Raw genomic sequence first — 56409 nt, 5'->3', positions numbered from 1 at the left:
ACGGGTAGGTGTCGGCGTACCAGCCGCCGAGCCAGGTGCCGTAGCTGTAGCCGATGAGGTTCAGCTGGCGTGCGTCGAACAGCGCCCGCAGGAACTCCATGTCGTACACGGTCTGCTGGCTGCTGACGAACTGACCGAACTCCGTCGACGAGCACGCCTCGGCGTACAGCTTCGCCTCGGCCACCTCGGTCTTGTGGGTCTGCCGGGTGCGCTCCTTGTAGTCGGGCGTGGTCGGCAGCGCGTTCAGCTTGTCGGTCGTGGTCAGGCACTGCAGCGGCGTGCTCTGGCCGAAGCCGCGCGGGTCGAAGCCGAGCAGGTCGAAGTCAGTGAACAGCTGGGTCTTGTCGATGGCCAGCGAGGCCGACAGCGTCAGCCCGGCGCCACCCGGTCCCCCGGGGTTGGTGGTCATCAGGCCCTTCGACGTACCGGTGGCCTGGCTGTAGGCGATGGCGACCTGGACGTCGGGGTGCGCGTCCGGGTGGGCCCAGTCCATCGGGACCGTCACCTTGGCGCAGTTGGTGGTGGGTGCCTGCGGGTACAACGCCTTCACCGCGGCATCGAACGAGCACACCGACCACTGGATCTGCTGGTCGAGGTACTTCTGCGGGATGGATGGGACCGGCGGATCCACCGGACCCCTGGCCGGGCGGGCTGCCGAGGCCGAGCTGATGGCCAGCTGGGGCACGACCAGTGCCACAGCGAGGGCCAGAGCGATCTTGTGGAATCTGATCACGCTGCAACTCCTGTTGTCCGGGCGGGTTCAGGAGACAGCAACGTATGCCGGACCAGGCGGTTCTGAATACCCGTCAACGCAAGGTCAAGGGCATTCCCTAGCACTGAACACTAGAGCTCGTACACAGTGAAGATCGTGCAGTACATCGGTGGTGACTCCAGTCCGGGGTAGTACAGACGCCCTGCGTCGTCGGTGATCTTGAAGTACGCCGTTGACGCGCCGACCTGCGACGGGGCCTGCAACCGCATCGTCACCGTCACGGTCTCGCCCGGTACGGCGTCCGGCAGCCGCTCGCGCTGCGGCGATCGCAGCCAGCCCGGCGCCCCGGCGGAACCCTGTCTGGTCAGCCAGCGATCGCGCCACGACCGCTCTCCGCTGTTCCGGATCTCCCAAGCCTTCTCGAACCCCTGGTCCCGGCACACTCGAGTCCCGTCCGGCACCGTCTCACCCACCAGCTCGGCCCGGTCCTCCGGATGGTGGTCGACCGGCACCGATCCGCCCAGCAGCACCGGCTGGACATGCCGCCGGATGTCCCGCTGGGACATATCGCGGCCGGCCCGAACCGCGGCGTCCAGCTCCACCAGCTGGTTCACCAGGGCCTGGCCGGCACCGAACGAGGCGTCGTACCACTCGATCAGCTCGCGGCTGGGTTTGGTGTGGCCGCGCTCGACCCGGGACAGGTGGCCCTTGTCCCAGCCGGACAGTACGGCGGCCCGCGACAGCGGAACGCCTGCGGCCTCCCGGAGCTCGCGCATCCGGCAGCCGATCACAAAGCGAGCCTGGGCTGGCCTCACACCGCACTCCCCGGTCGATCGTTGCCCACTGCGACAACACCGTAACCCTCTGATTCTCTGTAAATCAGTGTCAGTTCGCCACTCTCCGAGCGAAAAGGACCACCGCCCATGCGTACCGCCCTTCTGCGCATCACCGCCCGCCTCGCCGCCACTGCCCTGCTCGGCGGAGCGGCCGTCTTCAGCGTCGGCGTCCTGCCGGCCAGCGCCGCCACCGGCACCGTCGTCACCGACAGCGGCCTCGGCGTGACCATCCGGTCCGGCAACGCCGTCAGCTTCGGCTCGGTCGGCACCCAGCCGAACGGCTCCGTCGAGATCGACTGCCAGCTCTACGGCGAGCCGGTGACCGGCAAGTTCGGCCGCAGCCTGATCTGGGACCACGTGCCCGGCAAGGGCTACATCTCCGACGCGTACGTGAACACCGGCAGCTCCGGGCTCGTCGCCCCGCTGTGCACCAGCAACCCGCGCGCGGACAAGGCGATCGCCTGGTACGTCGCCCACAGCGGCTCGACCGCCTACCAGGGGTACTGCGAGCTGGCGGCCGAGACGTCCTACGGCAAGTCCGGCATCTGGGCCTCAGCCAAGGCAGACTGGAACGACGCCGTCGCCCGCGGCGTCGCGCACCGCGGCGACCTGAACCCGCCGAAGGGCGCGCTGGTCTTCTGGGACATCGGCGCACCGTACGGCCACGTCGGGGTGGCCCGCGGCGACGGCTACTTCTGGGCCAGCAGCGTCAACGGCAAGATCGGCCTGGCGAAGCTGCCGTACTTCTCCAGCTACCTCGGCTGGGCCTGGCCGAACTTCTGACCCTTCTCACCCGAGCACCCGGACGCGCGCCCGCCCCTCACGCGTCCGGGTGCTCCTCCATGCGCCGGACCCAGTCCGAGACCAGCGCGTGGTACAGCCCGTTCCGCCGGACCGGCAGGTCGTGATCCTCCTGGTCGAGTACGGCGTACGTCGCGCGCGGGTAGTCCTCGACGACGGACCACGGATCGGCGTACCCGGTCATCGTGTCCTGGCGGCCGGTGACGATCAGGGTGGGCCGCTCGAACCGGGCCGCCGGGTCCTCGCGCAGCGCGTACCTGCTGACGTCGCTCTGGATGTGACCCAGGAACTCCAGGTCGGCCTGCTGCTCGGCGGGGTCGTAGTACCGGTCCTGCTTGTCCTGCCAAGCGGCGACGAAGTCCTCCGAACGGAGCAGGAACTGATCGGTCGGCAGCGTGCGCTTGGTCCGGTCGACCACGATGCCGGGGACGCGCAGCAGCAATCCGAGGATGCGGGCCGGATCCCGCTTGAGGAGGCCGCGGGCGTGCAGACCGCCGGCCGACGTACCGGCCAGCGCGAACCTCTCACCGCCGACCAGGTCCTTGATCGTGGCCGCGATGGCGTCGAGCATGCCGTCCTGGTCGGTGATCGACGAGACCGACGGCGTCTTGCCGGTGCCGGGCGGGTCGACGTAGATCCGTCGCCATCCCGGGTGCTCCTCGAACACCGGCTCGTGCACGTCACGGCCCTCGCCGTTGGCGCCACCCCAGCCGGGCAGGAACACGATCGGGCGGCCCTCGCCGAAGGACTCGTAGTACATGCAACCGACCCTAGTCGGGCAGCCGAAGGTCAGCGAGGCTTTCTGTTGCCGGCAGAATCCGGTGGGCGTTCGCCGGAGCCGCGCTGGATCAGGGCGCAGGGCAGCACGATCCGCTGGGGTGGCCGTCGGTCGGCGCCCGAGGCGCGGTCGAGCAGCAGGCGGGCCGCGCTCCGGCCGAGCTCGGCGATGTCGGAGGCAACGACTGTCACAGGGGTCGGCAGCATGTCCGCCAGCCGGAAGTCGTCGAAGCCGACCACCGCCGGCTCCCGGCCGAGTTCGCGCAGGGCCCGCAGTACGCCCTCGGTGAGGAAGTTGGTCGAGGCGAAGATCGCGGTCGGTGGATCGGCGCGGAGCATCACCTCGCGGGTCGCCTTCTCGGCGGCCTCGGCGTTGCCCTCGGGTAGCTGGATGACGAGTGACTCGTCGACGTCGGCATCAACCTCGCGGTGCGCCCGCCGGTACCCACGCAGCCGCCGGCCGGTGGTGTAGTACGACGGCGCGAGCAGGATCGCGATCCGCCGATGCCCCTGCGCCAGCAGGTGTGCGGCGGCGAGCCGGCCGCCGCCCTCGTTGTCGACCATCACGATGTCGGCGTCGAGGCCGGTGGCCGGCCGGTCGACGAACACCACCGGTACGCCGGCGCCGGCCAGGAACGAGTGGTCGCCCTGGTCCGGCACGATCATCAGCCCGGCGACCTGACGGCTCACCAGCTCCTGGATCGCCCGCTTCTCCCCCTCCGGATCCTCGTCGACGCTGCCCAGTACGACGGCGAAACCGGACTGCCCGGCGACCTCCAGCGACGCCTTCGCGATACTCGCGAAGAACGGGTTGGTCAGGTCGCCCAGCACCAGCGCGAGACTCGACGACTTCTTCCCCGGCCGGAGCGCCCGGGCGACCTCGTTGCGCTGGAAGCCGAGCTCGTCGATCGCCTTCCGGACCCGGTGCGCGGTCTCGTCCCGCACCCCGTGCCCGCCGTTGACCACCCGGGACACAGTGCCCAGCCCGACCCCCGCCCGGCGGGCGACGTCGATCATCGTCGGCCGGCTGGCCTCGGGCGGTGGAAACGTTTCGGGCACGGTGTTGACTTCCTGTTCACGACACGGCATCGTCACCCAACAGTAAGTCCTTGGAAACGTTACCGTCCAGGAGTCCGAATGAGTCCTTCCGCGAGCTCAGTGAGGCGAGAGTGAGCCGGGCCTCCCGCGGTGGCATGAGTCGCAACGCCGGGTCCGACGTGAAGGCGGCGTACCTGTTCATCGCGCCGGCGATCATCGGGTTCACCGTCTTCGTGGTGTATCCGCTGGTCCGCTCGTTCTACCTCGCCCTGACCAGGTACAACGGCCTGACCGACCCGATCTTCGTTGGCCTGGGCAACTTCCGCCGGTTGTTCACGGTCGACCCGGCGTTCTGGCCGTCGCTGCGTGCGACCGGGTACCTGGTCGTTCTCTATGTGCCGTTGTCGCTGGCCCTCGGGCTGGCGCTGGCGATGTTCTGCAACCAGCGGTTCGCCGGGGTGCGCGTCGTCCGGACGCTCGCCTATCTGCCCGTCGTACTCCCGGCGATCGCGACGATCACGTTGTGGAAGTTCATCCTGGATCCGCAGGTCGGCCTGCTGAACACGGTCCTGGATCGACTGGGCCTGCCGACCAGTCTGTGGTTGCAGAGTCCGAGCATGTCGATGCCCGCGGTCGTGCTGGTGATGCTGTGGGGTGTCGGCGGCACGATGATCATCTTCCTGGCCGCGTTGCAGGCCGTGCCGAACGAGCTGTACGAGGCGGCCCGGGTGGACGGCGCCGGGTCGTGGTCGGTGTTCTTCCGGATCACCATGCCGATGATCAGCCCGATCATGTTGCTGCAGGTGATCCTGCAGACCACGGCCGCACTGCAGACGTTCAACCAGCCGAAGATCCTCACCAACGGCGGACCCGGCTTCAGCACCAACGTCCTGATGCTGTCGATCTACAAGAACGGCTTCCCCAACCTCGGCCAGATCCCGCAGCTCGGCTACGCGTCGGCGCAGGTGTGGGTGCTGTTCGTGCTCATCATCGCCGTGATCGCCCTGACCGCGAAGTTCTCCTCGCTATGGACCTACAGTGACAACACTCCAGACTGAAGCCGCCGAGGGCACGGTCCTGACCACCCAGACCACGCCCTCCCCCAAGAAACCCCGCCTGGTCGGTACGACGTCCTGGTACGTCGTCGCCCTGTTCATCAGCGCGGTCATGGTCGTCCCGCTGCTGTGGATGATCACCATCGGCCTGAAGAGCCGGACCGCGGTGTTCGACATCCCGCCGAAGCTCCTGCCGCACGAGTTCACCTGGAGCAACTTCGTCAACGGACCGGAGGCGATCCACTTCCCGCGACTCCTGGTGAACTCGACCATCATCACCGCACTCAGCGTGCTCGGTGGCGTGATGACCGCGATGATGGCCGGCTATGCGCTGGCCCGGCTGCGCTTCCCCGGCCGCAAGGTGTGGTTCTACCTGTTCGTCGGGAGCATGCTGCTGCCCGGTGTGGTCGGGCTGATCCCGTTGTTCCAGCTGTACAAGAGCATCGGCTGGTACGACACCTGGCTGCCGCTGATCGTGCCGGCCTTCCTCGGCGGGAACCCGTTGTTCATCTTCCTGGCCCGGCAGTACTTCCTGGCCATCCCGTACTCCATCGACGAGGCGGCGAAGATCGACGGCGCCGGGCACTTCCGGATCTTCACGAGTGTGATGCTCCCGCTGACCCGGCCGGCCTGGATCACGATGGCGATCCTGGCCTTCCAGGCGTCCTGGAACGACTTCCTCAACCCGTTGGTCTACCTGTACTCGTCGAACAAGTGGCCGCTGTCGGTCGGGATGGCGTCGTTCATCTCGCCGTTCGCCGGGAAGACGCCGGACTGGAGCTACTACATGGCCACCAACCTGCTCTACATGCTGCCGCCACTGATCGTCTTCTTCGCCGCGCAGCGCTACTTCATCCAGGGTCTCGGCTCGCTCGGCAGCACGACCCAGAAATAGAGGGGATCCTCCTGTGAAACGCACCTTCCTGGTAACCACCCTGGCCTGTGCCGGGTTGCTGACGGCAACGGCCTGCAGCGGATCGGACTCCGGCGGCGGGCCGAGCGACGGACCGGTCACCGTGACCGTGATGACGTGGGAATCGGCCCAGACGAACGCCGCGATCAAGAAGGCATTGGCCGACTTCAAGGACGACAACATCACCGTCCAGCTGCTCGACACCCCGGCCGGCAACTTCGGCGACAAGCTCGCCTCGCTGACCCAGGCGAAGAAGCTGCCGGACCTGTTCTGGTGCGGCAACGACACCGAGCAGCAGTACACCTCGCAAGGCCTGCTGGTCGACTGGACCGACAAGATCAAGGACGGTGACGGCGACTTCAAGGCCGACCAGTTCGTGCCGTCCGCGATGGAGAACTGGAAGACCGCCGACGGCCAGATGGGCGGCCTGCCGTCGCTGATGAACACCTACGGCGTCTGGTACAACGCCGACGCCTTCACCGCCGCCGGCGTACCGGTGCCGAAGGCCGGCTGGACCTGGGACGAGATGTACGCCGCGGCCGCGAAGCTGGCAGGAAAGAACGGGGCGAAGTACGGGCTCGTGGCCGACCAGCTCACCTCCCCGGACGGTCCGTTCACGATGAGCATGTACTCCGTCTCGGCCGGCGGTGCACCGTTCACCGACAACGTGAACCACCCGACCAAGGCCGAAGCGGACGCCAAGTACACCGAGGGTGTGCAGAAGCTCGTCGACGCGATCAAGAGTGGCTCGGTCTCCCCACCCGGGTACGACGCCGCGAACGTGCAGTCGCTGTTCTCCGCGGGCAAGGTGCCGATGATGTTCGGCGGGCAGTGGCTGGCGGCCGGGTTCCAGACCGACAAGCCGAAGGTGAAGTACGGGTTCGCGCCGTTCCCGCAGGTCGACGCCCCGGCGACCCTGTACGACTCGGTCGGCATCTGCACGCCGCAGTACACGAAGAACCAGGACGCGACGTTCAAGGTGCTGGAGTACATCAACACCAAGGTGTGGGACGCCGTACTCCCGGCTTCTCCGGTCGCTCCCCCGGCGTACACCCCGGCGCAGACCAGCTACTTCGACGCGTTGACCAAGGCAGAGCAGTCGACCGTGGTCGACACGGTCAAGGCCGACCTGGCCGCGGAGAAGACGGTCGGCGTCCGGTTCACCACGCAGTGGGCGCAGCAGGTCGGCGACCTGACCACGGCGAACTATCAGCCGATCCTCAGCGGCAAGAAGCCGGTGTCCGAGCTGCCGGCGTACATCGACAAGATCAACGGGCTGATCAAGTCGGCCGGCTGACGTCAGACGGCCTGCCAGAGCGAGAGGGCGAAGCGGGCTTCGGAGTCGGTCCACCACGCGGCCGACGCGAAGCCCGCTGTGTCCAGCTCGGCCTCGACACCGTGGCGGTGGAACTTCGCGGAGATCTCGGTGTGGAGCACCTCACCCTCGGCGAAGTCGACCTCGAGGTGGACCTCGGGGATCAGCACCCGCATCGCGCGGTCGGCCCGCAGGCGCATCTCGATCCACTCGTTCTCGGCGTCCCAGATCGCCACATGGCTGAACGCCTCCACGTCGAAGTCCGCGCCCAGCTGCCGGTTGATCACTCGCAGAACGTTCCGGTTGAACTCCGCGGTGACGCCCGCGCTGTCGTCGTACGCCGCGACCAGCGTGGCCGGATCCTTCACCAGGTCGGTGCCGAGCAGCAGCCACTCCCCTGGCTCGAGCACCTCGCGGATCGACGCGTAGAACGTCGCGCGCTCGCTCGGCAGCAGGTTGCCGATGGTGCCGCCGAGGAACGCGACCATCCGTGGCGGGTCGCCCGGCAGCTTGTCGAGATGCGCGGTGAAGTCACCGACAACGCCGTGCACCTCGAGCGCCGGGTAGTCCACGTTGATCGCGTCCGCCGCGTCCCGCAGCGCGGACTCCGACACGTCCAGCGGTACGAACGTCGTCAGCGTGCCCCGGTCGCGCAGTCCGTCCAGCAGCAGCCGGGTCTTCTCCGACGATCCGGATCCGAGCTCGACCAGGGTGTGCGCCTTGGTGATGGCCGCGATCTCGCCGGCCCGGGCCTGCAGGATCTCGCGCTCGGCGCGGGTCGGGTAGTACTCCGGCAAGCGGGTGATCTGCTCGAACAGGTCGCTGCCGCGGGCGTCGTAGAACCACTTCGGGGGCAGCCACTTCGGGTCGGCGGTCAGCCCGGCCCGGACGTCCTCGCGCAGCGCGCGGCCGGCGTAGTCCGGGGTCAGATGTACGTCGATCGGGGTCACTCTGGTCCTTCCATCGGCGTGATACTCAGCGTCGTGGCGGTGGCCACGAGCAACGAGCGGTCCGGTACTTCGTCCCAGTCGCCGGTCCCGAACCGCTCGGAGGCGACCGTGGTGGAGTCTGCGGTGTGCTGCACCCAGAGCGAATGCGTCCAGGAGGTGGCGATGATCTGCTCGCCATCGGTCAGCAGCACGTTCAGCCGCGACCCGGGCGCCACCGCCTCCACGTCTTGTACGACGGACGAGACGGCATCAGCCGCCGGCACATCCTTCAAGCGGTTGGCGATGAGTGCCCACAACAGCTGGGAGTCGACCGGCGCCTCCAGCCGGAGCAGATCAGCGACCGGGAGCGTCTCGGCCAGTTTGAGGGTCGACTCCGGCCACCCCGGGATCCGGCCGTTGTGGCTGAACAGCCAGTCCCCGGTCTGGAACGGCGCGACCACGGCTTCGCCGTACGGCATGCCCACTGTCCCGTCGCGGACGGCCGCCAGCACGGCGCCGGACCGGATCGAACCTGCCAGCCCGGGCAGGTTCTCGTCGGTCCAGATCGGCACATTCCGCCGATAGCGCACCGGTCGGCCGTCGACGTACCACCCGAGGCCGAAGCCGTCGGCGTTCACCGTGCCGCCTCCGCGCATGTCGTGCGGGGACCAGCTCTGTTCGTACAGGGAGTGGGTGGGGTCGAGGACCAGGGAGGCCGGCGTGACTGGTGGGCCGACGTAGGCCAGGTGGCGGCACATCAGCCGTGCAGCTCCTCGGGCCGGGGGTCGCGGGCACACCGGAAGCCGGCGAAGATCTGCCGCCGGATCGGGTAGTCCCAGTTCCGGAAGGTGCCTCGGGCAACGACCTCGTCAGTGCCGAACGAGCCGCCGCGGAGCACCTTGTAGTCCGGGCCGAAGAAGACCAGCGAGTACTCGTCGTAGGGCCAGGCGCGGAAGCCCGGGTACGGCCGGAAGTCGCTGGACGTCCACTCCCAGACGTCGCCGATCAGCTGCTCGACGCCCAGCGGCGATGCGCCAGCCGGATACGCACCGACCGGCGCCGGCGCGAGGTGGCGCTGACCCAGGTTCGCATGGTGCGGACCCGGACTGTCGTCGCCCCACGGGAAGCGCCTGGTCCGCCCGGTCGCCGGGTCGAACCGCGCCGCGAACTCCCACTCCTCCTCGGTCGGCAGCCGCTTCCCGGCCCACTTCGCGTACGCCTCGGCCTCGTAGAAGCAGACATGCATCACCGGCTCGTCCAGCGGCAACAGCTCACGGTTGGCGAATCGCGTCCGCCACCACACACCGTCGACCTGCTCCCAGAACCGCGGTGCCACCAGCGACGCCTTCTGCACGTGGGCCCAGCCGGCTTCGGACCACCACTGCGGATCCTGGTAGCCGCCGCCGATCACGAATCGCAGGTATTCCTCGTTCGTCACCGGCGCGGTGTCGATCACGTACGGCGCGACCTGGACGGCGTGCGCGGGTCGCTCGTTGTCGAGCGCCCACGGCTCGACCGACGTACCCATCTCGAAGACTCCGCCGGGCACCAGCACCTCAGGTGCGGCGAGCCGGCGTCCGGTCGGTGGCGCCGGTGCATCGAGCACCGGGACCCCGATGCGGAGCTGATGTGTCGCCAGCATCGTCTCGTCGTGCTGCTGCTCGTGCTGCGCGATCATCCCGAAGGCGAACGCGTTGTCCACCAGCTCACGCCCGCCGTCGAACTTCACATGGTCGAGTACGTCCATCACCTTGTCCCGCACCTCGGTCACGTACGTCCGAGTCTCGGCCGGGCCGAGCAGCGGGAGTGTCGGCCGGTCCGCGCGCGGGTGCATGAACGCGTCGTACAGCTCGTCGATGTCCTGCCGCAGCGGCTCGCGGCCGCCGACGTCGCGGACGAGCCAGAGCTCCTCCTGATTGCCGACGTGGGCGTAGTCCCAGACCAGCGGCGACATCAGTCTGGAGTGCTGCTTGACCAGATCGTCGGTGTCGACGGCGTCGGTGAGGTGGACCGTCCGCGCCCGGGACCGCTCGAGCTGCTCGGCGACGAACGCGCGCAAGCCCTCGGGAGACAGTTCGGACAGTTGGTGATTCATGAAGCTCGCCTTCCGTGGGTTTCGTCGACGATGCGATGGAGCCGGGTCGCGACTTCATCGATGAGTTCGGTGTCCGCACCGGTCCGGTCCAGCACCCTGGCTCCCAGCTCGACCACGTCCTCCGCGGCCTGCCGGACCAGCTTGTCCTCCAGCCCTTCCCGAGCCGCCTCGAACCAGCGTCCCGCCGCTGGCTCGGCAGCAGCGAGCACGTCGCCGAGCACAGCCGGGTCGGACATCAGTGCGGTGAGCAGCAGGGTCGGGGCGATCCACCCGTCCCCCGGCTGCGCGTCCAGGTAGCGCACCTCCAGATACCCACGCGCCCGGACCGGCGGGAAGAGCGTGGACAGGTGATACGCCAGGTCGTCGTACGTCGGTTGGTCGCCGGGCAACTCGCCCTCCGCCCAGGCGCCGAAGGTCAGTCCGCGGGGCGCATCCCAGCGGTCGCCGCGGCGGAAGCACAGCACCGGCGCCTCCATCGCCATCCGGGCCCACGCGGCAGCCGGGTCGCCGTCGAGCGATGGCGGCTCGGTGAACGGGGCATAGGTGCCGAAGGTGGCCTCGGTCCGCGCCGACGCCCAGCCGGTGTCGCTGCCGGCGCGGCGGCGAGAGTTGGCGAACAGCGCGACCAGCGCCGGACCGAGATCGTGCAGGGCGCGCCAGCGCAGAGCGGTCTGATCTGCCTCGCCGGCGTCGAGGCAGATCTGCAGGCCCGCGGTACTGCACATCATCCGGGGGCCGTGTGGCCCGAGTCGTTGGAAGGCGCGTTCCATCGCCGCGTAGCGCGGGACGGTGAGGATGCGGCGGGGTGTGCGGTGGGCGTCCAGGCCGTGGTCGCCCGGAACGAGGTCCGCGGTGCGAAGGAGCGCTGTCAGCTCGGCCGCGTCGGCGGCGGTGTCGTCGATCAGCCCGGCGACCGAGGCCGCGGCGGGACAGGAGATCTCGACCTGGCCACCGGGCTCCACAGTGACCAGAGCGCCCCGGCCGAGCGGCAGTTGCGGGCTGCCGGGGACCAGGGTCGCGGGCGCGTGCGCGCCCAGGGCAGTGCGTAATCGGTCGGCGTCGAGGGGCCGGCGCGGATCTTCCGCATGATGCACGGTCCATTCGAGTTCGACGCCGTGCAACCGCGGCGGACCGTGCTTGAAACAGACCATCGCGACGAACCCCTCCGCTTCGGCCCGGGAGCCGATCGGAGTCGTCGCCGGAGTACCACCGGGCGAGGTCACGTCAGCGAACCTAACGCCGGACCTGCGGCCGGACAACCGACAGCGGGTTACCCGTCGGTGACGCCTGCAGAGCATCTCGAGTCATGCCCGCGATGCTGCCCGGCGCCACCGACAATTTCCGGGCCCGATCAGTCCGGAGCGTGCGGGTTCGCTCTCAGCGAAATCGGCACGAAGGTCAGCTCGGGCCTGGGTAGCCGGCGCCGTACGCCTCGATCTCGTCGACGAACATGCCGGTGTTGCGGTCGTTGGTCCGCTTCTTGTCGAACGTGACCCGTACCCAGCGGGCGGCGGCCGGCGTGAACGACACGTCGTACCAGACGTTCGAGGCACCGTTCACGGCCGTCGCCTCACCCCGGTTGGTGAAGTGCACTCCGTCGGCACTGGTGGCCACGGTGATCTTGTCCGGGCGGTAGTCCGGGTACTCCTCGTACGCGTGTACCCGCACGGTCCCGACCGCCTGCGGACGGCCGAGGTCGATGGTGACGACCGGCTGCACACTATCGCCGACGTTCAGCAGCTCGTAGCCGAAGCTCTTGCCGTCGCCCCAGTCGTCACCGATCACACCGTCGGTCGCCTCGCTCTTGGCCGCATCCGGGAAGCGACTGGACGGATCGGTCCGCTCGTACGGCGTCCCAGCCGCGAGGTTCTGCTGGTGCAGCTGGTTGCCCGCGACCTGGAGGTCCAGCAGCTGGTACGGCGCCGTATCGCCACTGGAGCCGGTCGCCTCGATCCGGATGTACTTCGCCTTGGCGTTCAGCCCGATGAAGTCGTCGCCACCGTCACCGGTCCCCAGACCGGCCTCGGCCCACTTGGTCCCGTTGGCCGAGACCAGCACGCGGTACTTGTTCGCGTAGGTGCTCCCCCAGCGCAGCCGCACGCCGTCCACCTGCGCCTGGCGGCCGAGGTCCACCTGCACCCAGTTGGTGCCGCTGCCACTGGCCGGCTGCCACGCGGTGGAGCCATCGCCGTCCACCGCCTTCGCAGCGTTGCCGCTGGAAGCCGTAGCCGGCTTAAGACGCGCCAGGTCGTTGGCTACGACCGGCTTCCCGGCTGCGGCGTCCAGAGCGATCGCCCGGATCCGCTGCATGTACGAAACATCCGGCGAGTACTTGTCACTCCGCTGCACCACGCTGGTCGCCAGGTCGTGCGCCAGTCCCGGATTGGTCTTGCCGAGCTTGTTGAGGACCTCCCAGTCCTCCATGCCGTCCCGCAGCGACTCGTACCGTGGGGACGCCTCGATCGTGTTGTGTGCCGTGTCCGGGCGAACGATGTAGCCATCACCCTTCACGTCCTGGTCGTCCATCGCGTACTGCCAGTTGCCGTAGGCCCAGTGCAGGTAGCCGGTCGCTCCACGGCCATATGCGAGCCACATGGTCTGCCGCTGGCTCCACTCCGGCTGGTCGATGAACCTGTTCAGGTGATTCCCGACCGGGATGTTGCAGTTGTAGAACCACAACGGCTTGCCCTTGGCCTTCTCCGCGTCGTACGGCGCCGGGTTCGCGGTGTAGGTGTGCAGGTTCGGGATGACGATGTCCTCGGCCTTGGCCACGCTCGGCGCGAGCTGGTTGACGATTGCGTCGCCGATCTTCACATCCGGCCAGTACTGCCGCAGTTTGCTCGCCACGCCGAACCAGCCGGTGTCACCGCCGGCGCCCGGCTCGTCGCCGACATGCATCCAGAACATGTCCTTCCAGCCCTTGTCGGCCAGGTGCTGGCGCAGCGCCGGGTAGAACTGCTTGTACCAGTTCTCCGCCTCCGGGGTGTCCCACCAGACGTAGTCCGGGACCTGCCGCCCGGTCTCCCTCGGCGTCACCTCGACCAGGTACCGCGGCCACTGGCTGTTGTGCTCCGCGTTCTGCGGTCCGGCACCGGTGAAGCCCTCGAGCCGGTTCACCACGCCCTTGTCCAGGAACCGCTGCACGACCTCGTCGAAGCGGCTGAAGTTGAAGCTGTAGTTGCCAGCAGCATCGACCTTGCTGCCGCCGTCGGTGAGCAGGTTGAGCAGCGGCAACTGCAGGTTGTTCTGCCGGTACCGCTTCATCGTGTCGGCCCAGTTGTCGATCAACTGCCACCACTGCGGCGAGTATCGATCGTGCCCGTAGAAGAGCTTGACCGTGTCACCCTTGCCGGGATCGTACGACGTCAGCCCGAGGAAGTTCGTCCACATCACATTGGTGAACTCGCTCTGGTTCGCCGGCGGGATCACCACGTTGCGGGCGTTGACCGTGATCGGCACGTGCAGATCGCCGTTCGTGGTCCGCACCGTGGCCTGGCCCCGGTAGACGCCGCCGTCCGCCGCCGCGGGCACGTGGACACGGACCCACAGCGACTGTGTCCGGCCCGCCGGTACGGCGATGCTCGTCTCGTTCAGCAGCCGGTCCGGGAAGTCGCCCGGTGCCTGCCGTGTCGTCGGCACGACGAACTGGTTGCCGCCGAACACCGAGTTGTGGTTGAGGTACTCGTACTCGACCGGGTTGTAGCTGAGTTCGCTCGCCGCGATCGCGTCCGACGGCCCGGTCAGCGCCGTGAAGTCGACCTTGTTCACCGTGAACGCCGCCGGCCCACGCACCACGATCTGCGCTGCCTCGTAGTCGTTCTTGGCCGTGTCGAGCCGGATGTCGTCGCGGGCCTCCGGCGATCGCCCACTGTCCTTGAAGACGGAGTTGTACGCCGTCTCGGTCCAGAGGCCGGGCTTCACGCCGGCCGCCTCTCGTGCCTGTGCCACCGGCACGAACGCTGCCGAAGTCACCAGGAGTCCGCCTGCCACCACCGCATGTGTCCACCGCATGCCGAACAGCCAACGCGCGGAACCGCACGGCGGCAATCCTTCGGATGAAGGCGGCCTAGACCAATCAGCGGAAACGCGGGCAGGTGGTGCAGGCGTTCACGTTCGGCAGTACGTAGACATAGCAGCACGACGTCCGCAGCTTCTGCTCCAGCGAGACGGCGAACGCCTCGGCGGCCTGATCGGCGTACGGCGCCTCGTCCGGCAGACGGATCGCGGCCCGCACCTCGTCGTCGACCGCACCGAAGCGCTGCAGCGACCCGAGCTTCACAGCAGGCACATAGGAGTCCAGAAACGCTGCCGTGTGGGCCTTCAGCTGTGCGGCCGCCGTGGCCATCGGTACGACCTCCTTCGACAGCAGCGCGACCTCGACCGGGTAGTGCGCGGTCGGGTGCCGCCGGAACGCCAGAGCGGACGGCGACACCTCAGGTGAGACACCGGTTGCGGCTGCCGTCACTCCGGCCACCAGTGCGGGGACCTGGACGTACCACATCAGCGTGAACATCGCGGCGACCTGTACCGGCGCATCGATGGCGTACTCCCGCCCGTAGTCCTCCTGCACAGCAGTCCGCCATGCGTACGTCGGATCGCCACCACTTTGCTGCTCCGAGAGCACGTCAGCGCACGACACCCACTCCGGTCCGGGCACGGAGTCCGCCGTACGCACGGACATCCACGTCACCGAGTCGGCGAGGACGTCCGCGAGATCGCTGACGGAATGGCTCACCCGACCAGCCTACGGTCCGGGACGACGACCGGCGCTCCCCCGACGTCGACCACGGTGGCCTGCAGACCGAAGACGTCGTCCAGCAGTTCCTCGGTCAGTACGTCGACCGGCCGCCCCTCGGCCGCGATCCGGCCCTCGCCCATCACCACGAGGTGATCGGCGTACTGCGCAGCGAGTGTGAGGTCATGGAGGACTACCACCACGGTCCGGCCGGAGGCGTGCGCGGCGGCGTGGACGACGTTCATCACGTCGACCGCGTGGGCCAGGTCCAGGTACGTCGTGGGTTCGTCGAGCAGCAGGTGTGGCGTGCCCTGGGCCAGGACCATCGCGATCCAGACCCGTTGCCGTTGGCCACCAGACAGCTGGTCGACCGGGCGCTCCCGCAGTTCGGTCAGCTCGACGGCCGCCAGTGCCTCATCGATCGCGGCGTCGTCCTCAGCGGTCAGCCGCCCGAACAGTCCGCGGTGCGGATGGCGTCCCCGCGACACCAACTCGGCAGCAGTGATCCCCTCCGGCGTCACCGGCCCTTGCGGCAGCACACCGAGCTTCCGGGCCAGCTCACGCGCGGGTAGCTTGTGGATGTCCTTGCCGTCCAGCAGTACGTGGCCACTCTGCGGAGTGAGCAGGCGGCTCATCCCACGCAGCAGTGTGGACTTGCCCGATCCGTTCGGCCCGACCACAGCGGTCAGCCGTCCGGCCGGCACCTCCAGCGTCAACCCGGACACCACCGGCGCATCCGCGCCGTACGCAAGGGTGAAGTTCTCGACGTGCACTGATCAGCGTCCCTTCTGCTGGCGGCCGATGAGGCGTAGGAGGTACGGCGCTCCGCATGCGGCTGTGATGACGCCGACCGGGAGTTCGTACGGCCCGACCTGCAACCACTGCAGGCCGTTTCGCGCGACCAGATCGGCCAGTACGACGAACAGCGCACCGAGCATCGCGGTGGTGAGCAACGGCGGTCGCTCCATCCGGGTCAGCCGCTGCGCGATCTGCGGCGCCACCAGTGCGACGAACGCGATCGGTCCCGCTCCCGCCGTCGCCATCGCGGCCAGCACCGTCGCCACGATCAGCAACGCCAGCCGGATCCGGGCGACCCGCACGCCGAGCGACGACGCGACATCGTCCCCGAGCACCAGCGCGGACAGGTCCCGGTTGAACATCATTGCTACCGGCAACAAGAGCACCACCGCGAACAGCACCGGAATCGCATCGCTCCAGGCCCGCGCGTTCAGCGAACCGGCCAGCCACGCGGCGGCCCGGCCCGCGTCGTTGACATCGCCGATCACCAGCAACCACGCGACGAGCGAGTTGGCCGCGGCCGCGATCCCGACCCCGATCAGCACCACGCGTCCCGCGTCGACCACACCACGCTGGATCGACAACGCGCCGACGATCAACGTCGCGATCAGCCCACCCAGTACGGCGGCCAGCGGGATGCCGACCTTGGCCGCTGCGCCCGAAATGTTCCCACCACCGCTGCCGGCCAGCACGATCACCGCGACCGCACCCGCGGACGCACCGGAGTTGACCCCGACGATGTCGGGACTGGCCAGCGGGTTGCGCGACAAGGTCTGCAGCAGCGCCCCCGAGACGGCGAACGCGATGCCGACCAGCAGGCCGGTGGCCACACGTGGCAGCCGCAACTCGAGCACCACGAGACGCGTGCCGCGACGGCCACCACCCAGCAGGACCTCGATCACGTCGGCGAGCGGGAGTTTCGTCGTACCGACACTCAAGGAGACGAGCGCGACCGCGATGGCGAGGACCGCGAAGGCCACGCTGAGCATTACCGTCCGCGACTTCACAGCGCCACCGCCCGGCGCCGTACGACGATCACGAACAGGGGCGCGCCGACGATGCCGAGGACGACGCCGGCCTGGACCTCGCCGGCACCGCCGACCAGCCTGCCGACCAGGTCGGCGAGGACCAGCGCGGTCCCGCCGATGACAGCCGCGCCCGGGATCAGCCAGGTGTTGCGGGCGCCGAAGATCCGGCGAGCGACGTGGCCGGCAAGCAGTCCGAGGAACCCGATCGGCCCGCAGGCCGCGACTCCAGCGGCGGTGAGCAGGCCGATCGCAACCAGCCCGACCAATCGGGCCCGGCGGATCGACAACCCCAGCCCGGCGGCAACATCGTCGCCGAGCGCCAACAGGTCGAGGTCGCGAGCATTGACCAAGGCGAGGATCAGACCGACCGCCGCGAACGGCAGCACCTGCCCGGCGACATCCAGGCCGCGGCCCGCGACCGAACCGACTGCCCAGAAGCGGTAGCCGTCGAGGGTGTTGGCGTCGAGCAACACGATCGCTGAGGTCAATGCACCGAGCATCGCGGCCACCGCGGCGCCGGTCAGCGCCAACCCGACCGGCGACGCTCCGTTCCCCCGCGAGGCCAGGCGCTGTACGCCGAACGTCGCCACCAATGCACCCACCAGCGCGACCCACACGGTCGACGAGACCGACTCGACCAAGCCGATCTGCAACCCGAGCACGACGGCGAACGCGGCGCCCGAGCTCACGCCGAAGATCCCCGGCTCGGCCAGCGCATTGCGGGTGTGGCCCTGCATGAGTGTCCCCGCGACACCCAGACAGACACCGATCAGGACAGCCACCACCGTGCGTGGGAAGCGCAGGCTGCGGACGATCACATCCGGGTCGGACCCGTCGTTCGCGGTCAACGCATGCCACAACGCGCCAGGCCCGAGCCACCGCGATCCGAACGCGAGACTGGCCGCGAAGGCCAGCACCAGAACGACGACGAGCACGAGCAGCGCGGCAGTACGACGTACTGCGGGACGGCCGGCGCGGACCGGTGGCGGCACGACCGGGCGTGCGGACGGGACGGCGGAGGACATATGGTTAGGGTTACCTTAGTTCAACGTTGTGGTGAGTCACCTTAACCTGCGAGCCGTCCTGACCAGGAGACACCTGTGCGCCTGCCCCGAACCACCGCCCTGCTCGCCGTCGCCGCCCTGGCTCTGACCGCCTGTGGCTCGTCCGCGGACTCCGAGGACTCCCCGGATGCGGCCGCAGCGTCGTCCGCCGGGTTCCCGCGCACCGTCGAGCACGCGATGGGCAAGACCGAGATCCCGGCCAAGCCGAAACGGGTGGTGGCACTGGACGCGAGCTTCGTCGACGCGACGCTGATCCTGGACACACCGGTGGTCGGGTACACCGACTACCGCAGCATCAACGGGAAGCTGCCGGACTACCTCGGCGACGACCGCAACACCCTGGGCGGCGAGGCGGAGGCGGTCGGCACGCTGGCCGAGCCGAACCTGGAGAAGATCGCCGCGCTCGACCCGGACCTGATCATCACCGCGAAGGTCCGGCACGAGAAGCTCTACGACCAGTTGTCCGCGATCGCGCCGACGGTCATGTCCGAGACCACCGGGCCGACCTGGAAGGACAACATCCGGCTGGAGGCGAAGGCGCTCGGCGCGGAGGACCTGGCCGAGAAGGAGATCTCGTCGTACGAGAAGGCGGCCAAGACCGTCGGCGAGGCGATCAATGCGAAGGCGAAGAACCCGGCGATCTCGGTGGTCCGGTTCGTCGACGGGCCGACCCGGCTGTACCAGAACGCCAGCTTCTCCGGCATCGTGCTCAAGGACGCCGGACTGAAGCGGCCCGCGCCGCAGGACGTGAACGACTTCGCGCTGGAGATCAGCCCGGAGCGGATCAAGGACGCCGACGGCGACGCGATCTTCGTCACCGTGTACGCCGACGAGAAGGGTCTGAGCGCCAAGACCGCCGGGCAGTTCAAGGCCAACCCCCTGTGGACGCCGCTGGCGCCGAAGGTGCACGAGGTGCCCGACCTCACCTGGATGACCGCGGTCGGGTTGCAGGGCGCGTGGTCGATCCTCACCGACCTGGCCAGCACCTTCGACGTGCCCGCTCCGGTCAAGGCCGACTGAGCGCTCGATAGGGTCCGCGGTATGACGGCTCTGACTCGATGGCATGTCGGTCCGTGGACCACGCGGGGTACTCCTCCCGGCTCGCCGTTCGAGCCGGGGCTGAAGCGGACGCCCGACGAGTTGAACTTCGACATCGTCGGGCTGTCCCGGATCCTCGGCCGGCGGCAGACGCTACCGGAGGAGATGCTGGTCCGCCGCTGCCAGGCGGCGTTGCGCCCGACCGATCCGCGCCCGTGCGGCATCCAGACCCTGACCGATCCGGACCTCGCGCGCGACCTCACCGAAACCGCCGAACGCGCCTTCACCTGGATCGCCGGCCGCGCCCCCTCCGGCTACGAGTTCGCCCTCACCGACGCCGTCGAACTCCGCCCGTTACTGGACCTGGACGGCCCCGTCGTCGCGATCGAGGCCGTCATCCACCTGGCCAACGCCGACCTCCCCGCCGCCCGCCTGGCCGCCTCCCACGTACGCCGCTCCACCTCCGGCCACTGGTACGCCGGCGACGCGGTCTGCAACTGGTCGGGTCCCCACGACACAGCAGACGCTGCGATCACCGCCGTACAAGCTGCCCGAGAAGACCTGGTCACCCAGCTACGATCCGCCGGCCGCGAAGACCTCGCCACCACCGCATCCCGCTGGCCACCAGTCCCCGTCGAACCCGCCTAGCACCGCCCCCTCCTAGTCCCACCAGGTCCCCCCTCGGGCACTGCCGTTTGATGGGTTGGCCCACCAGACGGTGGGTCGGCCCACCGCACGCCGGTAGCCAACCCACCGTCGCGTGGGCTGACCCAGCCCACGACCCACCCCAGACACCGCGAGCCACACCGACCAGCGCCATCCGGTGGGTGGACCCACCAAACGGCGGGTCGGCCCACCGCACGCCGGTAGCCAACCCACCGTCTCGTGGGCTGACCCAACCCACGACCCACCCCAGACACCGCGAGCCACACCGACCAGCGCCATCCGGTGGGTGGACCCACCAAACGGCGGGTCGGCCCACCGCACGCCGGTAGCCAACCCACCGTCGCGTGGGCTGACCCAGCCCACGACCCACCCCAGACACCGCGAGCCACACCGACCAGCGCCATCCGGTGGGTGGACCCACCAAACGACGGGTCGGCCCACCGCACGCGGATAGCCAACCCACCGTCTCCTGGGCTGACCCAACCCACCGTCGCGTGGGCTGACCCAGCCCACGACCCACCCCAGACACGGCGAGCCACACCGACCAGCGCCATCCGGTGGGTGGACCCACCAAACGGCGGGTCGGCCCACCGCACGCGGATAGCCAACCCACCGTCGCGTGGGCTGACCCAGCTCAGGGGCCAGCAGTTAGGTGGAGTGGGTGAGGGGTGGTGGGGTGTGAGTGGCGTGGGGTTGGAGGTGTTGGCGGAGGAAGGTGAGCTCGGCTTCGACTGCGGCCTCGTGGCTTTCGAGGAAGGGGGCGTAGTGGTTGCCGGGGAGGCGTACCAGGTCGGCTTTGGCCGACTTGGAGGCGGCGGTGATGGCTGGGGCAGCTAGGGCGGAGCGGTCGTCGTCGCAGACCACGTACAGCAGTGGGCAGCGGATGTCGGCGGCGTACTTCGCTGGGCGGTAGAACGCGGCGCGGGGAATTGAGCGCGCGGCCAGCGTCTGCTGCCAGTCGGGGTACTTGTTGCCGGGGTTGAGGACCGCATCGCCCAGCTGGGCGTCGGGGGTGTTGAGCAGGGCGACTGTCCCGCGCGGGCCGGACAGCGCCACCAGCTTCGGGGGTCGCCCGACAAGAGCACCGAGTGTGTCCAGCACGGCGCGGCCGGCCAGGCGGAGCGCGCCGAGCGGGCTCTGGTAGCGAGACGCCTTGCGAGTCACGACCGGACCGTCGAGGTTCGGGGACTGGGCGATCGCGGCGACGATCCGATCGTCTTCCGCGGCGAGTTGTACGACGTACCCGGCGCACAACGAGAACGACCAGAGCGCGACCCGCTCGACCCCGGGAAGGGTCGCGGCGAAACCGATCGCCGCCCGCCAGTCCGCCAGCTGCCCGGCGATCGGCGCGACCTGCCGCGGTTCGCCACCGCTCTCACCGAAGTTGCGATAGTCGAACGCCAGCACGCTGAACCCCGCCGCCGCGAACCGCTCGGCGAACCGGTCCGTGCCCGGCTCCTTGGTGACGCCGAACCCACCGGTCATCACCACACAGCCGCCGTTCGACCCCGGGTAGTGCCAGCCCGCGCACTCCACACCCGCACTGCTGAACCACACCTTCTCGCGCATACCCAGAAGTGAACCACGCGGTTCGCAACCTGTCCATGGCTCTGCCCAGAACCGCCGGCCCGGAGGAATCAGGCGGACTCTTCGCGCTCGAGCGCCCGGACCAGCGCGGCGAACCCGGCGTCGATCCCGGCGCCGTCACCACTGGTACGCCACTCGATCAGGAACCCGCGCAGCGTCGCCAGGATCAACTCCGCGACCTCGCCCTTCCGCTGCTCGGACCACGCCGCCGGACAGATCGAGAGCAACGCCGGCAGGTATTGCTTCGACGCCTCCCGGGCCAGATCGGCGTACCGCGCAGGGTCGTACATCGCCAGGCCGATCGCCTGGTCCAGCACCCACGACTCCGGACCGACCAGGATCGGCCACATCGCCCGGACCCGATCAGCCAGCGGCCGATCGGCGCCCTCGGTCGCGGCCGCGAGACTGCGGCTGATCCGGCGCTCGCGCAACTGCAGGACCGACTCCGTCAACAACTCCTCGGAGCCGGCGAAGTGATACAGCAGCACCTTGTGCGTCGTACCGGCCGCCCGTGCGGCCCGGCGGAGCGAGAAGTCCACCAGCCCGTTCTGGCCAAGGTCGTCGGCGACGCGATCGAGCAGTTCCCGCCGACGCGCCTCCCCGCGCGGCGACTTCGCCGAACGCCGGTAGCCTGCCCGCTCCTCAGTCACCCGCTCAGTGTCACTTAAGTGAAGCTGGCAACGAAGTAGCCGACGCCGTACGGGGCGGCATCGTACGTCAGGTTGCCGGTCAGAGCGGTCTGCGTGAGTGCGCCCGCGAGGACCTGCCATGGAGCCCGACCTGCCGCCTGAAGAACGGTCGCCAGGTCCGTGTCGAGGGCAGCGAGGACGTCCAGATCCACGCTTCGCAACGCCTTTGCGACCGTCGCGTCGAAGATCTCGGCCCGAGGGTGGAGGTGGACTGGAGCATGATCGCTGCGTCGGGCCGAGCCGTCGCCCATCACCAGCAACCCGATCCGGTCGTTGCTCTCGGCAATCTCCCGCCCGAGGGCCAGGCACACCTCTGGCGAGTCGTCGGCCACTGAGATCGAGGTACGCCGTACGCCGGCCGCCTTGCTCTGGCCGACCAGCCAAGCCCCGACCAGCAAGGACAACGGCAACACCGCCTCACCGTCTCCGACTCGCACCTGCGGAGCGCCGTACGCCGCGAAGCTGCCGCCCGCGGAAGCGTCGTACCGGCGCCCGGTGACCGGGCCGGACCCGACGATCACCAGGGCGTCGGCCTCTGCGAGTACGTCGATGGCCGCCAGGCAAGCCGCGCGCAGCGAATCGAGCTCCGGCGCGGCGCCGAAGGCGAGCTCGGGCACGATCACCGGCGGATGCGGGCAGACCGCGGCAGCGACGACCGGCACTAGCCGAGTCCCCGGCCGTGGCGCAGGAACAGGAACCCGTCGTCGGTGGCGAGGACCTGCAGCAACGGCAGCGACCGCGCCTCAGTGGCCGCGAGTCCGTCGGTGATCCGGCGTGCTCCCGGTCCCGCGAGCAACGGCGACACGGTCAGGCACAGCTCGTCGACCAGATCAGCACCGGTGAGTGCGCCGAGAAGATGCGGACCGCCCTCACACAGGATCTGCGACAGTCCGCGCTCGACCAGCCCGGCCACCGCCTGGTTCAGGTCCACGGTCTCGTCACCGCAGATCATCACGTCCGCCACCTCGGCGAGCGCCTCACGCTGGTGGTCCGGCGAGGACGCACACGTGATGACGATCGGCCGTACGGGCGCCTCGGTGAAGACTGTGCTGTCGGCAGCCAGTTCGAGTCGCGCGGAGACCACGGCGAGTGTCGGGTTCTCGGGCCAGCCCTGCTCGTTCCGCCATCCACGACGCTTCGCGCCGAGCCGGAGACCGCCGTACCCCTCGGCGCGGAGTGTGCCCGCGCCGACCAGGACGACGTCGGCGAGCATCCGCAGCCGGCCGAGCATGCTCTGGTCGTCCTTGCTGGACAGGCCGCCGGACAGACCCTCCAGCGTCACGGCGCCGTCGAGGCTGGTGACGAAGTTCGCCCGCAGCCGCGGGACCGACCGATCGGGCACCGTGTAGGCGGCGATCAGTTCGTCCTCGGTCAGCTCCGCCCCGACAGCACAGTTCCGGATCACACCAGGCTCCTTCGGGTGTACGCGGGCGTCGCCGTCTTCCGCAGTACGGCGATCAGGTCGAGGGCCTGCCGGGTCCCGGCGATGTCGTGGACCCGGAACACCCGGGCGCCGAGCCAGGCGGCGATGCTGACGGCCGCCAGCGTGGCGGGTCCGCGCCGGCCGGACGGCAGGTCGAGGGTCTCGCCCAGGAAGTCCTTGTTCGACATCGCCACCAGGACCGGCCAGCCGGTCGCGGCCAACTCGTCGATCCGGCGGGTCACCTCGAGCGAGTGCAGCGTGTTCTTACCGAAGTCGTGGGTCGGATCGATCACGATCCCGTCCGGCCGGACCCCGGCGGCGATGGCTCGCTCGGCCAGTGCGGTGGTCGTCCGGATCACGTCCGCCACCACGTCGTCGTACGCCATCCGGTGCGGGTCGGTGCGGGGTTTCAGCCCACCGACGTGGCTGCAGATCAGCCCGGCGCCGGACTCAGCGGCCGCCGCCGCGATGTCAGGATCGTGGCCGGACCAGGTGTCGTTGATGAGGTTCGCGCCGGCCGCTCCGACCCGGCGCGCGACCCCGCTGCGGAAGGTGTCCACGCTGATCAAGAGCTCCGGGTGGCGATCGCGCACGGTGGCGACGAAGTCCACGGTCCGGCGCAGTTCCTCGGTCTCGTCGACCGCTTCGCCGTACCCGGCCTTGACGCCGCCGATGTCGACCAGATCCGCCCCGTCGGCGACGGCCTGGTCGATCGCCGACAGCGCGGCCTCTTCCGCGAAGGTGGCGCCGCCGTCGAAGAACGAGTCCGGGGTGCGGTTCACGATCGCCATCACCGCGAACTCCCCCGGCCCGAACGACCGGCTGCCGAGCCGCAGCACGCCACTGGGTTCCTGAGCCACGCGCCGACTCTATCGGCCGGTCCCAGGGCCGCCGCCGGGCGCACTGGCCGACGGTATCGCTCGCGCCACATATCCTATAGGATTCCCCGCGACAGACCGCCCACAGCTGCAGAACGGGTCCTCCATGCCACGGTTCACCGAGTTAGAGACGTACGACGTCCGCTTCCCCACGTCCCTGGACCTGGACGGCTCCGACGCGATGAACACCGACCCGGACTACTCGGCGGCGTACCTGATCCTGCGGACCGATGCCGGCGACGGGCTCGAGGGGCACGGGTTCGCCTTCACCATCGGCCGTGGCAACGACGTCCAGACCGCGGCGATCGAGGCGCTCCGCTACCATGTGATCGGGCTCGACCTGGATGCGACGCTGTCCGACCTCGGTGGTTTCTGGAAGTCGCTCGTCCACGACTCGCAGCTGCGGTGGCTCGGCCCGGAGAAGGGCGTCATGCACATGGCCATCGGCGCCGTCGTGAACGCAGTCTGGGACCTGGCTGCCAAACGGGCCGGCGTACCGCTGTGGAAGCTGCTGGCAGACCTGACTCCGGAGCAGATCGTCGACCTGGTCGACTTCCGCTACCTCACCGACGCGCTGACCCGGGACGAGGCGCTGGAGATCCTGCGTGCCGCCGAGCCCGGTCGCGCGGAGCGCGAGGCGACGCTGCGCGAGCGCGGGTATCCGGCGTACACCACCACGCCGGGCTGGCTCGGGTACGACGACGACAAGCTGGTGCGGCTGTGCCACGAGGCGGTCGCCGAGGGCTTCACCCAGATCAAGCTCAAGGTCGGCGCGGACCTGGACGACGACATCCGCCGGATGCGGCTGGCCCGCAAGGCCGTCGGCCCGGACATCCGGATCGCGATCGACGCGAACCAGCGCTGGGACGTCGCCGAGGCGATCCGGTGGGTCGAGGCGCTGGCGCCGTACGACGTCTGGTGGGTGGAGGAACCGACCAGCCCGGACGACGTCCTCGGGCACGCGGCCATCGCGCGGGCGATCGCTCCGATCCAGGTCGCGACGGGTGAACATGTGCAGAACCGGGTCGTGTTCAAGCAGTTGCTGCAGGCCGAAGCGCTGTCGATCCTGCAGCTCGACTCGGCCCGGGTCGCCGGGGTGAACGAGAACATCGCGATCCTGCTGCTGGCGGCGAAGTTCGGCGTACCGGTGTGTCCGCACGCGGGTGGAGTGGGACTGTGTGAGCTCGTCCAGCACCTGTCGATGTTCGACTACGTCGCGGTCAGCGGGTCGATGGAGAACCGGGTGATCGAGTACGTCGACCACCTGCACGAACACTTCCTGGACCCGGTGGTGATCCGGGACGGGCACTACGTGGCGCCGGTGCGGCCCGGGTTCGGTGCCGAGATGGATGCCGAGACGCTCTGCGACTTCCGGTACCCGAGTGGCAAGATCTGGACCGACCTCACAAAGGAGAACAAGTGACGGACTTCGCCGGCCTCCGTGCAGTTGTCACCGGTGGCGCGTCGGGCATCGGCCTCGCGGCCGCCCAACTACTGGCCGCCCGGGGCGCCCGGGTGGTCGTCTTCGACCTCAAGCCCGACGTCGCGGAACCGCTGACCGGGATCGCCGCGGATGTGACCGACGACAGCTCGGTCCGCGACGCCGTTGCCGCGGCGGCGCTGCAGCTCGGCGGGATCGACATCGTCGTGAACAACGCGGGCATCGGCGCGCAGGGCACGGTCGCGGCCAACGACGACGACGAGTGGCACCGCGTCCTCGACGTCAACGTGGTCGGGATCGCCCGGGTGACCCGGGCCGCGCTGCCGCACCTGCGCAAGTCCGAATCCGCCGCGATCGTCAACACCTGCTCGATCGCCGCCACCGCGGGCCTGCCGAATCGGGCCCTGTACTCCGCGAGCAAGGGCGCCGTACTTGCTCTGACGATGGCGATGGCGGCGGACCACGTCCGCGAGGGGATCCGGGTGAACTGCGTCAACCCGGGCACTGCGGACACCCCATGGGTCGGCCGGCTGCTCGACGTCGCGGACGACCCGGCGGCTGAGCGGGCGGCGCTGGAGGCGCGGCAGCCGATGGGCCGGTTGGTATCGGCCGACGAGGTCGCGCACGCGATCGCCTACCTGGCCAGTCCATTGTCGGGTTCGACCACGGGTACGGCGGTCGCCGTCGACGGCGGGATGCAGAACCTGCGGCTTCCGGCGGTCCAGAAATGAGCACCGGCGTGAGGCTCTTCGGTGACGACCAGCGGATCGGACTCGGCGGTGCGCCGCTGGGCAACCTGCTGGGCGAGGTGCACGACGCCGACGCGGTCGCGACCGTGAACGCCGCCTGGGACGAGGGGTGGCGGTACTTCGACACCGCTCCGCACTACGGTCTCGGGCTGGCCGAGGAACGGCTCGGGGTCGGCCTGCGGGGCAAGCCGCGGGACGAGTTCGTGCTGTCGAGCAAGGTCGGCCGGATCATCTACGAGGCCGAGGACGCGGCGACCGACGACGAAGGGTTCGAGGTCAGCTCGAAGCGGCGGCGGCGCTGGGACTTCTCCCGCGACGGTGTGCTGCAGAGCATCGAGGACTCGCTGCGCCGGATCGGCACCGACCGGCTGGACGTCGTGTTCGTGCACGACCCGGACGACCACTACGAGGAGGCCGTCGCGACCGCCTTCCCGACGCTGATCGAGCTCCGCGACCAGGGCGTGATCGGCGCGATCGGGTCCGGCATGAACCAGACCGCGATGCTGACCCGGTTCGTCCAGGAGATCGACATCGACGCGATCATGCTGGCCGGCCGCTACTCCCTGATCGACCCCGACGGCCTGGACGACGTACTGCCGGCCTGTCTCGAGCACGACGTACAGGTAGTTGCCGTGGGCATCTTCAACTCCGGTCTGCTGTCCCAGCCCCGGCCGGCGCCCGGGGCCACCTTCAACTACGAGCCGGCCGCCGCATCCCTGGTGGACAAGGCGAATCGCCTGGCTGACGTCTGCGAGGCCCACAACACCACCCTGCCTGCCGCGGCTCTCGCCTTTCCCCTCTTCCACCCGGCAGTAGCCGGCATTGCCGTCGGCTGCCGCACCCCGGAGGAGGTCCACACCAACGCGACGCTGGCCCGGACCGAGGTCCCCAAGGCACTCTGGTCCGACCTGAAGTCCGAAGGCCTCCTCCGCCAAGACGCCCCCACACCGTAGCGCTTGGACACCATCTGGTGGGTTTGGACAGGTTGTGCCTTGTCCAAGCCCACCAGTTCCTGTTCAAGGGCTCCGTTGCGGGTCAGGCCGGGTGCCAGGTCACCCGTAGGTCGTCGCGGCGGCCTATTTGTTCGATGCGTTGGGTGACGTGGGCGCTTGCGTCGTTCAGGTGAGTGGGGTCATCTGCCTCCAGCCGCAACAGCAGGCGGCCGTCCTCGGCTCGGATCAGCCAGGTGACTCCGTTGAGGTCGACCAGTAGCTGTTCCGGGTCGTCCGCGAGCAGGCGCATGCCGCCCGGCTGGTGGGTGAAGTGGCTGCTGAGTTGCTCTACGTAGCGGGCTGCTCGCGTGGTGGTGACGTGCGCTTCCAGGACTGTCATCGGGGTCACTCCTTTTCGATACATAGTGTCTCGTACGCCGACAGATTGTCCAGATAGAGTGTGGCTGTGCCGAAACTGTGGGACGACAGCATCGAGGCGCATCGGCGTGCGGTGCGGGACGCGACGCTCGATGCCGCGGCGGCATTGGTCGCGGAGCGTGGGCCGACCGGCGTGACGATGTCGGAGGTGGCGAAGCGGACCGGGCTCGGGCGGGCGACGCTGTACAAGTACTTCCCGGACGTGGAGGCGATCCTGGTCGCCTGGCATGAACGGCAGGTGGGGAACCATCTGGCGCAACTCGTCGCCATCGACCCACCGACAGGGCGACTGGAGGCGGTGCTCGAAGCCTACGCACTGATCTGCCACGAGCACCCGGCAACCGAGCCCGCCGCCTCACTCCACCGAGCCGAACACGTCAAACAAGCACGGCAGCGGCTCGTCGACTACCTGGCGGAGGTGCTGGCCGAATCCGAGGTCCGCAACGACGTTCCGCCGAAGGAGCTGGCGACGTACTGTGTTCATGCGCTGACCGCGGCAGGCGCCATACCGTCGAAAGCTGCGGTACGACGTCTGGTCGCGGTGACGCTGGCCGGGTTACGCGGCGAGCCGTCGGGGTGAGAGGTCGAGGCGGCGGAGTAGTTGGGCGTTGAGGGCCACGACGATGGTCGAGATGGACATCAGGATGGCGCCTACGGCCGGCGAGACGAGGATGCCTGCGAACGCCAGTACGCCGGCAGCCAACGGGACCGTGATGACGTTGTAGCCCGTGGCCCAGGCCAGGTTCTGCCACATCTTGCGGTAGCTGGCCTTCGAGAGAGTGATCACGGACAGGACGGCTCTGGGGTCATCGGCGGCCAGGACCACGCCGGCGGATTCGATCGCGACGTCGGTGCCGGCGCCGATGGCGATGCCGACCTCGGCGCGAGCCAGGGCGGGCGCGTCGTTCACGCCGTCGCCGACCATCGCGACCTTGAGCCCACGAGCCTGTAGTTCGGCGACCTTGGCGTCCTTGTCCTGCGGAAGGACCTCGGCGAAGACCTCGTCGATCCCGAGTTCCCTGGCGACCGCGTCAGCGACCTGGTGCGCGTCGCCGGTGATCATCGCGACCTTCACACCGCGCCGGTGCAGCGCATCGACGGCCTGGCGAGATTCCTCGCGAACCTCGTCCTCCAACGCGATCGCTCCGAGCACCCGCCCGTCGCGCACCACGTGCAGCACCGCGGCCCCGCGCTCCTTCCACGCCGCGACATCCGCCTCCAGCTCAGCCGGCTCAGGTACGCCGTACTCCCGCAGGAACGCCGGACCGCCGACGGCGACCTCCGCGCCGTTCACAACCGCCTGGACACCGCGTCCGGTGAGCGACCGGAACTCCGACGCGACCGCGGCGCGGCCGCGACCAGCCGGGACCCGGTCGGAATGCGCCCGGACGATCGCCTTCGCCAGCGGGTGCTCGCTGTCCGCCTCGACCGCGGCCGCCAGCTCCAGCAACTCCTCGTCGGATACGGATCCGGCCGCGGCCACCCCGGTCACCGCCGGCTCGCCTTTGGTCAGCGTGCCGGTCTTGTCGAACAGGACCACATCGATCGTCCGCATCCGCTCCAGCGCCAACCGATCCTTCACCAGTACGCCGGCCTTCGCGGCGCGCTCGGTGGAGATCGCGATCACCAGCGGAATCGCCAGCCCCAGCGCGTGCGGGCAGGCGATCACCAGTACGGTCACGGTCCGCGTCACGGCTTCGTCGAGCTCGCCGAGCAACGTCCACACCACGAAGGTGATCAGCCCGGCGATCGACGCGAAGTAGAAGAGGAACGCCGCAGCCCGATCCGCCAGCGCTTGCGCACGAGACGACGACGCTTGCGCCTCAGCCACCAGCCGTTGGATGCCGGCCAGGGCCGTGTCATCCCCGACAGCGGTGATCTCGACCCGCAGAGCGTTGTCGGTGGCAACGGTCCCCGCGACCACCGAGTCGCCGACCGCACGGGCAACCGGCCGGGATTCGCCGGTGATCATCGACTCGTCGACCTCGGCCTGCCCTTCGACCACAGTGCCGTCCGCAGGCACGCGCCCGCCCGACCGCACCAGTACGAAGTCACCCTCGCGCAGGTCGTGCAGCATCACCTCGACCACACCGTCGTCGGTCACCTTCTCGGCCGAGTCGGGCAGCAAGGCGGCCAACGCGTCGAGCGCACCGGACGCGGCGCCGAGCGCCCGCATCTCCAGCCAGTGACCGAGCAGCATGATCACGATCAGCAGCGCGAGCTCCCACCAGAAGTCCAGGTCGAACCCGCCGATCTCCAAGGTCGTCACCCACGACGCGACAAACGCGACCGTGATCGCCATCGAGATCAGCAGCATCATCCCGGGCCGGCGGGACTTCAGTTCGCTCCATCCGCCGGTCAGGAACGGCCGGCCGCCGTACACGAAGATCACCGTGCCGAGGACCGGCGCGATCAGCTCGGAGCCGGGGAAGTCCGGGCGGGTGTAGCCGAGCAGGTCGGCGAACATCTCGCTGAAGAACACCACCGGCACGGCCAGCGCCAGGCTGATCCAGAAGCGGTCCTTGAACTGCGCCGCATGATCCCCATGCCCGGCATGACCTGAATGCCCGGTATGACCTGAATGCCCGGCGTGATCCGCAGGCTCGGCGTGCGCGCCGTGCTCGTGCTCCTCCATACCCCGAAGGTACCCCCTAGGGGTATGGATCCACTAGAGGGGGTCGATGTCGGTCAGGGTCTCCGGGGTGAGCTCGAGCCAGCGGGTGATGCCGATCTCGCGCAGGAACGGCACATCGTGGCTCGCGATGATCAGCGCACCGCTGTACGACGAGAGCGCGCCCTTGAGCTGGGCAACGCTGGCCAGATCGAGGTTGTTGGTCGGCTCGTCGAGCATCAGCAACTGCGGCGGAGGCTCGGCCAGCAGCAGTGCGGCCAGCGTCGCCCGGAAGCGTTCACCACCGGACAACGTGCTGACCAGCTGATCGGCAGCCCGGCCACGGAAGAGGAAGCGCGCCAGCCGCGACCGGCGTTCCTGGTTCTCCGTGCTCGATGCCAGCAGCGCCAGGTTGTCCACGATCGACAGGTCGTCGCGGAGCAGGTCGAGCCGCTGCGGCAGGTACCGGAACGGGACGACCGGCAACGAATCACTCGTGATCGACTGCAGCAGCGTCGTCTTGCCCGCGCCGTTCGGCCCGGTCAGCGCGATCCGCTCCGGCCCGCGGATCTCCAGGTCCACGGTCGCGCCGGTGCGGAGCTTGTGCTCCTCCAGCCGGAGCACGACCCGCCCAGCCGGTACGGCGGTCTTCGGCAGGTCGACGCGGATCGCCTCGTCCTCGTGGACCTTCGCCTCCGCCTCGGCCACCGCCTCCTGCGCCGACTCGAGCCGCTCGGACTGCATCCCGAGATGCTTGCCCGCCGACACCTGGGCCGACCGCTTGAGCCCACCGGCGATGATCTTCGGGATGCCGCCCTGCTCGAACGCCCGCTGGCCCCGCGCCCGGCGCTGGTCCATCTTCATCCGCGCCTCGACCAGATCGCGCTTCTGCTTGCGGGCGTCGGCCTCGGCCGTCCGGAGCGTCCGCTCCGCGGCGTCCTGCTCGACCGCCACCGCCTCCTCGTACGCTGTCAGGTTGCCGCCGTACCAGGTGATGTCGCCCTTGCGCAGGTCACCGATCTGGTCGACCCGGTCGAGCAGTTCGCGGTCGTGGCTGACGATCAGCAACGCACCACGGAACTGGTCGACGGCGTCGTACAGGTGCCGGCGAGCACGCAGGTCGAGGTTGTTGGTCGGCTCGTCGAGCAGCAGTACGTCGGGACGCCGCAGCAACTCAGCGGCCACGCCGAGCAGGATCGTCTCGCCGCCGGACAGCTCACCGACACTGCGGTCGAGGTCGATCGCGCCCAGGCCGAGCTTGCCCAGCAACGCCTCGGCGCGTTCGTCGACGTCCCACTCGTCACCGATGATCGCGAAGTTCTCCTCCGAGGCGTCCCCGGACTCGATCGCGGTGACGGCGCGGCGGATCGCGTCGATGCCGAGCGCCTGGTCGACCCGCAGACCGGTGTCGAGGGTCAGGTCCTGAGGCAGGTACCCGAGCTCGCCGGCCACCCGGATCGTGCCGCGCTGCGGCGTCAGCCGGCCCGCGATCAGGCGCAGCAGCGTCGACTTGCCGGCGCCGTTGCGGCCGACCAGGCCGGACCGCACGGGTCCGGCGACGAAGTTGAGCCCGTCGAACAGGACGTCGCCGTCCGGCCAGGCGAAGAAGAGGTCCGTACAGGTCAGGGAATTACTCATATGCGTGTACTCCGAACGAGGTCTTGGACGAGACCGCGCACCAGAACGGGCGGCGATCACCGGCTGCAGAAAAGACCTCGGAGTTACAACGCGACCCCTGACGTCGGGAATGGGACGTCCACCAGAGTAGCGGGCCGTGCTTCACCGCTTCAACCATTTTCCCGGCGCTTGCGCCAGGCAACGATCACCAGGTCGACCAGGGCGACGACCGCCAGGACCACGCAGGTGATCACCCAGCCGGCCGGTACGTCGTACGCCGCGAACAGGATCGCGGACGTGACGAACAGCGCCACGCCGAAGCACGACAGCACCAGCCGTAGCGTCAGCGCACTGCGGGGTGGCGGCGGTTCGAACGCCATACCACCGGACTACCTCAGGGCGCCTTGCGGAGCCAGGTCTCGACGCCGGCGATGTGGGCGGTCATCCAGGCGCGGGCGGCCTCGGCGTCACCGGCCTCGATCGCGTCCAGGATCGCGGCGTGCTCGGACAGCGTCCGCTCGACCGCGCCGGCCTGGGTGACGCCGCGCCAGATCCGCGCCCGCTGGGTCGCTCCGGAGATGCCGTCGAGCAGCGAGCAGACGACCATGTTCCCGGTCGCCTCGGCGATGCAGCGATGGAACCTGAGGTCGTTGGCGACCAGTTCCTCCACCTCCGCGTCGGGCGTGAGGTCGCTGCACAGCAGCCGCAGCTCGGTCACCTGTTCCCTGCTGATCCGGACCGCGGCCAGCGCGGCGACCCCTGGCTCGAGCAGCCGCCGTACCTCGAAGAACTGCAGCACGGAGTCGTCCCGGTGCAGGTCGACCATGAAGTTCAGCGCGTCCAGCAGGTGCGACGAGTCCAGGCTGGTGACGTAGGTGCCGTCACCGTGCCGGACGTCGAGGACGTTGACCAGTGTCAACGCCTTCACCGCTTCGCGCAGCGAGTTCCGCGACAGGCCCAGCCTCGCCGCGAGGTCCGCCTCCTTCGGCAGCCGATCCCCCGGACCCAGTTCCCCCGAGGTGATCATCCCTTTGATCTTGACGATCGCCTCGTCCGTCAACGCCATCTGGTCAGTATGCCGCCCGCACCGATCAACGACGTACCGCGACAGCGTCCACTTCGAAGCTCATCTCCGGCAGGGCGAGTGAGGCGACGCCGAGCAGGGTCTGGACCGGCGGCCGCTCCGGCCAGTACTTCGCGATCACCCGACCGAGCGCAGCGAGTTTGTCCATCGAGTGGTCGACGATGTACGTCCGCAGCTGGAAGACGTTCTCGTAGTCGAGCCCGGCGGACCGCTGTAGCCGAACCCGACCGGATCGTGGAGGCCGACGGGATTGCTGATCATCGCGCACCTCTTCTTGTTCTGGATGTTTGATATCCAGAACATAGCATCCGGCTATGAGCACGACACCTGGGTATTCGGGTAAGCCGCTGGTCGCCAAGCTCGGGATCAAGGCCGAGCACGCCGTGCTCCTGGACAACGCTCCGGACGGGTTCGTGATCGAGGGCGTGCCGGCGACGCGGCGGTTGGGGCGTGGGCCGTACGACGTGGTGTTCGCGTTCTGCCCGGACCGGGCCCGGCTGGCGAAGCGGCTGCCGGTGTTGCTGGCGAAGACGACGACCGCGGGGATGATCTGGATCGCGTGGCCGAAGCGGTCGTCCGGCGTACCGACCGACCTGGACGAGAACGGCATTCGCGAACTGGCGCTGCCGCTCGGCGTCGTGGACGTCAAGGTCTGTGCGGTCGACGCCACCTGGTCCGGCCTCAAGCTGGTTCGGCGGCTCAGCAACCGCTGAAGACCAGTCGTGTCGAAGTGGACTGATCCGGAGCGTGACGTTGGCCACATTCCTGCACAGTCCTGATCATCACCCGGGGCGAGTGCGCAACTGCATACAGTGGCCAGTTAGGCTGGAACCGTACACCGTGGGTCACCGTCAGAGTCGCCGGAAACCCTCCACTGCAAGGCGTCCCGGACACGGTTTGTCCGGACGGCGGAGCACCGGTCGATCACCGTCGGCCCGGTGAGCTGAAACACCTGTCAGCACAGTGTTTCAGGCCTCGAGCGATCCAGCCGCCAAAGCCCGACCACCCGACACACTGGTCCGGTGGTCCCAGGCTGTGGAAGAGGGTCGCGTGCTATTAGCCTTGCCCTGGGGAACCACCCATAACATCAGCATTAACCACCGCGGTACCGGACCCGATCGGAAGAGGCGAACTGCCAAGTGGCCACCGAGCCATCAGACACAAATCCCCTAGCAGCCTTCGGTGCGAACGAATGGCTGGTCGACGAGCTGTACGAGAAGTACCTGCAGGACCCGAATTCGGTGGATCCGGCGTGGCTCGCCTATTTCAAGAGTGACAGCTTCAAGGCATCCCAGCCTGGTGACGCGCAGCCGGTGACGAGCACCCCGGCCGACGCTCCCCGGCCCGACGCCGTATCTGACAACAAGACTCCCGAGGCACCGAGCCGCGGCACTGTGCCGTCTGCGCCGGCTTCGAGCGCACCTGCCGCGGCCGCAGCCGCCACGCAGACCCCGGCCACGCAGGCCGCCGTACCGCAGAGCCAGCCAGCAGCGAAGCAAGCGCCGGCCACGAAAGCCGCCGCCCCGACCGGAGGCACGGTGAACCAGCCGCCCACCGCCCAGCCCAAGGCCACTCCCGCCACCACCGCGGACACCGAGCGCCAGATCATGCGCGGCGCGCCCGCGCGGACGGCGCAGAACATGGAGACCAGCCTCCAGGTCCCGACCGCGACCAGCGTCCGGCAGGTCCCGGTCAAGCTGCTGATCGACAACCGCATCGTCATCAACAACCACCTCAAGCGGGCCCGCGGCGGCAAGGTCTCCTTCACCCACCTGATCGGCTGGGCGCTGGTGAAGGCGCTGAAGACGCTGCCGGAGATGAACGCGTCGTACGACGAGACCGACGGCAAGCCGACCCACGTCCAGCCGCAGCACATCAACCTCGGCCTGGCCATCGACATGCAGAAGCCGGACGGCACCCGGCAGCTGCTGGTGCCGTCGATCAAGGCCGCCGAGACGATGACGTTCGCCGAGTTCTGGATGGCCTACGAGGACGTCGTACGGCGGGCCCGGGACAACAAGCTCGCGCTGCCCGACTTCCAGGGCACCACGATCAGCCTGACCAACCCCGGCACCATCGGCACCCAGCACTCGGTGCCGCGGCTGATGGCCGGCCAGGGCTGCATCGTCGGCGTCGGCGCGATGGAGTACCCGCCGGAGTACCAGGGCGCGGCCGACGAGACGATGGCCAAGCTCGCGGTCAGCAAGGTGATGACGCTGACCTCGACGTACGACCACCGGATCATCCAGGGCGCCCAGTCGGGCGAGTTCCTGCGCCGGCTGCACCAGCTGCTGCTCGGCGGCGAGGGCTTCTTCGACGAGATCTTCCAGTCGCTGCGGATCCCGTACGAGCCGATCCGCTGGGCCGCCGACCTCCCGCACAGCCACGAGGAGGACGTCTCCAAGCAGGCGCGCATCCTCGAGATGATCCACGCCTACCGGGTGCGCGGCCACATCATGGCCGACACCGACCCGCTGGAGTACAAGCAGCGCAGCCACCCGGACCTGGACGTGGCCACCCACGGCCTGACCCTGTGGGACCTGGACCGCGAGTTCGCCACCGGCTCGTTCGGGGCGGCCAGCGAGCGCAAGTTCATGAAGCTGCGCGAGATCCTCGGCATCCTGCGCGACTCGTACTGCCGGACCACCGGTATCGAGTACATGCACATCCAGGACCCCGAGCAGCGCAAGTGGATCCAGGAGCGGGTCGAGCGGCCGCACACCAAGGTGCCGCGCGAGGAGCAGTTGCGGATCCTGGCCAAGCTGAACGAGGCCGAGGCGTTCGAGACCTTCCTGCAGACCAAGTACGTCGGCCAGAAGCGGTTCTCGCTGGAAGGCGGCGAGACCACCATCCCGCTGCTCGACGAGCTCTGCGAGGAGGCGGCCGGGGCCGGCCTGGACGAGGTCGTCATCGGGATGGCGCACCGCGGCCGGCTGAACGTGCTGGCCAACATCGTCGGCAAGTCGTACGGCCAGATCTTCCGCGAGTTCGACGGCAACATCGACCCGCGGACAGTGCAGGGCTCCGGTGACGTCAAGTACCACCTGGGCGCCGAGGGCGAGTTCGTCTCCGAGTTCGGCGACAAGATCAAGGTGTCGGTGGCGGCGAACCCGTCCCACCTGGAGACGGTCGACCCGGTGCTCGAGGGCATCGTCCGGGCCAAGCAGGACATCCTGGACCGCGGCGTCGCGTTCCCGGTGCTGCCGGTGCTGGTCCACGGTGACGCGGCCTTCGCCGGCCAGGGCGTGGTGGCGGAGACGCTGAACCTGTCCCAGCTGCGCGGCTACCGCACCGGCGGCACGATCCACGTGATCGTGAACAACCAGGTCGGCTTCACCACCTCGCCGGCCTCGTCCCGCTCGTCGATGTACTCCACCGACGTGGCCCGGATGGTGCAGGCGCCGATCTTCCATGTCAACGGCGACGACCCCGAGGCCTGTGTCCGGGTCGCCGACCTGGCCTTCGAGTACCGCCAGGCGTTCAACAAGGACGTCGTCATCGACCTGGTCTGCTACCGCCGCCGCGGTCACAACGAGGGCGACGACCCGAGCTTCACCCAGCCGCTGATGTACGACCTGATCGAGCAGAAGCGGTCGGTCCGCAAGCTCTACACCGAGGCCCTGATCGGCCGTGGCGACATCACGGTCGAAGAGGCCGAGCAGGCGATGCGCGACTTCCAGCAGCGGCTGGAGCGGGTCTTCGCCGAGGTCCGCGAGGCCAAGAGCCAGCCGGACACCCCAGCGCCGTACGTGACGGTGCCGGTCTACCCGGACAAGCCGGAGGGCCCGGACGCGACCGCGACCACGCCCGAGGTGCTGAAGAAGATCGCCGACGCGCACACCACGCTGCCGGAGGGCTTCACCGTGCACCCGAAGGTGCTGCCCCAGCTGCAGCGCCGGGCGACCGCGATCACCCAGGGCCCGATCGACTGGGCCAGCGCGGAGATCACCGCGTTCGGTTCGCTGCTGCTGGCCGGGCGCCCGGTGCGGCTCGCCGGTCAGGACAGCCGCCGGGGCACGTTCGTGCAGCGGTTCGCCGCCATCATCGACCGGGTCAACGGCCAGGACTACGTCCCGCTGCAGAACCTGGACGAGAGCCAGGCGAACTTCCACGTCTACGACTCTCTGCTGAGCGAGTACGCCGCCCTCGGCTTCGAGTACGGGTACTCCGTGGCCCGGCCGGACGCGCTGACCGTGTGGGAGGCGCAGTTCGGTGACTTCGTGAACGGCGCCCAGTCGATCATCGACGAGTACATCTCCGCCGGTGAGGCGAAGTGGGGCCAGAAGTCGGGTGTCGTGCTACTGCTGCCGCACGGGTACGAAGGCCAGGGCCCGGACCACTCGTCGGCCCGGGTCGAGCGCTTCCTCCAGCTGTGTGCGGAGAACGCGATGACGGTCGCTCAGCCGTCGACGCCGGCGTCGTACTTCCACCTGCTCCGCCGGCACACGCTCGGCGAGGAGCACAACCCGATGATCGTCTTCACGCCGAAGCAGTTGCTGCGGCGCAAGGAGGCGGTGTCGCAGCCGGAGGAGCTCACCCACGGCACCTTCCGGCCGATCATCAGCGACGCCGAGGCGGAGGCCACCGCGGGTACGGTCGACCGGATCGTGCTCGCGTCCGGGCGGATCGTCTACGACCTGCTGACCGAGCGGAAGAAGGCGGAGCCGGACAAGATCAGCACCGCGGTCATCCGGGTCGAGCAGCTCTACCCGCTGCCGAGCGACGAGATCGTCGCGGAGCTGGCGAAGTACCCGAACGCGACCGAGATCCGCTGGGTCCAGGACGAGCCCGCGAACCAGGGCCCGTGGCCGTTCATGGCGCTGAACCTGACCGAGCACCTGGGCGGCAAGCCGTTCTACCGGGTGTCCCGGCCGGCCATGTCGGCGACCTCGGTGGGCTCGATGGGTGCGCACCAGGCCGAGCAGTCCACGCTGCTGAAGCAGGCCTTCAGCTGACGTGTACTTCACCGACCGAGGGATCGAGGAACTCGAGGGCCGGCGTGGCGAGGAAGACGTCACGCTGGCCTGGGTGGCCGACCGGCTGCGCGAGTTCGTCGACCTGAACCCCGAGTTCGAGACCCCGATCGAGCGGTTCGCCACCTGGCTGGCCCGCCTCGACGACGAGGACGACTGAGCCTCACGCTGTTCTAGAGTGAGCGAGTGCCCTTCGCTGAGCAGCCTGTACGCCGGGTGGCCGCGGCGGAGGGCGTTCGTCCGTCCGGGCCTTGGCCGCACACGATTCCCGCAGTACGGCAACTGCTGACCGACGGGCTCGACCTCGATCCCGGTGTCACCTTCCTCGTCGGCGAGAACGGCACCGGCAAGTCCACTCTGGTCGAGGCGATCGCGGTGGCTTACGGCCTGTCCCCCGAGGGCGGCTCCACCGGAGCCCGGCTGACCACGCGGGCGACCGAGTCACCACTGGCGGACGAACTCCTGTTGACCCGGGGTGTCGGCGGCAAGCGGGCCGGCTTCTTCCTGCGGGCCGAGACCATGCACGGGTTCTACACCTACCTCGAGGACAACCCTCGCCCCTCAGGCCCGGCGGACGTGGCCTTCCACGAGATGAGCCACGGCGAGAGCTTCCTGACCCTGATCAACGACCGCTTCACCCGGCGCGGGTTCTACTGCCTGGACGAACCCGAGTCGGCTCTCTCGTTCTCCAGCAGCCTCGCCGTGGTCGGCGTACTCAACCGGCTGGCCGAGTCGGGCTCGCAGGTGCTCTGTGCGACCCACTCCCCAGTGATCGCCGCTTTGCCAGGGGCAACGATCCTGGAGACCGGCGACTGGGGCATCCGGAAGACGGTCTGGGAAGACCTCGAGCTCGTGCAGAACTGGCGTGCCTACCTGCGTCACCCCGAGCAGTACTTGCGGCACGTGCTTTAGTCCACGCGCGGCGGCCGCTAGTCCGCGTGTGGCGGGCGGGTCCGTAGGGGTGGGTCGGGAGCCAGGGTGCCGTCCGGAGCGATGTGCTCGAAGATCTGGTCGACCAGGTTCAGGACGTGCGGGTCGTCGACGGTGTAGATGTGCCGGCGGCCTTCGCGGCGGGCGGTGATGATGCCGGCCAGCCGGAGCTTGCCGAGGTGCTGGCTGGCGGTGGCGATACTCACGCCCACCCGCTCGGCCAGTGTGCCGACGTCGTACTCGCCCTGAGCCGCCAATGAGACCAGATGCAGCCGCACCGGGGCGGACAGCATCGCGAAGGTGCCGGCGGCGGAGTCCAGCTGGGCCTTCGTGGGTTCGGGAAACGGTGTCGTCATCGCGCAGTCATTGTGACCGCTGAAGGGGCTGTGCGGCAGTCCGCCGGGCCGGGGTGAGGACGGTCTCACACTTTCGCAATTGCGAAAGTATCAAAACGGTGGCAGGCTGGAACCATGTACCGAGCCCTCCGCCCTGTGCTCCTGCTGCTCGTGGTGGCGACCCCCGCGGTCGCCCTCCGGCTCACCGGCGCACACCCCTCGGCCCTGCCGTCGATCTTCATCTTCGGCCTCGCCGTCGTCGCCGCCTCGTTCGTACTCGCCTGGGCGGCCGAGGCCGCGGAGGTGGACATCTCGAGCGGTCTGGCGATCGCCCTGCTGGCGGTCATCGCGGTGCTCCCGGAGTACGCCGTGGACCTGTACTTCGCCCACACGGCGGGCAGCAACCCGGACTATGTGCAGTTCGCCGCCGCCAACATGACCGGCTCGAACCGGTTGCTCCTCGGCCTCGGCTGGTCCAGCGTCGTCCTCCTCAGCCTGTACGTCGCCTCGCGGCGCAGCCGGCGGTCGGTCAAGGCACTCGTGCTCGAGGCCGGGTACCGCCGCGAGCTCGGCTTCCTGGCCATCGCCGGTCTGGTCGCCTTCGTCATCCCGGTGACCGGCGAGATCCATCTGGTCCTGGGCATCCTGTTGCTCGCGCTCTTCGCCTACTACCTGTACCGCGCCGCGATGTCGGAGCACGACGACGAGCCGGACCTGATCGGGCCGGCGGCGACGATCGGCGGGCTGCCGACGGTGCAGCGGCGGATCGCGGTGATCGGGATGTTCCTGGTCTCGGCCGGGGTGATCCTGGCCTCCGCGGAGCCGTTCGCGGACTCGCTGGTCGAGGGTGGCCACGCACTCGGGATCGATCAGTTCCTGCTGGTCCAGTGGCTGGCTCCGCTGGCCTCGGAGGCGCCGGAGTTCATCGTCGCGCTGCTCTTCGCCTGGCGCGGCAAGGGCGCGGCCGCGCTGGGCCTGCTGATCTCGGCCAAGGTGAACCAGTGGACGCTGCTGATCGGCAGCCTCCCGATCGCCTACGGCATCGGCGGTGGACCGATGGCACTGCACCTGGACGGACGGCAGATCGAGGAGTTCCTGCTCACCGCGACGCAGACGCTGCTGGGGATCGCCGTACTGCTGAGCCTGCGCTTCCCCCGCTGGGCGGCCTGGACGCTGCTGGGTCTGTTCGCGATCCAGTTCGCCGTACCGGGTCAGACCGGGCGGTATGTGATCAGCGGGATCTACCTGGTGCTCGCGATCGTGGCAGCCGTGCGCAACCGGCAGTACCTCATCGCAACGTTGACCTCGCCGTTCCGGAAGACGGACAAGCCCGCCGACGCCGAGCGCGCCGACGAGCTCGTCGAGGTCTGATCCGTCCCCCTCTCGTGGGTCAGCCCACGAGACCGCGGGTTGGCCCACCGCGTGCGACTCGCCAACCCCCACTCTGATAGGTCAACCCACCAGACCGGGAAGCGAGGCGGGTGAGCGGGGGGTCAGCCCACGAGACCGCGGGTTGGCCCACCGCGTGCGACTCGCCAACCCGCACTCTGGTGGGTCAACCCACCAGACCGGGAAGCGAGGCGGGTGAGCGGGGGGTCAGCCCACGAGACCGCGGGTTGGCCCACCGCGTGCGACTCGCCAACCCGCACTCTGGTGGGTGGACCCACCAGACGGGGAGGGAGGCGGGTGGGCGGGGTCAGCTGGCTTGCTGTTCTTCGGCCTCGACCAGGGTGCCTCGGCGGCGTTCCTGGGGGCCGGGCTTGCCGCGGCGGCGGCCGGAGAGGAACTTCTCGCCGGCCGCGGTGCCGGTGAACTTGGTCCGGCGGGCCCATTCACGGCATTCGTCGATCACCGGGCACGAGTTCAGGCACACGGCCTGGGCCCGGCGCTGCTCCCAGTGCGTGGCGGACTCGTCGTACGCCGGCGCCTGGCCGACGCACGCGGCCCGGGTCATCCAGCGGTCGGCGGGGTCGGCGATCACCGTCAAGGTCGGCCTCATGGGCCCTCCTGGTCCCTCATCGATCGGGCGGATCGACCCGCGGGGGTTTCCCGCGGTAGGACCAGAGTGCGCCCGCCTCATTGCCCCATTGCGACGCGCATGTTTCAGCCGTGCAACGTCAGCGCCGGACCATCCGGATCTCCCAGAGGCCGAAGAACGGATCGTGCTTGCGGGCGCCGTCCTCGACGAAGTCGTTGCGCTGGTAGAACGATCGGGCCCGCTGGTTGTCCTCGAACACCCACAGGCTCGCCGGATCCTTGCCAATGGCAAGCTCCAGCAGCCGGGCACCGAGCCCGGTCCCCCACCACTTCTGGCGGGTGTAGATGGCCTGCAGCTCGAGCGGAGTCGGGGCGTCGTCGTCCCGGTTGGGCCCACCCGACGCGAAACCGACCACGCGGTCCTCGACTCCGGCCGCGGGGTCCGGATTCAGCGCGAGCCAGCGCACCCATCCGTTCTTGGCGGCGGTCGTCCAGCGCTCGATCCGGCGGTCGACGTCGCTGGTCCGTTCGAGTAACTGGTCGGCCGGGACCAGGTCGGCGTACGCCTCCCGCCAGCAGAGCAAGTGGCACCAGGCCGCGGCCTCGGAGTCCTCGACGGTGGCGCGGCGGATGAGAGGTTGCACCTAGACAGTGAAGACGATCTTGCCGAAGACGTCACCTTCATTGAGTTTGGTGAAGCCCTTGCGGGCGTCGGCCAGCGGCAGGATCGAGTCGATGTGCGGCGAGATGCCGGCGTTCGCCATGAACTGGAGCAGCTCGGCGAGCTCGGTCCGGGTGCCCATCGTCGAACCCTGGACCCTGAGCTGCAGGAAGAAGATCCGGTTCAGCTCGGCCGACTTCGGCGCCTGGCCGCTGGTCGCACCGGAGATGACCATCGTGCCGCCCTGCTTGAGCGACTTCAGCGAGTGCGACCAGGTCGCCTGCCCGACCGTCTCCATCACCGCGTCCACCCGCTCCGGCAGCCGCGCACCGGACTCGAACGCGCCGTGCGCGCCGATCTCGAGCGCCTTCACCCGCTTCCCCTCGTCCCGGCTGGTCGCCCAGACCCGGATCCCCGCCGCCCGCGCCAGCGTGATCAGCGCGGTCGCGACACCACCGCCGGCACCCTGCACCAGCACGGTGTCACCCGGCTTCAGACCCGACTGGGTGAACAGCATCCGATACGCCGTCAGCCACGCGGTCGGCAGGCACGCCGCCTGCTCGAAGCTCAACCCGGCCGGCTTCGGTACGACGTTGCGAGCCGGTACGGCGACCTTCTCCGCGAGCGTTCCCTGGTAGCGCTCACTGAGCAGCGACCGCTTCGGGTCGAGCGTCTCGTCACCCTTCCATGCCGGATCGGAGATCACCGCGTGCACGACGACCTCGTTGCCGTCGGGGTCGACTCCGGCCGCGTCGCAGCCGAGGATCATCGGGAGGTTCTGCTCGGCCAGTCCGACGCCCTTGAGCGACCACAGATCGTGGTGGTTGAGCGCGGTCGCCCGGACGTCGATCGTCACCCAGCCCTCGGGCACCGTCGGGTCGGGGCACTCCCCCACCTCCAGAGCGGCGATCGGGTCGTCGGCGTCGAACTTGGCGGCGTAGGCAGCAAGCATGCGTACCACCCTAGCCAGTGGTTCAGTCGGAGTCAGTTACCGAATTCACCATCGGAGTGGAGAGCACGCCGTCGAGCAGGCGACGGGATTCCTCGAGTGCGGTGATCGAGGCGGTGATCCGGTCGCGCTCCTGGTGCAGCTGGTCGATGAGCACCTCACACCTCGGCTCCAGCTTCGCCGTGACACACGGCAACACCTGCGAGATCGTCGCCGTCGACAACCCGGCCGCCAGCAAGGTCCGGATCCTGGCCACCACGTCGACGTCGCTCTCGGCGTACTCGCGATACCCGCTCGCCAGCCGCTGCGGCCTCAGCAGCCCTTGGTCCTCGTAGTACCGGAGCAACCGCTCACTCACCCCGGTCCGCGCCACCATTTCGCCCATCCGCACCCCGTCGCCACCTCCACGACTCGACCCTCACATGCGTGTCGGAGTTTAACCTGCCTCCGGATCGGCAATAAGGGCCATGACCGTAATCCCCTGAGGAGACCCGATGCTACGCGCACTGGTGGTCGCGGGTGTGACCGCCGCCTTGCTGACCGGACAGACCACGGCCGCCCCGGCCGCGCCGACCGCACAGGTCACCGGCGCCTACCTTCAGATCACTGCCGACGGCGTCGCCACCGACCCAGGTTTGGAGGGCGCGTCGCATGCGCACGCCGCACTGGCGGCGATGTACGACGTCACCGGAGACCCGCGGCAGCGCCAGACCGCCGATGAACTGCTCGACTACATCCTGGCGCGAAAGCCGGGCCAGATGAGTACGGACCTCGCCCTGCAGTTCCTGCGAAGCCCTTACCTCCAGAGCGCTCCACGGCTGCGCGCCAACCTGGAGACGTTCGTGACCGCGCTCCTCGACCTGTACGCCACGCAGCCCGACAAGGTGCTGCGTACCGGCGACATCCGCACACTGACGGGACGTGCTGAGCTGCTGATCGACTACGCCGAGTACCTTCAGCACCTGAGCGGAGACCCGTCCCGGATCCGGTCCGCCGACACCGCGGCCCGAGCGATGCTGGACCGAGTCGCCGCGCTGCAGTACACCCGTGAAGAGGCCGTCTCGTCGTTCCACAACGACCGGTACGTCGGCGCCTTCCCGCACTTCGTCGCCGGTGACGACGGCAACATGGGCACGTGGGATGTCGAGCACTGGGCGCCGTCGATGCTGTCACTGGACCAGTACGCCGCGGTCCGCGCACTCGCCACCGGCTACGGCCGGTTCCACACTGCCACCTACAACGACGCCGCCGCGTCTGGGACCCGTCACCTGCTCGGCACGACCCAGATCGATCCGAGCCTGATCTACGCCGGCGCTCCCGCGGGCTTCCCGTTGGACGGAGCGACGTACGTGATCGGCGAGGAGACCGGCGAGCAGCCTTACCTGATCACCTACGGCTGGTCTCCGAACGCGATCGCCCAGCTGGGTACGGCGTTGAAGGCGGTCCGGGACAACCGGGTCAAGGTGCCGGACTCGGCCGCCTGGCTGGCGTCGTACTGGCGTGGCACTCCTCCGCGTAGCGTGCTCGCACCGGGACAGTTCTGGCACGGGCTGGACGCGAAGATCGAGTACACGCACCGGTTTATCGAGGCCACCCAGCTCGCGGTCCCCGCCGACTTCCCCTGGCTCGGCCTGGACCGCACCACGTTCCCCGGCACGGGTGACGACGACGTCCGCCGAGGCGGCTGGTACGACGGCTCCGGCCGCGGCACCATGTCCGCGGTCTACTCCCGACTGGCGATGACCGGCTATATCCAGTCCGGCGGCCACGACATCCCCATGCTCAACCGAGCCGCCCAGTGGTGGGACCGCATGGTCGTCCGCAGCTGATAGCGGGTATGTCACCGCTGGCCGGAAACTATCCCGCCAGCGGTGACACAGCCCGACAGCGACCAGTCAGGCGCGAGCGACTCCGTCGGATTCGGCGGCTGCTGCTACTGCGGCGGCGACGGCTGGGGCGACGCGGGGGTCGAAGGGCGACGGGATGATGTAGTCGGGGCGCAGGTCGTCGGTCGCGATGAGGTTCGCCAGTGCTTCGGCGGCGGCGAGCTTCATGCCCTCGGTGATGCGGGACGCGTTCGCGTCGAAGGCACCGCGGAAGATGCCGGGGAACGCGAGCACGTTGTTGATCTGGTTCGGGAAGTCCGAGCGGCCGGTCGCGACCACGGCGGCGTGCCGGTGCGCGATGTCCGGGTGCACCTCGGGGTTCGGGTTCGCCAGCGCGAAGATCATCGACCCTGGTGCCATCCGGGCGATCGCTTCCTCGGGCACGGTCCCGCCGGAGACGCCGAGGAACACGTCGGCACCGTCGAGCGCGTCCACCAGGCGGCCGGAAAGCCCACCGGTGTTGGTGTCCCGGGCCAGCGACAGCTTCACCGGGTTCAGGTCGGCGCGATCCTCGTGCAGAACACCCTTGCTGTCGACGACGGCCAGGTCGCCAACCCCCGCCTGCAAAAGGATTCGCGCACACGCGACCCCGGCCGCCCCCGCACCGGAGATCACCACGCGGACGTCACTGATCGACTTGTCCGTGACCCGGAGCGCGTTCCGCAGCGCGGCCAGTACGACGACCGCCGTACCGTGCTGGTCGTCGTGGAAGACCGGGATGTCCAGGCGCTCCTTCAGCCGGCGCTCGATCTCGAAGCACCGCGGCGCGGAGATGTCCTCCAGGTTGATGCCGCCGAACGTCGGAGCCAGCCGGACCACCGTCTCGACGAACTCGTCCACGTCGGTGCAGTCGAGCGCGATCGGCACCGAGTCGACGCCGCCGAACTCCTTGAACAGCAGGGCTTTGCCCTCCATCACCGGCAGCGAGGCGGCCGGGCCGATGTCGCCGAGCCCGAGTACGGCGGTGCCGTCGGTGACGACCGCGACCACGTTGGACTTCCAGGTGTAGCGCCGTACCAGCGCGGGATTTTCGGCGATCGCGGTGCAGACGCGGGCGACGCCCGGCGTGTAGGCCTTGGACAGGTCCGCGGCGTCACGGACGTGCACGGACGAGGTGACCTCGATCTTGCCACCGCGATGCAGTTCGAAGACGGCATCACCGGCGTACGGGTCGGGAACCTCTGGTGAGAATGGCTGGGCGACCATCAGAGCCCTTTCGCAAAACGTGGGTGGAATGTGTTCGACAACAGGGGATCGCCCGTGCGCACGAGTAAACCACACGGCCTACTGGTCTGCTGTGAGGGGTCCCACATCCGGTGACGATCCAGTCTCGCTCCGAGACGAACGCCGGGCGTCGGACTGCCTGTTGTGTCAGGATGCGGTTTCCCCCCACCATGTCGAGGAGAATTCGCGATGAACATCGTCTCCACCCTCCGCAGGAGCCGCCTGACAGCCGCCGCCACCACGGTCGCCGTCCTCGCGCTCGCGCTCGCCGCCTGTGGCAGCGACGACTCGGGCGCCGGTGGATCCGAGGACAAGGCGAAGGCGGCCGGCATCACGCTGGTCAAGCCGGGCAAGTTCACTGTCTGCACACACCTGCCGTACAAGCCCTTCCAGTACAAGGACGGCAACAAGGTCGTCGGCTTCGACGTCGACCTGCTCGACCTGGTCGCGCAGGACCTCGGCCTGGAGCAGGAGGTGGTGAACATCGAGTGGGCGCAGGTCACGTCGGGCGCCGCGTTCAAGGCGAAGAAGTGCGACATGGGCATGGGCGCGATGACGATCACGCCGGAGCGGCAGGCCGCGATCAGCATCACCGACCCGTACATGGACGCCACCCAGGTACTGATGGCCAAGAAGGACTCCGGCATCAAGGGCCTGGAGGACCTGCGCGGCAAGAACCTCGGCTCCCAGGCCGACACCACCGGCCACAAGTACGCCGACGAGAACAAGGACAAGTACGGCTACAAGGTGATCCCGTTCCCCGACTCGGCGCTGCAGGAGAACAACGTGAAGTCCGGCCGGGTCGCCGCCGCCATCAACGACAACGGCCTGCTGTACGACTTCATCAAGGACAATCCGGACATGGCCGTGGTGGCCGAGTTCGACACCGGTGAGCACTACGGCTTCGCCGCCCTCAAGGACGGCAGCGGGCCGAAACTGGTGGAGAAGTTCAACGGCCTGCTGACCACCGCGAAGTCGGACGGCAAGTACAACGAGATCTACAAGAAGTGGTTCGGGGTCGAGCCGAAGAAGTGAGCCGACAGGAAATGAGCTCCGCCACCGAAACCGTTCAGCGGAACGGGTTGAGCCCGCGGCAACGGGCTCGCCGCTCCCGCGGGATCCAGTACGCCGTCCTCGTCGTTCTCCTCCTGGTCGCTGCGTTCAGCGCGGACTGGGGCCAGATCGTCAGCGTGTTCTTCAAGCCGCAGTTCATCAAGGAGGCCTTCCAGAACGGGCTTCTCACCGCGCTGGTCAAGACGCTGGAGTACACGGCCGGCGCGTTCGTGATCGGTCTGGTCGGCGGCACCGTACTGGCGCTGATGAGGCTGAGCCAGGTCGGGCCGTACCGGTGGATCGCGACCGCGTACATCGAGTTCTTCCGGGGCCTGCCCGCGATCGTGGTGTTCATCGCGTTCAGCCTGCTGCCGCTGGCGTTCGAGGGCATGACGATTCCCTGGGACCCGTACGGCGTGGTCTGGCTGGCGCTCGGGATCGTCGCGTCGGCGTACATGGCCGAGGTGATCCGGGCCGGCATCCAGGCGGTGCCGAAGGGACAGGTCGAGGCGGCCCGCTCGCTCGGTATGCCGGCCGGGCTGGCGACCCGCAAGATCGTGCTCCCCCAGGCGTTCCGGATCGTGCTGCCGCCGTTGACCAACGACCTCATCCTGCTGGTCAAGGACTCGTCGCTGGTGTTCATGATCGGTGTCGCCGCGGACGGGTACGAGCTGACCGGCTTCGGCCGCGACCTGGCCAACACCGAGGCCAACCTGACGCCGCTCGTCACGGCCGGCTTCTGCTACCTGCTGATCACGCTGCCGCTGGGCCTGCTGGTCCGCCGTCTCGAGGCCAGGACGGAGAGGACGCGCTGATGGCACCGGTGGTCGAGATCAGGGACCTGCACAAGTCGTTCGGCAGCAACCATGTCCTGCGCGGCATCGACTTCACCGTCGAGCAGGGCGAGGTCGTCTGCGTGATCGGCCCGTCCGGTTCGGGCAAGTCGACGCTTCTGCGCTGTGTGAACCTGCTGGAGAAGCCCCAGCAGGGACAGGTGTTCGTGCGTGGTGAGGACATCACCGACCCGGACTGTCACCTGGATGCCGCGCGGCAGCAGATCGGCATGGTGTTCCAGCAGTTCAACCTGTTCCCGCACCTGTCCGCGCTGGCCAACTGCACGATCGCCCAGCGGACGGTGCTGAAACGCGGCCCGGTCGAGGCGGACCGGGTTGCCCGGGCCAACCTGGAGCGGGTCGGCCTGAGCGACAAGATCGACGCTTTCCCGGCGCAACTGTCCGGCGGTCAGCAGCAGCGGGTGGCGATCGCCCGGGCGCTGTCGATGGATCCGGCGCTGATGCTGTTCGACGAGCCGACGTCGGCGCTCGACCCCGAACTCGTCGGCGACGTACTCACCGTGATGCGCAAGCTCGCGCTCGAGGGGATGACCATGCTCGTGGTCACCCACGAGATGGCCTTCGCCCGCGAGGTGGCGGACCGGGTCGCGTTCATGGACGGCGGCGTCATCGTCGAGCAGGGTCCGCCGGCAGACGTCATCGGCGCCCCGACGCAAGAGCGCACCCGGACGTTCCTGCGCCGGGTGCTCGACCCGACCCACGTCGAGCCGACCTGACCGAATTGTCACGCTGCGTGCCCGGGAGGTCGACGGGCCGCAGCGCGACAGCGGGCCAGGACTACGAATAGGTCTCCATTAGGCCCCCATCGGTGCGCCCCGGCTATCGGCCTGTGTCAAGATGCGGACACATGGCGCCGGGCCCGTCCGGCACCCAGCTTTGGAGGACTAGATGTCTGTCCTGCGTAGGACGCTCGTGTTGTCCGGCGTCCTGGTTCTCGCGGCCGCCGGATGTGGTTCTGACTCGCTCGACAACAACGGCGCCGGCAGCGCGCCGAGCAGCGCCCCGTCGAGCGCGCCGTCCAGTGGTGGACCCGACCTGAGCGGTTCACTGCCGGCCAAGATCAAGTCCGCCGGCAAGATCGTGGTCGGCGTGGACGCCAGCTACCCGCCGAACGAGTCCCTGCAGGGCGGCAAGACCGTCGTCGGGATGGACGTCGACCTGTTCAACGCGGTGGCGCAGAAGTTCGGCGTCACGGTCGAGTGGCAGCCGGCCAGCTTCGACACCATCATCACCGGTGTCCAGGGCGGCAAGTACGACGTCGGCGTCTCGTCGTTCACGATCAACGACAAGCGCAAGCAGCAGGTCAACATGGTCAGCTACTTCAACGCCGGTACCCTGTGGGCGACCGCGAAGGGCAACCCGAAGGGCGTCAACGCCGACGACGCCTGCGGCAAGAGCATCGCGGTCCAGAAGGGTACGACGCAGGAGCAGGACGACCTGCCGAAGCGGCAGGCCAAGTGCAAGGCCGAGGGCAAGCCGGCGATCAAGACGCTGCCCCGGGACAAGCAGGACCAGTCGACCGCGGACCTGGTGTCCGGCAAGGCCGACGCGATGCTGGCCGACTCCCCGGTCGTGCTGTACGCGATCAAGCAGACCAACGGCAAACTCGAGCAGCTCGGCGACATCTACGACGCGGCGCCGTACGGCTACGTGGTTCCGAAGGCGCAGACCGAGTTCGCGGCCGCGATCGTCCAGGCACTGAAGGCGCTGCAGACCGAGGGCACCTACAAGAGCACGCTGGCCAAGTGGAACAACGACTCGGGTGCGATCAGCGACTTCGCCGTCAACCCGTGAGCCGCGATGACAACCGATAGCGAAACGCGTTCCACCGAGTCGGCCGCCGACCGGCCCGGTGCGATCGATGCCGTACCGGTCCGGCATCCGGGCCGGTGGGTCGCGATCGCCATCATCGCCGTACTGGCGGCGATGCTGTTGCACCTGCTGCTCACCAACAAGGCGTTCGAGTGGCGGTTCGTCTTCGAGGCGATGAACCAGTCGCAGGTGATCAGCGGCTTCGTGAAGGGCACGCTGCTGGTCACCGTGCTGTCGATGATCGTCGGTGTGGCCGGCGGCGTGCTGCTGGCCGTGATGCGGCTGTCCGACAACCCGATCCTGGCCGGCGTGGCCTGGGTCTTCACCTGGTTCTTCCGCAGCATCCCGCGCTACATCCTGCTGTTCACGATGGGCACGCTGGGCATCTTGTTCCAGGAGGGTGTCGCGTTCGGGGTGCCGTTCGACTGGAAGATCATCGAGTGGCTCGGGATGTCGGGTGACTGGCGGCTGTTCACGCTGGACGCCAACCAGATCTTCACCGGCCTGGTCGCCGGTGTGATCGGCCTCGGCCTGTCCGAGGCGGCGTACATGGCCGAGATCGCCCGGGCCGGCATCCTCAGCGTCGATCCGGGCCAGGCCGAGGCCGCCCAGGCGCTCGGGATGAGCAACGGCAAGGCGATGCGCCGGGTGGTCCTGCCGCAGGCGATGCGGGTGATCGTGCCGCCGACCGGCAACGAGACGATCGCGATGCTCAAGGACACTTCACTGCTGGTCGCGGTGCCGGTGATCGGCGAGCTGTTCTACCAGCTGCAGTCGATCGGGAGCACGTACTACAAGACGTTCCCGATCGCCGTCGCCGCGGCGCTGTACTACCTGGCCGTGACGAGTCTGCTGATGATCGGCCAGTACTTCCTCGAGCGGCACTTCGGTCGCGGCTTCGGGAACCGGGCACCCCGGGCCGCCCGCCCGGCCGGCGCGGGAGGTGCGTGATGACGGCAGCCGCTGAGGCCGAGTCGGCGCAGATTCCGGCCGAGCCGCTGGTGCACGCGGTCAACGTGACCAAGTCGTTCCACCACAACGAGGTGCTCAAGGGCATCGACCTGGACGTGAACCGCGGTCAGGTGGTCTGCCTGCTCGGTCCGTCGGGGTCCGGCAAGACCACGTTCCTGCGCTGTATCAACCAGCTGGAGACGATCGACGGCGGCCGGATCTGGGTGGACGGCGACCTGATGGGGTACGACGACCGCGGCGGGCGGCTGTACCGCCTGAAGAACAAGCAGATCGCGGCCCAGCGCCGCGAGATCGGGATGGTCTTCCAGCGGTTCAACCTGTTCCCGCACAAGACCGCGATGGAGAACGTGACCGAGGCGCCGACGCAGGTCAAGGGCGAGCGCAAGAAGGAGGCGCGGGCCCGGGCCCAGGACCTGCTCGACCGCGTCGGCCTCGGCGACCGCGGTGCGGCGTACCCCGCGCAGCTGTCGGGCGGTCAGCAGCAGCGGGTGGCGATCGCCCGGGCGCTGGCGATGCAGCCCAAGCTGATGCTGTTCGACGAGCCGACGTCGGCGCTGGACCCGGAGCTGGTCGGCGAGGTGCTCGCGGTGATGCGGGAACTGGCCGACGAGGGGATGACGATGATCGTGGTCACCCACGAGATGTCGTTCGCCCGCGACGTGGCCGACACCGTCGTGTTCATGGACGCCGGCGTGGTGGTCGAGTCCGGTCCTCCGCGCGACGTGCTCGGCAACCCGCAACACCAGCGCACCAAGGCGTTCCTGACCCGACTGCGCTCGGAGCACGAGCACCCGTGATTCCCACCGGTCCGGCCGGCCCGTGCGAACGGGCCGGCCTGTTCGCCGTGCATCAACCGCTGCGAGCGTGGAAGATGTACGGCATGGTGAGCCGAGCGGCCGCCGGACACGAGGGAGGCAGTGTGAGCAGCACCGGACGATCCGCCGAGGTCCGACTGAGTATCCCGGCGGACAGTGCCTACATCGCCGTCCCGCGGTCGGTGGTCGGCAACCTGGCGGCTCGCAACGACTTCACCGTGGACGCGATCGACGACCTGCGGATCGCCGTCGACGAGGCGTGCGCCCTGCTGCTGCCGCAGGCCTCCGACGGCGTACTGGACTGCGTCTTCGAGATCGACCCGCCGCAGCTCACCGTCCGGACCAGCGCCGTCGTACCGAACGGCTGGCGGCCGGACACGTCGTCGTTCGGCTGGACCGTGCTGACAGCGCTGGTCGAGTCCGCGGCGGCCGAGACCATCGACGGCCGGCTCACCATCACCGTGACGGCAACCGCCACCGCCGCGGAGAAGGCGTGACCGACGACCGCTCACTGGGCGAGCCCCAGGAACCTACAGACCTGCGCACCCGGACAGCCGAGCTGTTCCGGGTGATGGCCGCGGGCGATCCCGGCCGCACCCTGGCCCGGGACGGCCTGGTCGCGCTGCACATGCCGCTGGTGGAACACCTGGCCCGCCGCTTCCGCAACCGCGGCGAGCCGTACGACGACCTGGTCCAGGTGGCCACGATCGGCCTGATCAAAGCAATCGACCGCTTCGACTCCGATCGAGGCGTGGAGTTCTCGACGTACGCGACGCCGACGATCCTGGGCGAGATCAAGCGGTACTTCCGGGACAAGGGCTGGGCGATCCGGGTGCCGCGGCGGCTGCAGGAGTTGCGGCTGTCGCTGACCGCCGCGACGGCCGAGCTGACCCAGGAGCTGGGCCGCGCGCCGACGGTCGCCGAGCTGTCCGAGCGACTCGGGTTGTCGCCGGACCTGGTGATCGAGGGGCTGGAGTCCGCGAACGCGTACAACACCTTGTCCCTGGACGCTCCCGACCAGAACGAGGCCGACGCCACCACGGTGCTGGACGGGCTCGGCGGCGAGGACGAGGCGCTCGAGAGCGTGGAGTACCGGGAGTCGCTGAAACCGCTGCTGGCCCAGCTGGACACCCGGGAGAAGCGGATCCTGACGCTGCGGTTCTTCCGCGGGATGACGCAGTCCCAGATCGCCGAGGAGATCGGCATCTCCCAGATGCACGTCTCCCGCCTGCTGGCCCGCACCCTGACCGAGCTCCGGACAGGCCTGCTGAGGGAGTAGAGGGCGTCTACAGGACCGGACGGTCCTTGGTCGGGTCGTCGGCCAGCGCCAGGGTCGACGCCTTCTGGAACAGTCCGATCAGTACGCCGACAGCCGCGAGCGCCAGCGCGACCGAGACGGCCTTCGTCGACCCACCCCAGAAGCTGTACGCGACCAGCAGCTGGATCAGCTGGGCGAACACGGCCGGCCCTCGGCTCCAGGTCGAGGCCCGCCACAATCCACGGGCCACCAGGCCGAGGCCGGCGCCGTACGCGATGAAGAAGACCGCGGTGGTCAGTCCGACCACCAGCCGGGATCCATGGATCGTAAATGCTTCGGCAATTCCCAGAACGATGAGCACAAGCCCTTCCGCAGCGACCACAGCCGCGGCTAGCTTGAGCGGTCTCGGTACGGCGGCAGCTGGGGAGTCGGTCGGCACTTCGCCAGCTTAATGCCCCATGCCGAGGTGTACTTCGGGCGCAAGGGACGCACACCTGCTCTTTCCGCGAGCCCGATCGGGTCGCGGAACCCCCAGCCCCACAAGGGCTTCGAGGTTGTGCGTAACCAATGAGCGGTTGGATCGGTTACTTGCAGTGAACGGGTGATTGCGGATGATCTTCTCCGTCCGGCTACCGGACGGGGCGAACCATCGCGCACCGGTTCGTAGTGTTAAGGAAGTGTTGTGATCTGATCGACAACTCCAGAACCCTTGTTTCACTCAGCTGACATTGGGAACATGGTCTCGTTCGTGAAAACGTTCACAACACGCACCTCGCACCCGAACCCCCCGTGCGAGAAGCATCACGAGTACAGCACTGCTGATCGGGCACAGACCTACCCGACAGCGTACGACCACTACTGAGAGAGATGGGATCCGCCATGGATTGGCGCCACCGGGCCGTTTGCCTCGATGAGGACCCGGAACTGTTCTTCCCCATCGGCAACACCGGGCCCGCGATCATGCAGATCGAGGAGGCCAAGCAGGTGTGCCGTCGCTGCGACGTGCGTGAACAGTGCCTCGCCTGGGCGCTGGAAGCCGGCCAGGATCACGGTGTCTGGGGCGGTCTGAGCGAGGACGAGCGCCGCGCTCTCAAGCGCCGCAACGCCCGCGCCCGCATCCGCACCGCCTGAAGCCCCAGAACGCCAGGCCCCGCGGGATCCGCGGGGCCTTTCGATGTCCCCAGCTACTCCTTGACCGGGATGTCCAGGGTGACCTGGGTTCCGGGCTCGCCGTCGTGACGCGGGCCGAACTCGAGCGTTCCGTTCAGCTCGCCGATGACGAGGGTGCGGACGATCGACAGCCCGAGGTTCCCGGACAGCTCCGAGTCGAAGTTCGCCGGCAAGCCTTGTCCGTCGTCCACCACGGTCACGTGCAGTCGGCCGACGGATCGCTCGGCGCCCAGCTCGACCGTCCCGCTGGCCTCGCCGCCGTCGCGCGTACCGAACGCGTGCTCGACCGAGTTCTGCATCAGTTCCGTCAGCACCATCGCCAGTGGGGTCGCGATCTCGGAGTCCAGTACCCCGAAGTTCCCCGATCGCCGCGTCTCCACGGTCGTCTCGACGGTCGACACATCGGCCACCATCGCGGCGACCCGGTCGGCCACGTCGTCGAAGTCCACGTGCTCGTCGAACGACTCCGAGAGCGTCTCGTGCACGATGGCGATCGACCCGACCCGCCGGACCGCCTCGGCCAGCGCGGCCTGGCCTTCCGGCACGCTGATCCGCCGGCCCTGCATCCGGAGTAACGCGGCGACGGTCTGCAAGTTGTTCTTGACGCGATGATGAATCTCCCGGATGGTCGCCTCCTTGGTGACCAGCTCCCGCTCCCGGCTGCGCAGCTCCGTCACGTCGCGGAGCAGGATCAGCGCGCCCACGTGCTGCCCGTCGGCCCGCAGCGGGATCGCCCGGAGGAACAGCGTGGCGTCGGAGTTCTCGATCTCGATCTCCTTGGCCGCCCGCCCGGTCAGCACCGACGCGAGCACGTCGTCGACCTTGTGCCCGCTGTGCAGCAGTTCGCCGGTGACCTCCTTCAGGCGGCTCCCGACCAGGTCCGTCACGAGTCCCATCCGGCGGTACGCCGACAACGCGTTGGGGCTGGCGAACGTCACCATTCCGTGCCGATCGACCCGGATGCAGCCGTCCCCGACCCGTGGCGTGGTGGACAGCAGCCGCTCCCCGCCGTACGGGAAGATGCCGTCGTTGATCATCCGGGCCAGGTCGGTGGCGCTCTGCAGGTAGGCGATCTCGAGCCGGGACGGGGTGCGGACGCCGAGCAGGTTGGTGTTCCGGGCGATCACCGCGATCACCTTCGTACCCCGGCGGACCGGGATCGTCTCGACCCGGACCGGGACGTCGTCGCGCCACTCCGGGTCGCCCTCGCGGCAGATCCGGCCGCCGTCGTAGGCCTGGTCGAGCAGGTGCCGGCGGCCGCGCGGGATGAAGCTGCCGACGATGTCGTCCATGTACGCCGTCGGCCCGGTGGTGGGCCGCATCTGCGCCCCGGCCCAGAAGCCGAGGCCCTCGGTGTCGGGCAGCCAGAGCACCAGGTCGGCGAACGAGAGGTCGGCCAGCATCTGCCAGTCCGAGACGAGCAGTTGCAGGCGGTCCAGGTCGGCCTGGTCCAGGGTCGTGTGGTTCCGCGCCACATCGCTCAGAGACGGCACGCCCCGATGCTACCGATGGCCTATACCAGCTCCTCAGGTGGTGCGCTCGACAAGTAGGTGGAGATGGGTGTTGATTGATCAGGCACCACAGATGAAAGGATGCTCCGGTGGAGTCGACGTACTGGCAGGACGTGATGGCCGCGGACTACGCGGTACCGGGCGACCGTGCGCTGACCGACCTCACCGAGGAGCTCGTCCGCGGCCTCGCCAGTACCAACCCGCAGGTCCGTGACGCCCTCGCGTATCCGACGCTCGCGACCTGGCTCGAGCGCGGGGTGTACGACGACCTGCTGCCGGGCTTCGGTGACGGCCTTTGCGCCGGACTCGCCTACGGGCTCGGGGAGGACGGCACCGACACCGTCTTCCGCCGCTCGTTCACCGCGCTGACGCTGGCGGAGGTGATCCACCGCGACAACGCCGAGTTCCTGGTGCACGACGAGGTGGTGATGCGCTGGGGCGACCGGCTGGCCACCTGGCTGCTGCGGGAGCGCGACCTGCGCGGGTACGTCCCGGACTGCGGCTGGGCGCATGCCGTTGCCCACGGCGCGGATGCGATCGGCGCGCTGGCGCGGTCCCGGCACTGCGACGCCGGTGTACTGCGCGCGCTGCTCGACGTACTCGCGGACCGGATCGTCAAGGACACGCAGTACCGCTGGGTGCACGAGGAGCACGACCGGGTCGCGCACGCGGTGATGACGATCCTGCACCGGAACATGCTGACCAGCGACGAGCTCGAGCGCTGGCTCAAGCCGGTCGCTGCGACGGCGGCGCAGCAGCCGCTGATGCACGAGACCCTGC

Annotated in this window: 58 protein-coding genes (2 of these 58 cut by a window edge); 26 read left to right on the top strand and 32 right to left on the bottom strand. The window is 68.8% G+C overall.

Features of this window, described 5'->3' with window-relative positions; genetic code table 11:
- Together OG817_RS03755 and OG817_RS03750 are read right to left on the bottom strand one after the other, a co-directional pair.
- A protein-coding gene (locus OG817_RS03755) for an alpha/beta fold hydrolase (RefSeq protein WP_406052167.1) crosses the window boundary here: on the bottom strand, positions 1-733 show its 5' end (the start). 1127 nt of this gene lie to the left of the window's left edge; only the first 733 of its 1860 coding nucleotides appear in the window; the start codon lies at positions 731-733; its stop codon lies off the left edge, out of view.
- A gap of 110 nt (positions 734-843) precedes the next feature.
- A complete protein-coding gene (locus tag OG817_RS03750; protein ID WP_406052166.1) occupies positions 844-1527 on the bottom strand; it encodes an NBR1-Ig-like domain-containing protein in 684 nt (227 codons plus the stop codon).
- 108 nt (positions 1528-1635) lie between these two features.
- Between OG817_RS03750 and OG817_RS03745 the strand changes: the two genes are divergently transcribed.
- Positions 1636-2331 carry a CHAP domain-containing protein gene (locus OG817_RS03745; protein ID WP_406052164.1) on the top strand — a complete coding sequence of 232 codons (696 nt, stop codon included), beginning with the start codon at positions 1636-1638 and terminating at the stop codon, positions 2329-2331.
- A gap of 37 nt (positions 2332-2368) precedes the next feature.
- On the opposite strand, the gene OG817_RS03740 is transcribed toward OG817_RS03745, so the two are convergent.
- Together OG817_RS03740 and OG817_RS03735 are read right to left on the bottom strand one after the other, a co-directional pair.
- Positions 2369-3109, bottom strand: coding sequence for an alpha/beta fold hydrolase (locus OG817_RS03740; RefSeq protein WP_406052162.1), 741 nt, complete (start codon positions 3107-3109; stop codon positions 2369-2371).
- Between the two features lie 29 nt (positions 3110-3138).
- Complete coding sequence (locus OG817_RS03735; protein WP_406052160.1) at positions 3139-4185, bottom strand: LacI family DNA-binding transcriptional regulator; 1047 nt, start codon at positions 4183-4185, stop codon at positions 3139-3141.
- A 134-nt stretch (positions 4186-4319) separates the two neighbouring features.
- Here OG817_RS03735 and OG817_RS03730 point away from each other — a divergent pair, with 134 nt between their 5' ends.
- From OG817_RS03730 to OG817_RS03720, 3 genes are read left to right on the top strand one after another with little or no spacing between them, the layout of a single operon-like run.
- A complete protein-coding gene (locus OG817_RS03730; RefSeq protein ID WP_396396521.1) occupies positions 4320-5222 on the top strand; it encodes a carbohydrate ABC transporter permease in 903 nt (300 codons plus the stop codon).
- A complete protein-coding gene (locus OG817_RS03725) occupies positions 5203-6114 on the top strand; it encodes a carbohydrate ABC transporter permease (protein WP_406052157.1) in 912 nt (303 codons plus the stop codon). Before OG817_RS03730 ends, OG817_RS03725 begins: the two co-directional genes overlap by 20 nt.
- Positions 6115-6127: 13 nt before the next feature.
- On the top strand, positions 6128-7429 hold the full coding sequence (locus OG817_RS03720; RefSeq protein ID WP_406052155.1) for an ABC transporter substrate-binding protein: 1302 nt from the start codon (positions 6128-6130) through the stop codon (positions 7427-7429).
- Between the two features lie 2 nt (positions 7430-7431).
- Here OG817_RS03720 and egtD read toward each other — a convergent pair whose 3' ends face one another.
- From egtD to OG817_RS03675, 9 genes are all read right to left on the bottom strand, one after another.
- Positions 7432-8397, bottom strand: a complete 966-nt coding sequence (gene egtD / locus OG817_RS03715; RefSeq protein WP_396396527.1) for an L-histidine N(alpha)-methyltransferase — start codon at positions 8395-8397, stop codon at positions 7432-7434.
- Entirely contained in the window at positions 8394-9134 is a 741-nt protein-coding gene (gene egtC / locus OG817_RS03710; RefSeq protein WP_406052153.1) for an ergothioneine biosynthesis protein EgtC, read from the bottom strand. The genes egtD and egtC overlap by 4 nt, the downstream gene beginning before the upstream one ends.
- Positions 9134-10471, bottom strand: a complete 1338-nt coding sequence (gene egtB, locus OG817_RS03705; RefSeq protein WP_406052151.1) for an ergothioneine biosynthesis protein EgtB — start codon at positions 10469-10471, stop codon at positions 9134-9136. Before egtB ends, egtC begins: the two co-directional genes overlap by 1 nt.
- The gene (locus OG817_RS03700; RefSeq protein WP_406052149.1) at positions 10468-11694 is read right to left on the bottom strand and encodes a glutamate-cysteine ligase family protein; all 1227 of its coding nucleotides are present in this window, start codon (positions 11692-11694) and stop codon (positions 10468-10470) included. The genes egtB and OG817_RS03700 overlap by 4 nt, the downstream gene beginning before the upstream one ends.
- Before the next feature lie 175 nt (positions 11695-11869).
- Positions 11870-14443, bottom strand: coding sequence for a glycoside hydrolase domain-containing protein (locus OG817_RS03695; RefSeq protein WP_406052147.1), 2574 nt, complete (start codon positions 14441-14443; stop codon positions 11870-11872).
- A gap of 103 nt (positions 14444-14546) precedes the next feature.
- Complete coding sequence (locus tag OG817_RS03690) at positions 14547-15206, bottom strand: (2Fe-2S)-binding protein (protein ID WP_406052145.1); 660 nt, start codon at positions 15204-15206, stop codon at positions 14547-14549.
- Positions 15203-15979: an ABC transporter ATP-binding protein gene (locus OG817_RS03685; RefSeq protein ID WP_406052143.1), complete on the bottom strand. Its 777-nt coding sequence runs from the start codon at positions 15977-15979 to the stop codon at positions 15203-15205. Before OG817_RS03685 ends, OG817_RS03690 begins: the two co-directional genes overlap by 4 nt.
- Before the next feature lie 3 nt (positions 15980-15982).
- Complete coding sequence (locus OG817_RS03680) at positions 15983-17011, bottom strand: FecCD family ABC transporter permease (protein WP_406052141.1); 1029 nt, start codon at positions 17009-17011, stop codon at positions 15983-15985.
- Positions 17008-18057, bottom strand: a complete 1050-nt coding sequence (locus OG817_RS03675) for a FecCD family ABC transporter permease (RefSeq protein WP_406052139.1) — start codon at positions 18055-18057, stop codon at positions 17008-17010. Before OG817_RS03675 ends, OG817_RS03680 begins: the two co-directional genes overlap by 4 nt.
- Positions 18058-18132: 75 nt before the next feature.
- Between OG817_RS03675 and OG817_RS03670 the strand changes: the two genes are divergently transcribed.
- Together OG817_RS03670 and OG817_RS03665 are read left to right on the top strand one after the other, a co-directional pair.
- Positions 18133-19116, top strand: a complete 984-nt coding sequence (locus tag OG817_RS03670; protein WP_406052137.1) for an ABC transporter substrate-binding protein — start codon at positions 18133-18135, stop codon at positions 19114-19116.
- Positions 19117-19137: 21 nt separating this feature from the next.
- Positions 19138-19782: a hypothetical protein gene (locus OG817_RS03665; RefSeq protein ID WP_406052135.1), complete on the top strand. Its 645-nt coding sequence runs from the start codon at positions 19138-19140 to the stop codon at positions 19780-19782.
- Positions 19783-20448: 666 nt separating this feature from the next.
- Here the strand turns inward: OG817_RS03665 and OG817_RS03660 are convergent.
- The 5 genes from OG817_RS03660 to folP form a co-directional block, all read right to left on the bottom strand.
- The gene (locus OG817_RS03660) at positions 20449-21369 is read right to left on the bottom strand and encodes an alpha/beta hydrolase (protein ID WP_406052133.1); all 921 of its coding nucleotides are present in this window, start codon (positions 21367-21369) and stop codon (positions 20449-20451) included.
- Positions 21370-21437: 68 nt separating this feature from the next.
- Complete coding sequence (locus OG817_RS03655; RefSeq protein ID WP_406052131.1) at positions 21438-22037, bottom strand: hypothetical protein; 600 nt, start codon at positions 22035-22037, stop codon at positions 21438-21440.
- Positions 22038-22051: 14 nt separating this feature from the next.
- Positions 22052-22738 (bottom strand): class III extradiol dioxygenase subunit B-like domain-containing protein, encoded by a 687-nt coding sequence (locus OG817_RS03650; RefSeq protein ID WP_406052129.1) that lies wholly within the window; start codon positions 22736-22738, stop codon positions 22052-22054.
- Positions 22738-23481: a pyrimidine reductase family protein gene (locus tag OG817_RS03645; protein WP_406052128.1), complete on the bottom strand. Its 744-nt coding sequence runs from the start codon at positions 23479-23481 to the stop codon at positions 22738-22740. The genes OG817_RS03650 and OG817_RS03645 overlap by 1 nt, the downstream gene beginning before the upstream one ends.
- Complete coding sequence (folP, locus tag OG817_RS03640) at positions 23478-24290, bottom strand: dihydropteroate synthase (RefSeq protein ID WP_360444672.1); 813 nt, start codon at positions 24288-24290, stop codon at positions 23478-23480. Before folP ends, OG817_RS03645 begins: the two co-directional genes overlap by 4 nt.
- A gap of 193 nt (positions 24291-24483) precedes the next feature.
- On the opposite strand from folP, the gene OG817_RS03635 reads away from it, so the two are divergent.
- From OG817_RS03635 to OG817_RS03625, 3 genes are read left to right on the top strand one after another with little or no spacing between them, the layout of a single operon-like run.
- Complete coding sequence (locus tag OG817_RS03635; RefSeq protein ID WP_406052126.1) at positions 24484-25800, top strand: L-fuconate dehydratase; 1317 nt, start codon at positions 24484-24486, stop codon at positions 25798-25800.
- Positions 25797-26549: an SDR family NAD(P)-dependent oxidoreductase gene (locus OG817_RS03630; RefSeq protein ID WP_406052124.1), complete on the top strand. Its 753-nt coding sequence runs from the start codon at positions 25797-25799 to the stop codon at positions 26547-26549. The genes OG817_RS03635 and OG817_RS03630 overlap by 4 nt, the downstream gene beginning before the upstream one ends.
- On the top strand, positions 26546-27520 hold the full coding sequence (locus tag OG817_RS03625; protein ID WP_406052122.1) for an aldo/keto reductase: 975 nt from the start codon (positions 26546-26548) through the stop codon (positions 27518-27520). The genes OG817_RS03630 and OG817_RS03625 overlap by 4 nt, the downstream gene beginning before the upstream one ends.
- Positions 27521-27602: 82 nt before the next feature.
- Here OG817_RS03625 and OG817_RS03620 read toward each other — a convergent pair whose 3' ends face one another.
- Positions 27603-27899, bottom strand: a complete 297-nt coding sequence (locus tag OG817_RS03620; protein WP_406052121.1) for a DUF2218 domain-containing protein — start codon at positions 27897-27899, stop codon at positions 27603-27605.
- Positions 27900-27965: 66 nt separating this feature from the next.
- Here OG817_RS03620 and OG817_RS03615 point away from each other — a divergent pair, with 66 nt between their 5' ends.
- Positions 27966-28517 (top strand): TetR/AcrR family transcriptional regulator, encoded by a 552-nt coding sequence (locus tag OG817_RS03615; RefSeq protein WP_406052119.1) that lies wholly within the window; start codon positions 27966-27968, stop codon positions 28515-28517.
- Here OG817_RS03615 and OG817_RS03610 read toward each other — a convergent pair.
- The 5 genes from OG817_RS03610 to OG817_RS03590 form a co-directional block, all read right to left on the bottom strand.
- Positions 28494-30572: a copper-translocating P-type ATPase gene (locus OG817_RS03610; protein ID WP_406052117.1), complete on the bottom strand. Its 2079-nt coding sequence runs from the start codon at positions 30570-30572 to the stop codon at positions 28494-28496. The genes OG817_RS03615 and OG817_RS03610 overlap by 24 nt on opposite strands.
- A 33-nt stretch (positions 30573-30605) precedes the next feature.
- Complete coding sequence (locus OG817_RS03605; RefSeq protein WP_406052115.1) at positions 30606-32186, bottom strand: ABC-F family ATP-binding cassette domain-containing protein; 1581 nt, start codon at positions 32184-32186, stop codon at positions 30606-30608.
- Positions 32187-32335: 149 nt separating this feature from the next.
- A complete protein-coding gene (locus tag OG817_RS03600) occupies positions 32336-32545 on the bottom strand; it encodes a DUF6343 family protein (RefSeq protein ID WP_131516176.1) in 210 nt (69 codons plus the stop codon).
- Positions 32546-32559: 14 nt separating this feature from the next.
- Entirely contained in the window at positions 32560-33231 is a 672-nt protein-coding gene (locus OG817_RS03595) for a FadR/GntR family transcriptional regulator (protein WP_360444408.1), read from the bottom strand.
- Positions 33232-33256: 25 nt separating this feature from the next.
- Entirely contained in the window at positions 33257-33517 is a 261-nt protein-coding gene (locus OG817_RS03590; RefSeq protein WP_406052113.1) for a RidA family protein, read from the bottom strand.
- 46 nt (positions 33518-33563) lie between these two features.
- Here OG817_RS03590 and OG817_RS03585 point away from each other — a divergent pair, with 46 nt between their 5' ends.
- From OG817_RS03585 to OG817_RS03570, 4 genes are all read left to right on the top strand, one after another.
- Positions 33564-33962 carry a DUF3052 domain-containing protein gene (locus OG817_RS03585; RefSeq protein ID WP_406052111.1) on the top strand — a complete coding sequence of 133 codons (399 nt, stop codon included), beginning with the start codon at positions 33564-33566 and terminating at the stop codon, positions 33960-33962.
- Positions 33963-34388: 426 nt separating this feature from the next.
- Positions 34389-38204 (top strand): multifunctional oxoglutarate decarboxylase/oxoglutarate dehydrogenase thiamine pyrophosphate-binding subunit/dihydrolipoyllysine-residue succinyltransferase subunit, encoded by a 3816-nt coding sequence (locus OG817_RS03580; protein WP_406052109.1) that lies wholly within the window; start codon positions 34389-34391, stop codon positions 38202-38204.
- A 1-nt stretch (position 38205) separates the two neighbouring features.
- A complete protein-coding gene (locus tag OG817_RS03575) occupies positions 38206-38382 on the top strand; it encodes a DUF6104 family protein (protein ID WP_406052107.1) in 177 nt (58 codons plus the stop codon).
- A gap of 26 nt (positions 38383-38408) precedes the next feature.
- A complete protein-coding gene (locus OG817_RS03570; protein WP_406052105.1) occupies positions 38409-39134 on the top strand; it encodes an AAA family ATPase in 726 nt (241 codons plus the stop codon).
- A gap of 17 nt (positions 39135-39151) precedes the next feature.
- On the opposite strand, the gene OG817_RS03565 is transcribed toward OG817_RS03570, so the two are convergent.
- Positions 39152-39508 carry a metalloregulator ArsR/SmtB family transcription factor gene (locus OG817_RS03565; protein ID WP_360444425.1) on the bottom strand — a complete coding sequence of 119 codons (357 nt, stop codon included), beginning with the start codon at positions 39506-39508 and terminating at the stop codon, positions 39152-39154.
- Between the two features lie 114 nt (positions 39509-39622).
- On the opposite strand from OG817_RS03565, the gene OG817_RS03560 reads away from it, so the two are divergent.
- Positions 39623-40858 carry a sodium/calcium exchanger protein gene (locus OG817_RS03560; RefSeq protein WP_406052102.1) on the top strand — a complete coding sequence of 412 codons (1236 nt, stop codon included), beginning with the start codon at positions 39623-39625 and terminating at the stop codon, positions 40856-40858.
- A 325-nt stretch (positions 40859-41183) separates the two neighbouring features.
- On the opposite strand, the gene OG817_RS03555 is transcribed toward OG817_RS03560, so the two are convergent.
- The 4 genes from OG817_RS03555 to OG817_RS03540 all read right to left on the bottom strand — a co-directional run bounded on the left by OG817_RS03555 (position 41184) and on the right by OG817_RS03540 (position 43459).
- Complete coding sequence (locus OG817_RS03555; RefSeq protein ID WP_406052100.1) at positions 41184-41486, bottom strand: WhiB family transcriptional regulator; 303 nt, start codon at positions 41484-41486, stop codon at positions 41184-41186.
- A 118-nt stretch (positions 41487-41604) separates the two neighbouring features.
- Entirely contained in the window at positions 41605-42108 is a 504-nt protein-coding gene (locus OG817_RS03550; protein WP_406052099.1) for a GNAT family N-acetyltransferase, read from the bottom strand.
- The gene (locus OG817_RS03545; RefSeq protein WP_406052097.1) at positions 42109-43077 is read right to left on the bottom strand and encodes a zinc-binding dehydrogenase; all 969 of its coding nucleotides are present in this window, start codon (positions 43075-43077) and stop codon (positions 42109-42111) included.
- A gap of 22 nt (positions 43078-43099) precedes the next feature.
- Entirely contained in the window at positions 43100-43459 is a 360-nt protein-coding gene (locus tag OG817_RS03540) for a MerR family transcriptional regulator (protein ID WP_406057657.1), read from the bottom strand.
- 109 nt (positions 43460-43568) lie between these two features.
- On the opposite strand from OG817_RS03540, the gene OG817_RS03535 reads away from it, so the two are divergent.
- The gene (locus tag OG817_RS03535) at positions 43569-44903 is read left to right on the top strand and encodes a hypothetical protein (protein WP_406052095.1); all 1335 of its coding nucleotides are present in this window, start codon (positions 43569-43571) and stop codon (positions 44901-44903) included.
- 66 nt (positions 44904-44969) lie between these two features.
- On the opposite strand, the gene OG817_RS03530 is transcribed toward OG817_RS03535, so the two are convergent.
- Positions 44970-46166 (bottom strand): NADP-dependent malic enzyme, encoded by a 1197-nt coding sequence (locus OG817_RS03530; protein WP_406052093.1) that lies wholly within the window; start codon positions 46164-46166, stop codon positions 44970-44972.
- A 207-nt stretch (positions 46167-46373) separates the two neighbouring features.
- On the opposite strand from OG817_RS03530, the gene OG817_RS03525 reads away from it, so the two are divergent.
- From OG817_RS03525 to OG817_RS03490, 8 genes are all read left to right on the top strand, one after another.
- The gene (locus OG817_RS03525; RefSeq protein WP_406052091.1) at positions 46374-47219 is read left to right on the top strand and encodes an ABC transporter substrate-binding protein; all 846 of its coding nucleotides are present in this window, start codon (positions 46374-46376) and stop codon (positions 47217-47219) included.
- Positions 47220-47230: 11 nt separating this feature from the next.
- Positions 47231-48052, top strand: coding sequence for an amino acid ABC transporter permease (locus OG817_RS03520; RefSeq protein WP_406052089.1), 822 nt, complete (start codon positions 47231-47233; stop codon positions 48050-48052).
- Entirely contained in the window at positions 48052-48807 is a 756-nt protein-coding gene (locus OG817_RS03515; protein WP_406052087.1) for an amino acid ABC transporter ATP-binding protein, read from the top strand. Before OG817_RS03520 ends, OG817_RS03515 begins: the two co-directional genes overlap by 1 nt.
- A gap of 172 nt (positions 48808-48979) precedes the next feature.
- Positions 48980-49885: an ABC transporter substrate-binding protein gene (locus tag OG817_RS03510; protein WP_406052085.1), complete on the top strand. Its 906-nt coding sequence runs from the start codon at positions 48980-48982 to the stop codon at positions 49883-49885.
- A 6-nt stretch (positions 49886-49891) separates the two neighbouring features.
- Positions 49892-50854, top strand: a complete 963-nt coding sequence (locus OG817_RS03505; protein ID WP_360444459.1) for an amino acid ABC transporter permease — start codon at positions 49892-49894, stop codon at positions 50852-50854.
- Positions 50854-51672, top strand: a complete 819-nt coding sequence (locus OG817_RS03500) for an amino acid ABC transporter ATP-binding protein (RefSeq protein ID WP_406052083.1) — start codon at positions 50854-50856, stop codon at positions 51670-51672. Before OG817_RS03505 ends, OG817_RS03500 begins: the two co-directional genes overlap by 1 nt.
- On the top strand, positions 51669-52187 hold the full coding sequence (locus OG817_RS03495; RefSeq protein WP_406052081.1) for an ATP-binding protein: 519 nt from the start codon (positions 51669-51671) through the stop codon (positions 52185-52187). The genes OG817_RS03500 and OG817_RS03495 overlap by 4 nt, the downstream gene beginning before the upstream one ends.
- Positions 52184-52969, top strand: a complete 786-nt coding sequence (locus OG817_RS03490) for an RNA polymerase sigma factor SigF (protein ID WP_406052080.1) — start codon at positions 52184-52186, stop codon at positions 52967-52969. Before OG817_RS03495 ends, OG817_RS03490 begins: the two co-directional genes overlap by 4 nt.
- Positions 52970-52976: 7 nt before the next feature.
- Here the strand turns inward: OG817_RS03490 and OG817_RS03485 are convergent, their stop codons facing one another.
- A complete protein-coding gene (locus tag OG817_RS03485; RefSeq protein ID WP_396396585.1) occupies positions 52977-53255 on the bottom strand; it encodes a hypothetical protein in 279 nt (92 codons plus the stop codon).
- Positions 53256-53827: 572 nt separating this feature from the next.
- Here OG817_RS03485 and OG817_RS03480 point away from each other — a divergent pair.
- A complete protein-coding gene (locus tag OG817_RS03480) occupies positions 53828-54079 on the top strand; it encodes a WhiB family transcriptional regulator (RefSeq protein WP_012922773.1) in 252 nt (83 codons plus the stop codon).
- Between the two features lie 53 nt (positions 54080-54132).
- Here OG817_RS03480 and OG817_RS03475 read toward each other — a convergent pair whose 3' ends face one another.
- Positions 54133-55611: a sensor histidine kinase gene (locus tag OG817_RS03475; RefSeq protein ID WP_406052079.1), complete on the bottom strand. Its 1479-nt coding sequence runs from the start codon at positions 55609-55611 to the stop codon at positions 54133-54135.
- A gap of 107 nt (positions 55612-55718) precedes the next feature.
- On the opposite strand from OG817_RS03475, the gene OG817_RS03470 reads away from it, so the two are divergent.
- On the top strand, positions 55719-56409 hold the 5' portion of the coding sequence (locus tag OG817_RS03470; RefSeq protein WP_131516197.1) for a DUF2785 domain-containing protein. 218 nt of this gene lie beyond the right edge of the window; the window shows 691 of its 909 coding nt (coding positions 1-691); the start codon lies at positions 55719-55721; its stop codon lies beyond the right edge, outside the window.

It is taken from the genome of Kribbella sp. NBC_00889, assembly GCF_045207705.1.
Classification (GTDB): Bacteria; Actinomycetota; Actinomycetes; order Propionibacteriales; family Kribbellaceae; genus Kribbella.
This window is presented reverse-complemented; position numbering and strand designations above follow the sequence as displayed.

What these genes read in the sequence shown, in the direction of transcription:
- OG817_RS03745 (WP_406052164.1), top strand. Translation starts at nt 1,636, where the DNA reads ATGCGTACCGCCCTTCTGCGCATCACCGCCCGCCTCGCCGCCACTGCC.
- OG817_RS03740 (WP_406052162.1), bottom strand. Translation starts at nt 3,109, where the DNA reads ATGTACTACGAGTCCTTCGGCGAGGGCCGCCCGATCGTGTTCCTGCCC.
- OG817_RS03730 (WP_396396521.1), top strand. Translation starts at nt 4,320, where the DNA reads ATGAGTCGCAACGCCGGGTCCGACGTGAAGGCGGCGTACCTGTTCATC.
- egtC (WP_406052153.1), bottom strand. Translation starts at nt 9,134, where the DNA reads ATGTGCCGCCACCTGGCCTACGTCGGCCCACCAGTCACGCCGGCCTCC.
- egtB (WP_406052151.1), bottom strand. Translation starts at nt 10,471, where the DNA reads ATGAATCACCAACTGTCCGAACTGTCTCCCGAGGGCTTGCGCGCGTTC.
- OG817_RS03675 (WP_406052139.1), bottom strand. Translation starts at nt 18,057, where the DNA reads ATGTCCTCCGCCGTCCCGTCCGCACGCCCGGTCGTGCCGCCACCGGTC.
- OG817_RS03665 (WP_406052135.1), top strand. Translation starts at nt 19,138, where the DNA reads ATGACGGCTCTGACTCGATGGCATGTCGGTCCGTGGACCACGCGGGGT.
- OG817_RS03660 (WP_406052133.1), bottom strand. Translation starts at nt 21,369, where the DNA reads ATGCGCGAGAAGGTGTGGTTCAGCAGTGCGGGTGTGGAGTGCGCGGGC.
- folP (WP_360444672.1), bottom strand. Translation starts at nt 24,290, where the DNA reads ATGGCGATCGTGAACCGCACCCCGGACTCGTTCTTCGACGGCGGCGCC.
- OG817_RS03635 (WP_406052126.1), top strand. Translation starts at nt 24,484, where the DNA reads ATGCCACGGTTCACCGAGTTAGAGACGTACGACGTCCGCTTCCCCACG.
- OG817_RS03625 (WP_406052122.1), top strand. Translation starts at nt 26,546, where the DNA reads ATGAGCACCGGCGTGAGGCTCTTCGGTGACGACCAGCGGATCGGACTC.
- OG817_RS03620 (WP_406052121.1), bottom strand. Translation starts at nt 27,899, where the DNA reads ATGACAGTCCTGGAAGCGCACGTCACCACCACGCGAGCAGCCCGCTAC.
- OG817_RS03610 (WP_406052117.1), bottom strand. Translation starts at nt 30,572, where the DNA reads ATGGAGGAGCACGAGCACGGCGCGCACGCCGAGCCTGCGGATCACGCC.
- OG817_RS03605 (WP_406052115.1), bottom strand. Translation starts at nt 32,186, where the DNA reads ATGAGTAATTCCCTGACCTGTACGGACCTCTTCTTCGCCTGGCCGGAC.
- OG817_RS03600 (WP_131516176.1), bottom strand. Translation starts at nt 32,545, where the DNA reads ATGGCGTTCGAACCGCCGCCACCCCGCAGTGCGCTGACGCTACGGCTG.
- OG817_RS03595 (WP_360444408.1), bottom strand. Translation starts at nt 33,231, where the DNA reads ATGGCGTTGACGGACGAGGCGATCGTCAAGATCAAAGGGATGATCACC.
- OG817_RS03585 (WP_406052111.1), top strand. Translation starts at nt 33,564, where the DNA reads ATGAGCACGACACCTGGGTATTCGGGTAAGCCGCTGGTCGCCAAGCTC.
- OG817_RS03565 (WP_360444425.1), bottom strand. Translation starts at nt 39,508, where the DNA reads ATGACGACACCGTTTCCCGAACCCACGAAGGCCCAGCTGGACTCCGCC.
- OG817_RS03560 (WP_406052102.1), top strand. Translation starts at nt 39,623, where the DNA reads ATGTACCGAGCCCTCCGCCCTGTGCTCCTGCTGCTCGTGGTGGCGACC.
- OG817_RS03555 (WP_406052100.1), bottom strand. Translation starts at nt 41,486, where the DNA reads ATGAGGCCGACCTTGACGGTGATCGCCGACCCCGCCGACCGCTGGATG.
- OG817_RS03545 (WP_406052097.1), bottom strand. Translation starts at nt 43,077, where the DNA reads ATGCTTGCTGCCTACGCCGCCAAGTTCGACGCCGACGACCCGATCGCC.
- OG817_RS03540 (WP_406057657.1), bottom strand. Translation starts at nt 43,459, where the DNA reads ATGGGCGAAATGGTGGCGCGGACCGGGGTGAGTGAGCGGTTGCTCCGG.
- OG817_RS03535 (WP_406052095.1), top strand. Translation starts at nt 43,569, where the DNA reads ATGCTACGCGCACTGGTGGTCGCGGGTGTGACCGCCGCCTTGCTGACC.
- OG817_RS03530 (WP_406052093.1), bottom strand. Translation starts at nt 46,166, where the DNA reads ATGGTCGCCCAGCCATTCTCACCAGAGGTTCCCGACCCGTACGCCGGT.
- OG817_RS03525 (WP_406052091.1), top strand. Translation starts at nt 46,374, where the DNA reads ATGAACATCGTCTCCACCCTCCGCAGGAGCCGCCTGACAGCCGCCGCC.
- OG817_RS03520 (WP_406052089.1), top strand. Translation starts at nt 47,231, where the DNA reads ATGAGCTCCGCCACCGAAACCGTTCAGCGGAACGGGTTGAGCCCGCGG.
- OG817_RS03515 (WP_406052087.1), top strand. Translation starts at nt 48,052, where the DNA reads ATGGCACCGGTGGTCGAGATCAGGGACCTGCACAAGTCGTTCGGCAGC.
- OG817_RS03510 (WP_406052085.1), top strand. Translation starts at nt 48,980, where the DNA reads ATGTCTGTCCTGCGTAGGACGCTCGTGTTGTCCGGCGTCCTGGTTCTC.
- OG817_RS03505 (WP_360444459.1), top strand. Translation starts at nt 49,892, where the DNA reads ATGACAACCGATAGCGAAACGCGTTCCACCGAGTCGGCCGCCGACCGG.
- OG817_RS03500 (WP_406052083.1), top strand. Translation starts at nt 50,854, where the DNA reads ATGACGGCAGCCGCTGAGGCCGAGTCGGCGCAGATTCCGGCCGAGCCG.
- OG817_RS03480 (WP_012922773.1), top strand. Translation starts at nt 53,828, where the DNA reads ATGGATTGGCGCCACCGGGCCGTTTGCCTCGATGAGGACCCGGAACTG.